The 57,671-nt window shown below is 60.7% G+C and carries 50 protein-coding genes, 2 tRNA genes and 1 pseudogene (1 of these 53 running past the window's edge); 33 read left to right on the top strand and 20 right to left on the bottom strand.

Annotation, left to right across the window (positions count from 1 at the left end; translation table 11 throughout):
- From D3D01_RS17020 to D3D01_RS17000, 5 genes are all read right to left on the bottom strand, one after another.
- On the bottom strand, positions 1 to 1,984 hold the 5' portion of the coding sequence (locus D3D01_RS17020) for a BGTF surface domain-containing protein (protein ID WP_121513073.1). It extends 779 nt beyond the left edge of the window; only the first 1,984 of its 2,763 coding nucleotides appear in the window; it begins with the start codon at positions 1,982 to 1,984; the stop codon falls past the left edge of the window.
- Between the two features lie 515 nt (positions 1,985 to 2,499).
- The gene (locus D3D01_RS17015) at positions 2,500 to 5,259 is read right to left on the bottom strand and encodes a BGTF surface domain-containing protein (RefSeq protein WP_121513072.1); all 2,760 of its coding nucleotides are present in this window, start codon (positions 5,257 to 5,259) and stop codon (positions 2,500 to 2,502) included.
- 429 nt (positions 5,260 to 5,688) lie between these two features.
- Positions 5,689 to 6,441 (bottom strand): VOC family protein, encoded by a 753-nt coding sequence (locus D3D01_RS17010; protein ID WP_121513071.1) that lies wholly within the window; start codon positions 6,439 to 6,441, stop codon positions 5,689 to 5,691.
- A 72-nt stretch (positions 6,442 to 6,513) separates the two neighbouring features.
- Positions 6,514 to 6,954 (bottom strand): TIGR04206 family protein, encoded by a 441-nt coding sequence (locus D3D01_RS17005; RefSeq protein WP_121513070.1) that lies wholly within the window; start codon positions 6,952 to 6,954, stop codon positions 6,514 to 6,516.
- A gap of 93 nt (positions 6,955 to 7,047) precedes the next feature.
- A complete protein-coding gene (locus tag D3D01_RS17000) occupies positions 7,048 to 8,157 on the bottom strand; it encodes a GTP-binding protein (protein ID WP_101350459.1) in 1,110 nt (369 codons plus the stop codon).
- Positions 8,158 to 8,313: 156 nt separating this feature from the next.
- On the opposite strand from D3D01_RS17000, the gene D3D01_RS16995 reads away from it, so the two are divergent.
- The 5 genes from D3D01_RS16995 (at position 8,314) to rpl12p (ending at position 11,429) form a co-directional block, all read left to right on the top strand.
- Positions 8,314 to 8,514, top strand: a complete 201-nt coding sequence (locus D3D01_RS16995; protein ID WP_101350460.1) for a hypothetical protein — start codon at positions 8,314 to 8,316, stop codon at positions 8,512 to 8,514.
- Between the two features lie 133 nt (positions 8,515 to 8,647).
- Positions 8,648 to 9,136, top strand: a complete 489-nt coding sequence (locus tag D3D01_RS16990) for a 50S ribosomal protein L11 (protein WP_101350461.1) — start codon at positions 8,648 to 8,650, stop codon at positions 9,134 to 9,136.
- A 238-nt stretch (positions 9,137 to 9,374) separates the two neighbouring features.
- A complete protein-coding gene (locus D3D01_RS16985; RefSeq protein ID WP_053969032.1) occupies positions 9,375 to 10,013 on the top strand; it encodes a 50S ribosomal protein L1 in 639 nt (212 codons plus the stop codon).
- 1 nt (position 10,014) lies between these two features.
- Positions 10,015 to 11,064, top strand: a complete 1,050-nt coding sequence (locus tag D3D01_RS16980; protein WP_121513069.1) for a 50S ribosomal protein L10 — start codon at positions 10,015 to 10,017, stop codon at positions 11,062 to 11,064.
- Between the two features lie 17 nt (positions 11,065 to 11,081).
- Complete coding sequence (gene rpl12p, locus D3D01_RS16975; RefSeq protein ID WP_004591725.1) at positions 11,082 to 11,429, top strand: 50S ribosomal protein P1; 348 nt, start codon at positions 11,082 to 11,084, stop codon at positions 11,427 to 11,429.
- 183 nt (positions 11,430 to 11,612) lie between these two features.
- On the opposite strand, the gene D3D01_RS16970 is transcribed toward rpl12p, so the two are convergent.
- Positions 11,613 to 15,416 (bottom strand): CARDB domain-containing protein, encoded by a 3,804-nt coding sequence (locus D3D01_RS16970; protein WP_121513068.1) that lies wholly within the window; start codon positions 15,414 to 15,416, stop codon positions 11,613 to 11,615.
- Between the two features lie 518 nt (positions 15,417 to 15,934).
- Positions 15,935 to 16,006: transfer RNA gene (locus D3D01_RS16965), tRNA-Ala, on the bottom strand.
- A gap of 206 nt (positions 16,007 to 16,212) precedes the next feature.
- Here D3D01_RS16965 and D3D01_RS24935 point away from each other — a divergent pair.
- The 3 genes and pseudogenes from D3D01_RS24935 to D3D01_RS16950 all read left to right on the top strand — a co-directional run.
- Positions 16,213 to 16,805 (top strand): annotated as a pseudogene (locus D3D01_RS24935) (hypothetical protein); the annotation flags it as partial.
- 82 nt (positions 16,806 to 16,887) lie between these two features.
- Positions 16,888 to 17,331 carry a hypothetical protein gene (locus D3D01_RS16955; protein ID WP_121513067.1) on the top strand — a complete coding sequence of 148 codons (444 nt, stop codon included), beginning with the start codon at positions 16,888 to 16,890 and terminating at the stop codon, positions 17,329 to 17,331.
- Positions 17,324 to 18,064, top strand: coding sequence for a hypothetical protein (locus D3D01_RS16950; protein WP_121513066.1), 741 nt, complete (start codon positions 17,324 to 17,326; stop codon positions 18,062 to 18,064). The genes D3D01_RS16955 and D3D01_RS16950 overlap by 8 nt, the downstream gene beginning before the upstream one ends.
- A gap of 8 nt (positions 18,065 to 18,072) precedes the next feature.
- On the opposite strand, the gene D3D01_RS16945 is transcribed toward D3D01_RS16950, so the two are convergent.
- On the bottom strand, positions 18,073 to 19,800 hold the full coding sequence (locus D3D01_RS16945; protein WP_121513065.1) for a hypothetical protein: 1,728 nt from the start codon (positions 19,798 to 19,800) through the stop codon (positions 18,073 to 18,075).
- A 292-nt stretch (positions 19,801 to 20,092) separates the two neighbouring features.
- Between D3D01_RS16945 and D3D01_RS16940 the strand changes: the two genes are divergently transcribed.
- The 4 genes from D3D01_RS16940 to D3D01_RS16925 are packed head-to-tail and all read left to right on the top strand — an operon-like array spanning position 20,093 to position 22,546.
- Entirely contained in the window at positions 20,093 to 20,563 is a 471-nt protein-coding gene (locus D3D01_RS16940; RefSeq protein ID WP_004957060.1) for a 30S ribosomal protein S15, read from the top strand.
- Positions 20,564 to 21,685 (top strand): hypothetical protein, encoded by a 1,122-nt coding sequence (locus D3D01_RS16935; RefSeq protein ID WP_101350472.1) that lies wholly within the window; start codon positions 20,564 to 20,566, stop codon positions 21,683 to 21,685.
- Positions 21,682 to 21,912, top strand: a complete 231-nt coding sequence (locus tag D3D01_RS16930) for a KEOPS complex subunit Pcc1 (protein ID WP_004518217.1) — start codon at positions 21,682 to 21,684, stop codon at positions 21,910 to 21,912. Before D3D01_RS16935 ends, D3D01_RS16930 begins: the two co-directional genes overlap by 4 nt.
- On the top strand, positions 21,905 to 22,546 hold the full coding sequence (locus D3D01_RS16925; RefSeq protein ID WP_053969003.1) for a 30S ribosomal protein S3ae: 642 nt from the start codon (positions 21,905 to 21,907) through the stop codon (positions 22,544 to 22,546). Before D3D01_RS16930 ends, D3D01_RS16925 begins: the two co-directional genes overlap by 8 nt.
- Positions 22,547 to 22,732: 186 nt before the next feature.
- Here the strand turns inward: D3D01_RS16925 and D3D01_RS25055 are convergent, their stop codons facing one another.
- The 3 genes from D3D01_RS25055 to D3D01_RS16910 form a co-directional block, all read right to left on the bottom strand.
- Positions 22,733 to 23,020 (bottom strand): plastocyanin/azurin family copper-binding protein, encoded by a 288-nt coding sequence (locus D3D01_RS25055; protein ID WP_394343405.1) that lies wholly within the window; start codon positions 23,018 to 23,020, stop codon positions 22,733 to 22,735.
- 221 nt (positions 23,021 to 23,241) lie between these two features.
- Complete coding sequence (locus D3D01_RS16915; RefSeq protein ID WP_121513063.1) at positions 23,242 to 24,387, bottom strand: 5-(carboxyamino)imidazole ribonucleotide synthase; 1,146 nt, start codon at positions 24,385 to 24,387, stop codon at positions 23,242 to 23,244.
- A 25-nt stretch (positions 24,388 to 24,412) separates the two neighbouring features.
- A complete protein-coding gene (locus D3D01_RS16910) occupies positions 24,413 to 26,386 on the bottom strand; it encodes a flippase activity-associated protein Agl23 (protein WP_121513062.1) in 1,974 nt (657 codons plus the stop codon).
- A 151-nt stretch (positions 26,387 to 26,537) separates the two neighbouring features.
- Between D3D01_RS16910 and ribH the strand changes: the two genes are divergently transcribed.
- Positions 26,538 to 26,951 carry a 6,7-dimethyl-8-ribityllumazine synthase gene (gene ribH / locus D3D01_RS16905; protein ID WP_121513061.1) on the top strand — a complete coding sequence of 138 codons (414 nt, stop codon included), beginning with the start codon at positions 26,538 to 26,540 and terminating at the stop codon, positions 26,949 to 26,951.
- Positions 26,948 to 28,108 carry a pyridoxal phosphate-dependent aminotransferase gene (locus D3D01_RS16900; RefSeq protein WP_121513060.1) on the top strand — a complete coding sequence of 387 codons (1,161 nt, stop codon included), beginning with the start codon at positions 26,948 to 26,950 and terminating at the stop codon, positions 28,106 to 28,108. The genes ribH and D3D01_RS16900 overlap by 4 nt, the downstream gene beginning before the upstream one ends.
- A 77-nt stretch (positions 28,109 to 28,185) precedes the next feature.
- Here D3D01_RS16900 and D3D01_RS16895 read toward each other — a convergent pair whose 3' ends face one another.
- Complete coding sequence (locus D3D01_RS16895) at positions 28,186 to 28,452, bottom strand: ATP synthase subunit C (RefSeq protein WP_101350478.1); 267 nt, start codon at positions 28,450 to 28,452, stop codon at positions 28,186 to 28,188.
- Positions 28,453 to 28,671: 219 nt separating this feature from the next.
- Between D3D01_RS16895 and D3D01_RS16890 the strand changes: the two genes are divergently transcribed.
- A complete protein-coding gene (locus tag D3D01_RS16890) occupies positions 28,672 to 29,097 on the top strand; it encodes a hypothetical protein (protein ID WP_121513059.1) in 426 nt (141 codons plus the stop codon).
- Here D3D01_RS16890 and D3D01_RS16885 read toward each other — a convergent pair whose 3' ends face one another.
- Together D3D01_RS16885 and D3D01_RS16880 are read right to left on the bottom strand one after the other, a co-directional pair.
- Positions 29,098 to 29,529, bottom strand: a complete 432-nt coding sequence (locus D3D01_RS16885; RefSeq protein ID WP_101350480.1) for an adenylyltransferase/cytidyltransferase family protein — start codon at positions 29,527 to 29,529, stop codon at positions 29,098 to 29,100.
- Positions 29,526 to 30,023, bottom strand: coding sequence for a Mov34/MPN/PAD-1 family protein (locus D3D01_RS16880; protein ID WP_101350481.1), 498 nt, complete (start codon positions 30,021 to 30,023; stop codon positions 29,526 to 29,528). The genes D3D01_RS16885 and D3D01_RS16880 overlap by 4 nt, the downstream gene beginning before the upstream one ends.
- 94 nt (positions 30,024 to 30,117) lie before the next feature.
- Here D3D01_RS16880 and D3D01_RS16875 point away from each other — a divergent pair, with 94 nt between their 5' ends.
- Positions 30,118 to 32,031: a DHH family phosphoesterase gene (locus D3D01_RS16875; protein WP_121513058.1), complete on the top strand. Its 1,914-nt coding sequence runs from the start codon at positions 30,118 to 30,120 to the stop codon at positions 32,029 to 32,031.
- A 15-nt stretch (positions 32,032 to 32,046) separates the two neighbouring features.
- On the opposite strand, the gene D3D01_RS16870 is transcribed toward D3D01_RS16875, so the two are convergent.
- Entirely contained in the window at positions 32,047 to 33,669 is a 1,623-nt protein-coding gene (locus D3D01_RS16870) for a phospholipase D-like domain-containing protein (RefSeq protein WP_121513057.1), read from the bottom strand.
- Positions 33,670 to 33,711: 42 nt separating this feature from the next.
- Positions 33,712 to 34,983 (bottom strand): HEAT repeat domain-containing protein, encoded by a 1,272-nt coding sequence (locus tag D3D01_RS16865; protein ID WP_121513056.1) that lies wholly within the window; start codon positions 34,981 to 34,983, stop codon positions 33,712 to 33,714.
- A 124-nt stretch (positions 34,984 to 35,107) separates the two neighbouring features.
- Between D3D01_RS16865 and D3D01_RS16860 the strand changes: the two genes are divergently transcribed.
- The 14 genes from D3D01_RS16860 to D3D01_RS16795 all read left to right on the top strand — a co-directional run bounded on the left by D3D01_RS16860 (position 35,108) and on the right by D3D01_RS16795 (position 48,731).
- Positions 35,108 to 36,730: a uracil-xanthine permease family protein gene (locus D3D01_RS16860; RefSeq protein WP_121513055.1), complete on the top strand. Its 1,623-nt coding sequence runs from the start codon at positions 35,108 to 35,110 to the stop codon at positions 36,728 to 36,730.
- Positions 36,731 to 36,732: 2 nt separating this feature from the next.
- Positions 36,733 to 37,155 (top strand): hypothetical protein, encoded by a 423-nt coding sequence (locus tag D3D01_RS16855; protein WP_101350486.1) that lies wholly within the window; start codon positions 36,733 to 36,735, stop codon positions 37,153 to 37,155.
- 46 nt (positions 37,156 to 37,201) lie between these two features.
- A complete protein-coding gene (locus tag D3D01_RS16850; RefSeq protein ID WP_101350487.1) occupies positions 37,202 to 37,852 on the top strand; it encodes an AIR carboxylase family protein in 651 nt (216 codons plus the stop codon).
- 153 nt (positions 37,853 to 38,005) lie between these two features.
- The gene (locus tag D3D01_RS16845; protein ID WP_101350488.1) at positions 38,006 to 38,419 is read left to right on the top strand and encodes an NADH-quinone oxidoreductase subunit A; all 414 of its coding nucleotides are present in this window, start codon (positions 38,006 to 38,008) and stop codon (positions 38,417 to 38,419) included.
- Positions 38,412 to 39,104: an NADH-quinone oxidoreductase subunit B gene (locus tag D3D01_RS16840; protein ID WP_004957101.1), complete on the top strand. Its 693-nt coding sequence runs from the start codon at positions 38,412 to 38,414 to the stop codon at positions 39,102 to 39,104. The genes D3D01_RS16845 and D3D01_RS16840 overlap by 8 nt, the downstream gene beginning before the upstream one ends.
- Before the next feature lie 6 nt (positions 39,105 to 39,110).
- Positions 39,111 to 40,793, top strand: a complete 1,683-nt coding sequence (locus D3D01_RS16835) for an NADH-quinone oxidoreductase subunit D (protein ID WP_121513054.1) — start codon at positions 39,111 to 39,113, stop codon at positions 40,791 to 40,793.
- Entirely contained in the window at positions 40,793 to 41,833 is a 1,041-nt protein-coding gene (locus tag D3D01_RS16830) for a complex I subunit 1 family protein (RefSeq protein ID WP_121513053.1), read from the top strand. The genes D3D01_RS16835 and D3D01_RS16830 overlap by 1 nt, the downstream gene beginning before the upstream one ends.
- Positions 41,834 to 41,879: 46 nt before the next feature.
- Positions 41,880 to 42,341, top strand: coding sequence for an NADH-quinone oxidoreductase subunit I (locus D3D01_RS16825; RefSeq protein ID WP_004518194.1), 462 nt, complete (start codon positions 41,880 to 41,882; stop codon positions 42,339 to 42,341).
- Positions 42,342 to 42,622: 281 nt separating this feature from the next.
- Entirely contained in the window at positions 42,623 to 42,892 is a 270-nt protein-coding gene (locus D3D01_RS16820; RefSeq protein ID WP_121513052.1) for an NADH-quinone oxidoreductase subunit J, read from the top strand.
- A complete protein-coding gene (locus D3D01_RS16815) occupies positions 42,889 to 43,245 on the top strand; it encodes a proton-conducting membrane transporter (protein ID WP_121513051.1) in 357 nt (118 codons plus the stop codon). Before D3D01_RS16820 ends, D3D01_RS16815 begins: the two co-directional genes overlap by 4 nt.
- Positions 43,242 to 43,544, top strand: coding sequence for an NADH-quinone oxidoreductase subunit NuoK (gene nuoK, locus D3D01_RS16810; protein ID WP_004518191.1), 303 nt, complete (start codon positions 43,242 to 43,244; stop codon positions 43,542 to 43,544). Before D3D01_RS16815 ends, nuoK begins: the two co-directional genes overlap by 4 nt.
- Positions 43,545 to 43,547: 3 nt before the next feature.
- Positions 43,548 to 45,644, top strand: coding sequence for an NADH-quinone oxidoreductase subunit L (nuoL, locus tag D3D01_RS16805; RefSeq protein ID WP_121513050.1), 2,097 nt, complete (start codon positions 43,548 to 43,550; stop codon positions 45,642 to 45,644).
- Complete coding sequence (locus tag D3D01_RS16800) at positions 45,645 to 47,180, top strand: NuoM family protein (RefSeq protein WP_121513049.1); 1,536 nt, start codon at positions 45,645 to 45,647, stop codon at positions 47,178 to 47,180.
- Entirely contained in the window at positions 47,181 to 48,731 is a 1,551-nt protein-coding gene (locus tag D3D01_RS16795; RefSeq protein WP_121513048.1) for an NADH-quinone oxidoreductase subunit N, read from the top strand.
- Positions 48,732 to 48,751: 20 nt separating this feature from the next.
- Here D3D01_RS16795 and D3D01_RS16790 read toward each other — a convergent pair whose 3' ends face one another.
- Entirely contained in the window at positions 48,752 to 49,699 is a 948-nt protein-coding gene (locus D3D01_RS16790; RefSeq protein WP_121513047.1) for an MBL fold metallo-hydrolase, read from the bottom strand.
- 148 nt (positions 49,700 to 49,847) lie between these two features.
- On the opposite strand from D3D01_RS16790, the gene D3D01_RS16785 reads away from it, so the two are divergent.
- Complete coding sequence (locus tag D3D01_RS16785) at positions 49,848 to 50,117, top strand: hypothetical protein (RefSeq protein WP_121513046.1); 270 nt, start codon at positions 49,848 to 49,850, stop codon at positions 50,115 to 50,117.
- A gap of 48 nt (positions 50,118 to 50,165) precedes the next feature.
- Positions 50,166 to 50,240: transfer RNA gene (locus tag D3D01_RS16780), tRNA-Val, on the top strand.
- A 496-nt stretch (positions 50,241 to 50,736) separates the two neighbouring features.
- Here the strand turns inward: D3D01_RS16780 and D3D01_RS16775 are convergent.
- Positions 50,737 to 51,591 carry a hypothetical protein gene (locus D3D01_RS16775; RefSeq protein WP_121513045.1) on the bottom strand — a complete coding sequence of 285 codons (855 nt, stop codon included), beginning with the start codon at positions 51,589 to 51,591 and terminating at the stop codon, positions 50,737 to 50,739.
- Entirely contained in the window at positions 51,588 to 52,100 is a 513-nt protein-coding gene (locus tag D3D01_RS16770) for a hypothetical protein (protein WP_121513044.1), read from the bottom strand. Before D3D01_RS16770 ends, D3D01_RS16775 begins: the two co-directional genes overlap by 4 nt.
- Before the next feature lie 180 nt (positions 52,101 to 52,280).
- Between D3D01_RS16770 and D3D01_RS16765 the strand changes: the two genes are divergently transcribed.
- Positions 52,281 to 52,511 (top strand): helix-turn-helix domain-containing protein, encoded by a 231-nt coding sequence (locus tag D3D01_RS16765; RefSeq protein WP_121513043.1) that lies wholly within the window; start codon positions 52,281 to 52,283, stop codon positions 52,509 to 52,511.
- A 1,863-nt stretch (positions 52,512 to 54,374) separates the two neighbouring features.
- Here the strand turns inward: D3D01_RS16765 and D3D01_RS16755 are convergent.
- Positions 54,375 to 57,005, bottom strand: a complete 2,631-nt coding sequence (locus D3D01_RS16755) for an Eco57I restriction-modification methylase domain-containing protein (RefSeq protein WP_233563451.1) — start codon at positions 57,003 to 57,005, stop codon at positions 54,375 to 54,377.
- Positions 57,006 to 57,671 lie beyond the last annotated feature (666 nt).

Here is a 57,671-nt window from a genome sequence, read left to right as displayed (position 1 = left end):
CGTTCGTCGTACCAGTCACTTCCTGCCCGGCCGCGGCCGAGACCGTGACAACACCGCTGTCGTCAAGGTTCAGCGTCGCGTCGCGCTCAGACGTGGTGTAGATCGCACTGTCACTGTTGCGGTCGTCGGTCAGCGGACCCTCTCGGACGGAGAAGGTCGCGTTGAGGCGCGTGTCCTCTTCGCCAACGATCGTCTTGCCGTTTTCGAACGTAACGTCGCTGGTATCAACAGCGACGAAGTAGGTGTTGTTGTCCGGGTCGTCGACAACAGTTACGGCGCCACTGCTGTTCGAGAAGTCAATCGGCTGTTCCTCAGCGTTCGCACCGACATCGGTTCGGTTGACGTAGAGTCGGAGGCCGGAGTCCGTCGTATCAGCGCTGTTGATGCGGTCCGGCGTGGTGTCGGTCGCGTCAATGAACGCTTCGGTTGCGTCAGACGCGCTTCCGTCTTCCTGCTCGTATTCGAGTGCACCCTCGATACCGGAGGCCTGAATCTCGTGGACGACAACGTCCTCGGCTGCGAGGTCGTCGGACTCGGTGAGGTTCACGCCGATGCGGTCGTAGATATCGACATCGTCATCGTCGATCTCTGCGTCGCTCGGGGCGGCCCACGTATTGATGCTTTCAACGGAGTTCTCGTTGAGGCGAAGCGTCCCGACTGCGTCGGGGCTGGTGACGTCAGGGGAAGTCCCTGCAGTCACGTTGATCGAGTAGGAGCCGGCTTCAAGTGCGTCGTCCGAGAGCGTTCCTCGGTTGAAGCTGCCACCCTCTTCGACATCATCGAGGTCGTCGTCACCGGGGACACTGAGAACCGTGTTGGTTCCATGGGTCCCAGCGGTGTAGCTGTTGAACTGAACAGTGACTTCGCCGTCACCATCTTCGTCGGTCAGCTGACCTTGGATGTAGTAGTTGTCGTCTTCCTGGCTACCAACGTTAATCACGGCGTCCTCGGTGTTGGACATCTGGACCGTGATGTTGGCGACATCGCCGAGCTCGTCCTGAACGGTTCCGGTTTCGAAGCTTGCCTCACCGTCGTCGGACTCGGAGACGTTGATCTGGTCGGATTCCGCGGAGACGCCGGTCTGGTTGTCCGTCACCTTGACGTAGTACGGACTGTCGTCGGCGCTCTGGTTGCCGAAGTCGAACACGACATTTTCGTTACCTTGGAGGTTTTTGACAATTGTGGCAACCTTGTCGTCGTCTTCGTTGAACAGCGTTGCGTTGGCCGGCTCGCCACCACGGTTCGTGGAGACGTTGACAGCCAGCGTGTCTGTGTCGTCGATGTTGGCACCGTCGCCGACATCATCGTCGATGTTCACTTCCAGACTGAGGTCGCTGACTGTGACGACCGCTTCCTCAGTATTGTCGACACTGATCGTGTAATCCTCGCCAGTGTCGAAGTCACTGGTGTCAACGGTGTAGACTTGACTGTTGTCAGTGTACGAGTCGGACAGAACGACGCTGTCTGCATCAACCTCGATGGATGGGCCGTTGTTAGTGGCGTCTGCGCCGGTGTCTTTAACGGCAATCACTTCGCCGCGGAAGGCGTTGATGTCCGTATTGTTTGTCCCAGTCGTCGTGATTGTCTCGGACGTCACATCAATGTCCTCAGCGACGATTGTGTTGTCGCCACCGGTGAGGTTGCTGACCTTGACAGTCAGGTTCCGGTTCGGCTGAACGTCCTGAGCAAGACTGAACGCGAGACGTCCGTTCTGCCCGTCAGCACCGACGCTGGTGATGCCGTAGTTGCTCGGGTTCTTGTTCCCGTCGAGGTAGACATCGATGTCAGTGGCAGAGACTGCGCTGCCGGTCGATCCATTAAGTGCCAGTTCAACTGTGCCGCTATCGTATTCTGCTGCCTGCTCGACGCTGACGTTCGCGGCGGCGGCTGCGCCACCGGAGAACGCGATGGTCCCGGCAAATACCGAGAAGACCATCAGCGCCGTCAGGAACAGACTGCGGATTTTTTCGCTTGTATCTGTCATGTTTGTGTTTGCTATCGGGCGACCCCAGCAGTTTTCCACCTGGTCGGAACGCGGCCACCGAGGCCCCGCATAGACCGAACCGGCGTACTCACTTCTGGCGTCATGGGTAGGGGTATCGGTACATTGCCCGAAGTGTGGTAAATGCTTTGTGGAATAAAGTTGGTAAGTATACTACAAGTAGTCATCAGCGAATAATGTTTTTGAACATATATTTACACCTGATATGGTATTTCTATTGACTTGTTAGATAATTAGAGAGGGTCCACGCCGGCTGAGGCAGTTGTCTGAAGAGCGCCACAGACCGGTGTGTCTCACTCGGAGTTCATTTCGAAGAGAGCGCCAGCGTCCGACTATACCCAGTCACGACTGACAGTCGGCAATTAGCTGCATGGAAGCGAAGGCATAATCCCGAATCGGGAACCGGGCCGCGAATCGGTGACGCTGTATGAGACTGTTGGCACTGCTCACATGCGCGCGGAAGAAAGAACGGTGTTCAGGGACCGGGGGTGTTCCGGTTAGTTGTCGCGTCGGACAGCGAGGAGCGCAGCAGCGACCAGCGCGATGAGCGCGATAGCTGCGGTGAAGCCAGGACCTTCCGCTGCAGTGGTCTCGGTTTCAGTGTCCATCGGCGTGTCCTCAGGCGTGTCCTCAGGCGTGTCCTCAGGCGTGTCCTCAGGCGTGTCCTCAGGCGTGTCCTCAGGCGTGTCCTCCGGTTCCTCGGCTGAGACGGTCACGTTCGCACTGTCCGTCACGGCAGAGCCGTTCGAGGTGTACGGACCGTCAGCACCCGGGAAGTCATACGCTTCGTTGCCGTTGGTGTCGAGGTGCGGCATCGCGATGGCCGTGAAGTTCTCGTCCATTGGCTCGTCGAGCGTGACCGTGATGTCATTGTAGGTACCGGCTTCGAGATATTCGGAGTTCCCGATAACGCTACCTTCGACATCGCCGTCAAGCAGTGAGCCGTCGTGGATGACAATGAACCCACCGCTAGACAGCTGCGCGCTGTCGACGACGACTTCGCTTCCGTCGGATTCCTGGTCACTGATGCTCACGGTGGCCGTGTCGGCTTCGACGATGCGGCCGTCTTCCTCGTCGCTGAAGTCAGAGTCACCATCGACGTCGAGCGTCTGGACGGTGAAGTTCGTGCCGGCGGAGTATTCGCTGAAGTCAGCCGTGGCAGTGTACGTGCCGTTTGGACCGACAGTTGCTTCCGGACGGAGGACGAATGGATTTGCCTCACTTTCAGACTCCATTTCGACCTCAAGCTCGGAGCCAGGAGCGACATTCGTATCGCCGCTCACGGTCTGTCCGGCCGCGGCTCCAACAGTAACGAAGCCGTCCTCGTCGAGGTTCAACTCCGCGTTGCGTTCGGACGTTGTGTAGAGTGCGCTTTCGGATGTGCTATCGTCGCTCAACGGCCCTTCCTGAACGGAGAAGGTCGCGTTGAGTGCCGTGTCCTCTTCGCCGGTAATCGTGTTACCAGACTCGAACTCAACATCACTGGTGTCGAGAGCAACGAAGTAGGTGTTGTTGTCCGGGTCGTCGACAACAGTCACGGCATCACTGCTGTTCGTGAAGTTGACGGGATCTTCATCCGCGTTCGCACCGACATCGGTCCGGTTGACGTAGAGTCGGAGGCCGGACGCACTCGAGTCATCATTGATACGATCCGGCGTAGTGTCGGCAGCGGCGATGAACGCCTCAGTCACGTCGGAAGATCCGTTATCTTCCTGCTCGTATTCGAGGGCACCTTCGATACCGGATGCTTCGATTTCGTGGACGACGAGATCCTCAGCTGCGACATCGTCGGACCGCGTGAGGTTCTCACCGATGCGATCGTAGATGTCGATATCCTCGTCGTCGATATCCGCGTCACTCGGTGCAACCCAAGTCCGCATATTCTCGACTGAGTTCTCGTTAAGTCGGAGCGTTCCAACATTATCAGGGCTGGTGACATCTGGGGACGTCCCTGCAGTCACATTCATCGAGTAGGAACCGGCTTCAAGCACGTCCTCATCGAGGGCTGCTCTGCTTCCGGTAAAGCTACCACCCTCTTCGACATCATCGAGGTCGTCGTCACCGGGGACACTGAGAACCGTGTTGTTGTTGTTAGTCCCAGCGGTGTAGCTGTTGAACTGAACAGTGACTTCGCCGTCACCATCTTCGTCGGTCAGCTGACCTTGGATGTAGTAGTTGTCGTCTTCCTGGCTACCAACGTTAATCACGGCGTCCTCGGTGTTGGACATCTGGACCGTGATGTTGCTGACATCACCAATCTCATCCTGTACAGTTGAGGTTTCGAAGCTTGCGTCACCGTCGTCGGACTCGGAGACGTTGATCTGGTCGGATTCCGCGGAGACGCCGGTCTGGTTGTCCGTCACCTTGACGTAGTACGGACTGTCGTCGGCGCTCTGGTTGCCGAAGTCGAACACGACATTTTCGTTACCTTGGAGGTTTTTGACAATTGTGGCAACCTTGTCGTCGTCTTCGTTGAACAGCGTTGCGTTGGCTGGCTCGCCACCACGGTTCGTGGAGACGTTGACAGCCAGCGTGTCTGTGTCGTCGATGTTGGCACCGTCGCCGACATCATCGTCGATGTTCACTTCCAGACTGAGGTCGCTGACTGTGACGACCGCTTCCTCATTATTGTTGACACTGATCGTGTAATCCTCGCCAGTGTCGAGGTCACTGGTGTCAACGGTGTAGACTTCACTGTTGTCAGTGTACGAGTCGGACAGAACGACGCTGTCTGCATCAACCTCGATGGATGGGCCGTTGTTAACGTTGTCTGCAGAGGTGTTTTCAACGGCAATCACTTCACCGCGGAAGGCGTTGAGGTCCGTATCGTTTGTCCCAGTCGTCGTGATTGTCTCGGATGTCACGTCGATATCCTGAGCGACGACGGTTCCGTCACCGCCACTGAGACCGGTGACCTTGACAGTCAGATTCCGGTTCGGCTGAACGTCCTGATCGAGACTGAACTCAAGACGTCCAGTCGTCCCGTCGTCAGTCCCATCGACAGAGGAAACATTGTAATTACCGGGGTTCTCGTTCCCGTCAATGTAGACATCGATGTTCCCTCTTGGGACTGCGCTGCCGGTCGATCCATTAAGTGCCAGTTCAACTGTGCCGCTATCGTATTCTGCTGCCTGCTCGACGCTGACGTTCGCGGCGGCGGCTGCGCCACCGGAGAACGCGACGGTCCCGGCGAATACCGAGAAGACCATCAGCGCTGTCAGGAACAGGCTGCGAATCTTATCTGAATTTCCTGTCATAGTTTGTGTTTGCTATCGGGCGACCCCAGCAGTTTTCCACCTGGTCGGAACGCAATCACCGCGATCGCGTGTAGACCGAACCGGCGTACTCACTTCTGGCGCCATGGGTAGGGGTACAGTCTAAACGATAGGTGTATGCTGTAAATGTTTTGTGGTTAGGATATCTGACTGTCATGACTGGTCAAGGATTGAAACGCCGTCCGTGGCGATCAGATGTAGGAGAAGCAGCGTGGATTCCAAGCTATAATCCCGTCATTCGTACGTCTGACGGGTTGAATGTACATCGAGGAGCTGGTTTCATTGGCCAGAGATACCAGACCCTCACGAGTGCTAACTGCTCACTCAGGAACGAGTCCGCAGAAGAACCACACCTGACAGCTACGGCATGAGAATAGAGGAGGATTGAACGGTCAGTTCCGGCTAGTACCGTCAGTTCGTTACAATTTCGATTTCACGGCTATCGGGGTCTTTGGTGAATGCGTAACGGTCGCCACAGCTACCGGGATCACGGTAGTCCTCGGCGTGGCGCCCCATCAGCGTCTCCCACGCGTCGTGGAGGTCATCAGTCTGAACCGCGAGGTGCCCCCACGCGTCGCCAAGTTCGTAGGACCGGCCGTCGTAGTTGTATGTGAGTTCGACTGACATCGCCTCGTCGGGAGCATCTTCGGGCTTGAGGAAGTACAGGGCGAAGTCGTCGAACTCTTCGCGGCGGAACAGCTCGTAGTCGAGCTTTCGGGTGTACCAGCCGATAGCCTGGTCGGCGTCTTCGACGCGGATCATCGTGTGGTCGAGCGACCACTTCGCGCCGTGGTCCCGCTCGACGATCTCGATCTCATGGCCGTCGGGGTCTGTGACGAAGGCATAGGAACCGCCACAGGAGTCTGGGTCGCGGTAATCCTCGACGCCGGCGTCCATCAGGTCGTCGTAGGCGTCGTACACGTCATCACAGCGGACGGCGATGTGTCCCCACGCGTCGCCCATCGTGTACGAGCGCCCGTCATGATTGTACGTGAGTTCGAGCAGTGCACCCTTGTCGTGGACGTCCTCCGGACCAAGGAAGACATTCGTGAACGTGTCGGCTTCCCAGCGGCCCTTTTCCTCGTAATCGAAATACGTCTGGTACCAGTCTAGCGAGGCGTCCAGATCCTCGACGCGCATCATCGTATGATCGAGTGACCACATACACGGCATGTGGTCCGAGCGAGCGAAAAGGCTACCGCCACAGGCGGTTCCGTCCGGATTCGATACTGCGGGTCACCGCGTCGCCGAATTGGTCCGAATTGCCGGCAGATAGTACCACCAGACCACGGCCAGTAAGACGAGAGAGCCTACCGGGACAGCCACGTAGTTGAGCCGCCTGTTGAATCCCAGAAACACGGGAAACTGGGTCAGACCCGCACCTGCAAGAGCAAGAGCGGTGACCCGAACATCCTCACGCCAGACGACACCGGCGGCAGCGCTGGCCAGGGCAAGGGCATACAGCAGGACGCCTGAGCCCCACGACTCGATAAACTGCGGGAGTGCGTTGGTAAACCGAACGAAGTAGCTATAGGCCGAGAGTAGCTCCGGCGGATTCGTATTAAAGAGCCCAAAGGAGAAGATGAGCGTCAGTTCTGCTCCGATTAGCACTACTGTCCACGGGACGAGGCCGGCAACGACAACGGCCACAAGACGGCGTCGGGGACCGCGATCCATATCTGGTCGCAGGGCTCCACACCCATGAACGCATCTACTTCTTTGTCGGAACTTAGATGTCGTGTGCACGCGCGGGCCGACGCGCGACAACCACTACCGGTTGGCGACGATTCGCAGGATATCTTCGTCCGCGAGTTCGTGGTCACGCCCGACCTGCTGTTCGTCGTGCTTGGCGCTCGGGCCGGTCACACGAGCAAAGCGGAACCGCTCGTCGAAACTTCCGCCGAGTTTCTCGCAGGCGTCGTCGACGGTGTCTCCCTCACGGAGGATCAGCGGTTCCTCACGGTCAACGCCGCGGCCCGGCTTGTCCATGTAGATCCGTATCAGGCCGAGCTCCTCCCAGATGCGTTCGGTGAGGCTGTCCAGCCCTTTCTCCTCCTCGGCGCTAATAAAGATCGCTTCGTCGGGGTCGATGTCCCGCTCTCGGAGTTCGTCTTCGACTTTCGGGAGGTAGTCTGGCTCAATGAGGTCGGCTTTGTTGACCGCGACGAGCGAGGGCAGGTAGACGCGGTTGTCCATCACACCGTCAACGAGCTGGTCGATATCGATGTCCTCGCCGATAGTCACGTCGGCGTTGACGTAGCCGTGCTCACGCAGGACGGCCTTGACTGTCTCGTCGTCGAGTTCGACGCCGGAGGCCGTGTTGACCGAAATCCCGTCTTTACCCTTCTTTCGAACGTTAACCCACGGCGGGTCCTGATCGAGGCGAATCTTGTTCTTGTACAGCTCTTCGCTGAGGCGGTCGTACTGGTCGATCTCGAAGACGGAGATGAGGAAGACGATGAGGTCCGCGGTCCGGACAACGGACAGCACTTCTTTCCCACCACCGCGGCCGCCAGCAGCGCCCTCGATGAGACCCGGAACGTCGAGAATCTGTATGTTCGCCCCCTTGTGCTTGAGCATCCCCGGATACACGTCGAGCGTGGTGAACTCGTATGCGCCGGTCTCGGACTCGGCGTTGGTCAGTGCGTTCAGCAGCGTCGACTTCCCGACGCTTGGGAACCCGACGAGCGCAACAGTCGCGTCACCGTGTTTCTCGACGCCGTAGCCACCGCCGCCGCCCGACGAGGCCTGCTGTTCGAGCTTCTCTTTTTTTTCGGCGAGCTTGGACTTCAGCCGACCGATATGGGCCTCTGTAGACTTATTGTAGGGAGTGCTGGCGATTTCGTCCTCGAGTTCCTGAATCTCCTCTTCGAGCCCCATTAAGTGTATGTCGGCCCCTCACACCGAATAAGGCTTTCCTCCCTCGTCGACGCCACCCCCGCGGCACGCGTCATGGCTGTCTTCCCGTTCAGAATGGTCAAACGACCCTCATGTAATTCGACACACCTATAGGCCACCCTCCGTCATATGTCGATAATGGGAGCGGCGAGTCGGTTCCGCGACAGTACGCAGATACTGCTGCCAGTCGGTGCGCTCGACGGGATTCGCGATGAGTTGGAACAGCAGTTCACTGTGAGTGTTCATCAAGACGGTGAGCAGATTCGGATCATCGGCTCTCCGGTCGAAATCAAAGACGCAAGTGATTTTCTCGCACGGCACGGCGTGACGTTCGCCTGAGCCGACAGGGATCCTATTTTTTGTCGTGCTGGACGCTCCGTCGATAGAATAGTGAGCGTTCGAGCGTGTGGAGGCCTCACGCAGCGATCCGTGAAACGCAATCCTTTAAACCGCCGCGAGGATTCCACTATGTATGGCTGGAACTATCGAAGTCCTCGTTCCCGGTGGGGAGGCCAACCCTGGCCCGCCACTCGGCCCGGAACTCGGCCCGACACCGGTGGACGTGCAGGCAGTCGTACAGGAGATCAACGACCAGACGGCAGCGTTCGACGGCACCGAAGTCCCCGTCACCGTCGAGTACGACGACGACGGCTCCTTCGAGATCGAAGTCGGTGTCCCGCCGACGGCCGAACTCATCAAGGACGAGGCCGGCTTCGAGACTGGCAGCGGCGAGCCTCAGGAAGACTTCGTCGCTGATCTCTCCGTCGACCAGGTCAAGCAGATCGCAGAGCAGAAGCAGACGGACCTGCTCTCCTACGACCTCAAGAACGCCGCAAAGGAAGTCGTCGGGACGTGTACCTCCCTCGGCGTCACTATCGAAGGCGAAAACCCACGCGAGTTCAAGGAACGCATCGACGCGGGCGAGTACGACGACGTGTTCGCGGCCGAAGCACAGGCGTAAGTCGGACCGCTGTGCGACTGGCGTGTGTTTTCCCTTGCTTTCGACGCTGCTGAGCCACTGCACTGTCTGCTGGACCCCCGTCAACAACTGGTCCCTGCGAACCGGAAACACGCCCGTCAGCGGCCCTTGGGCTGGTTCGACGGGTTTAAGTGTCGCATTGGCGTCTACTCGCACGAGACAGGCATCCGCCTGTTTCACTGACCCGTAGAAGCCGATTGGCGTACTACGGAGGTGAACAATGGCAGATCAGGAAATAGAGAACGCAGTCTCGCGCGCACTCGAGGACGCACCTGAGCGGAATTTCCGCGAAACGGTCGACCTCGCTGTGAACCTGCGCGACTTAGATCTTAACGACCCGTCGAACCGCGTCGACGAGTCCGTCGTGCTTCCTGCTGGCACCGGTCAGGAGACCACTATTGTGGTCTTCGCCGAGGGCGAAACCGCCCTTCGTGCTGAGGAAGTCGCAGACGACGTACTCGACGAGGACGAACTCGAGGAACTGGGTGGCGACGACGACGCCGCCAAGGACCTCGCCGATGACACTGACTTCTTCATTGCGGAGAAGGATCTGATGCAGGACATCGGTCGCTACCTCGGGACCGTCCTCGGTCCGCGTGGGAAGATGCCGGAACCGCTCGACCCCGACGACGACGTCGTCGAGGTCATCGAACGCATGAAAAACACCGTGCAGCTCCGCAGCGGGGAACGGCGAACGTTCCACACGCGGGTCGGCGCGGAGGACATGTCCGCCGAGGATATCGCGGACAACATCGACGTTATCCTCCGCCGTCTGCACGCGGACCTCGAGAAGGGCCCGCTCAACATCGACACGGTCTACGTGAAGACGACGATGGGGCCTGCGATGGAGGTTGCCTGATATGAGCGCCGAATCCGAACGCAAGACCGAGACCATTCCCGAGTGGAAGCAGGAAGAGGTCGACGCCATCGTAGAGATGATCGAGTCCTACGAGAGCGTCGGCGTCGTCAACATCGCCGGGATCCCGTCCCGACAGCTACAGGACATGCGACGTGACCTGCATGGGACCGCCGAGCTTCGCGTCTCCCGGAACACGCTGCTTGAGCGTGCACTCGACGAAGTCGACGACGGACTCGAAGACCTCAACAGCTACATCACCGGGCAGGTCGGGCTCATCGGAACCGACGACAACCCGTTCTCGCTGTTTCAGGAACTCGAGGCCTCCAAAACGCCCGCACCCATCGGTGCCGGCGAGGTGGCCCCGAACGACATCGTGATTCCGGAAGGCGACACGGGCGTCGACCCCGGTCCGTTCGTCGGCGAACTCCAGAGCGTGGGTGCCGACGCACGCATTCAGGAGGGCTCCATTCAGGTCCTCTCCGACTCGACGGTGCTTGACACCGGCGAGGAAGTCTCCCAAGAACTCGCGAATGTGCTGAACGAACTCGGCATCGAACCGAAAGAGGTCGGTCTCGACCTCCGCGCCGTCTTCGCCGACGGTGTGCTGTTCGAGCCCGAGGAACTGGAACTCGACATCGACGAGTACCGGAGCGACATCCAGGCGGCTGCCGGCCGAGCGTTCAATCTCTCGGTCAACGCCGACTACCCGACCGCGACGACGGCCCCGACGATGCTCCAGTCCGCGCGTGGCAACGCCAAGAGCCTCGCGCTCCAGGCGGCCATCGAGGACCCCGAGGTCGTGCCTGACCTCGTGAGCAAGGCCGACGCACAGGTCCGTGCGCTCGCCTCGCAGATCGACGACGAGGAGGCACTCCCGGAGGAGCTCCAGGGCGTCGAGGCCGACGTGGCGACAGAGGAACCGACTGACGACCAAGACGACGACACCGCATCCGAGGACGACGCCGACGCCGACGACGCGGCCGAGGAGGCCGACGACGGCGACGATGACGACGACGAGGACGCCGGCGACGCGCTCGGAGCGATGTTCTAACAACTCACACTACAACAATGGAATACGTATACGCTGCACTCATCCTGAACGAATCGGGCGAAGAAATCAACGAAGACAACCTCACCGACGTGCTCGACGCCGCTGGCGTCGATGTCGAGGAGTCCCGCGTCAAGGCCCTCGTCGCCGCCCTCGAGGACGTCGACATCGAGGAGGCCGTCGACCAGGCCGCAGCGGCACCAGTGCCGGCAAGCGGTGGCGCGGCCGCACCCGCCGAGGGTGACGCTGACGAGGCCGACGAGGCCGACGAGGAAGCCGAAGAAGAGGCTGCCGACGACGGCGGCGACGACGATGACGACGAGGACGACGAGGCAAGCGGTGAGGGCCTCGGCGAACTCTTCGGCTAACTCGGTTCAACACAGCTCAGTTTTTTCTTTGCGTGCGCTCGACCGGTGAGAGGAGTCAATACTGACCCCGCCGATAACCGTATCTCTATTGGACAAGTATGCTGAGCCACGACCGGGCTGTAATCCAGCGTGTACTGCCTGACGCACGAGTCTGATTACACCGAAAACGGGTCTGCTGCGGCTTTAGCTACCGATCGTAATCGTATCGGAGTCAATCGAGATGGGTGAGTCGTTCGTGGTTGCGCCACTCTCGTCGACTTCCTTCAGGTAGATTTCACCCGTCGCAGTATCGTCAACCGACCCACTGGCCGTGTCGTTGTACACTGTGACTTCGTACGTGTAGTATCCGGCATCGAGGTCGGTATCGTAGCCAGCCCACGCCGGATACGCATCGGTCCCGGTAAGGTCACCGCTACCCACGGTGACGTTCTCAGTGCCTGTGTAAACCGTAGTGTCGTCACTCTTGTTTTTGACGGTGAGGGCCACCTCACGTTTGTCGCCGACAGTTCCCTCATTGTTGACTTCGACGGTCATTCGCTGTGCACTACCGCGGCGTTCGATGAGCGTCGAAGTGTTGTAAGTCTCTGCACCGATATTGATGCCCTGCGTGTCGTTTACCACGACATTCGACCGACCAACGAAGAACGACTGCTTTGCTGAGGTGCTGTTCCGTGTCTGGACGTAGTACGTGTAGTTACCGCGGTCAGACGGGAGGCTGAGGTTCACCTGCTTCGTCTCTTTGCTTGTGAGAACGTTGGTTGTCGCGGCGTCAGACACTGCGAACGTCGGGCTCGCGTCGTCGGTGTTCTTTGCATAGAGTTTCACATCGGCGGTTCCGCCTTCTCCTCCGACGTTCGTGACGTTGACCGTAGCGTTTGCAGACTCGTCATTGTCGATTGCGCTCGTGGCGCGCACAGAGTCGACTTGCATGAACTGTTCGTCAATGTCGCCGACGTAGATATTTCCGCCCCACTGCTTCCCAGTAGCGGACTCGGAGCGGTTGGGGTTCGTGAGATTGAACCTGTACTGGTACGATTGCCCCGGAGCCTTACTTGCAGTCGCCAGCTCAATGTTGAACTGTGCCGTTTCGTTTACTCCGATCTTTTTATTCCGCGTCTTGATTGTGCTTCCATCGAAGGTAGGCGTGAGCTCTGCAGTACCGGCGGTGGTACCAACGTTTTTTACCGTCACCGTTACCTCTGCGTTCTCTGTTTTCAGAGTCCGCGCTGGGGCATCGACATCAACGTAGTTGAATTTCGGCTCCAAAACCTCGTTTTCAATAGAGTTGGTCTTGAATATAACCACCGCGTCGTTGTAGTCAGGATCGCCGTAACCGTATGCGTTGCTGGGGCTTGCGTTATCTTGTGAGAGTTCATACAGGTACACAAATTCACCGTCAGCGAGGTTTAGCCTCGCTGATCCGTTCGCAAGTGCGGTGAGCCGTTCCTCACCAAGCATATCCCGGAGTTTCCGCTGTGCCTTGCCGGCCTGCCCGTAGCCGGGAATCACCTCTCCATCGGCCAATATGTCTGCGTTTGAGCTGCTTTCGTCGGTAGAAATTCGGACCCCACCTGGATTGCTGCATCTCTTGGTGTAGTAGTTCGTGCCGTCTATCTTGAACCGAATGTCCGTATACGTCGTTTCATAGCAATAGTAGGATGTGGCGGTGACGGAGAAGCTCGAATTCGCTTCGAAAGTCTTGGTGAACTCGTATGGGTCCGGATAGTCGTCGTTAATCAGCCGTCGTTCAGCATGCGGGCCGTTCACATCGCCGTCTTCGAAGCTGTATCCCACGTCGCGCCACAGTGGAATCTCGTGGTCGCCGGACTGATTGTTGACGACCAGAGCCATGTCTACTTTCGTGTGCGTAATCTGATAGCCATTACTACCCTCAAGCTCAGCTCCCTTGAGTTCGATTGTTGCGTTGACCCGCTCGTTGGTTGTCATCCCTCCTTTGTCACGCTCGACCGCAGTATTCGACCGCACGTTCAGGAGTCGCCAGGCAGTCTGGTTTTCAGTGGTGAAGTTCACTCGATAGAGTCCATCTTCGGACGGCGCTGTAACGGTCTGTGTGACCGTCGTACTCTCTCCCGGACCAAGCTGTTCGTCCGTTGACTTGTCAGCTCCCCAGTCTCTGCCGATGCGAAGCGTCTGGGAGCCTGCCGTTCCGCCAGTGTTCGTGACATTGAAGCTGACTTCGGTCTTGTTCTCTGGCTCGACCGGGTTGTCGACGCCGAGGCCAGTGATATCGAACACTGGTGGGGCCGACCCGCCGACAGTGAAGGTCCCATAACTGCGGTCGTCCGGCGTCTCGACGACGTAGGTGTAATTACTGTATGACGGTGCAGTGAGCGGACCGCCAGTGAGAGTTACCGTCTCTTTTTCTGAACCGCTGTTGGTTCCATTGAGCGTGAGCGGTTTCTCCTTCGATTCAACCTTTGTGTTCGACTCGTTTTTGATGAGTATTTTGACGGCGTCGGACTTACGGATATTGCCGGTATTTTTGACTGTCGCCGCGATCGTGACTGTGTCACCGCTCTTTACCCCACCCGGTGGCGAAACCGATGTCACCTCGAAGACACCGACGTCACCGACAACGAAGTAGTGGCCGTCGTCGCTGTACTGCGAATACGTGTCGTCGTCCGTCGTGACCTCGATATCGTAGGTCCCGTTCTCGTCGGTCGGCATCGCCGATCCAAAATCAACTGTCCGGCTGTTGCCCGGATGGACTGTCACGTGCCGCGTAGCGGTCACCGAGCCATTAACCAGCAGCGTGACGCTCTGTTCGGCCGTCATACTGCCGTTGTTTTCGACTGTAACATTCGCTTCTGGGACCTGATTGAGCCGTGCTGTTGCGGGGATCGAGGCACTAGTTATATTCAGTGACGGTGATCCGGGCACAGCCGTGTAGTTGACCAGCTCGTAGGCTTCGTCTTGCTCAGATGCCACAGTGAAGTTGTGTACACCGCTGTCGGCATCTATCGACTTGCTCACGCTAGCTGAATCGCCACCAGTAAGCGTGACCGTGGCTGTCGCATTATCTGCCGCCCCGGACCGATTCAGTCTGATCACTTGGGTGTCTTGCAAACCACCAGAGTTCCGTATCGTGGCATTCACCAGTGCTTTCTGACCGTCTGATGGGTCTTCTTGCACCGACATGTTCTGCACTTCGAACACCGGGTCGCTCACGTTGCCAAGTGCAAAGTTAATATAGATGGTCTCACCCGGCTCCGCTGAATTCGGAGTCACCGTGACGTACTTGTCGTCGTATGCGCCCTGTGCCCAGTCCGCCCACGCGCGAGCGTAACTGCTGTTCTCGATTGTCAACGTAGCGTTGGTGACCTGTGACGGGGCGCAGGTGGTGCTCGGCGAAGAAGAGTCCCACGAGCCGTTCCGTACGCCTTCGTATGTCGCCTCGGTGAATAGCGCCGTTTGAAGTGCTGCTTCGTGTGATCGGTTCGCCGTCGTGTTCGATTGAATCGTGACCGAACTCCCCCCCATCTGGTGCCCAGAGATATTCGCGAACGAGACTGACAGCGCCCCTTTATCGTAGTTCACGGCCGGGGGCGACGACATCGTCGCGCCCGACTCGGTCATCCGCCATACACCTCCGCCTTGATAGCCAACTTGTTGGCCGTTTTCCTGATACTGAAGCGTCTGCAACGTCCGATTCCCCGTCGAACAGGTCGAGTTACGGTTCAGCGTCAGGTTGTATGTCGCGTCGTCCGTCACAGCGACATCAGACCGAACCCGGTCCGGAAGCTTAACTGACTCACTGGTATCTGACCGCTGGAAGCTCTGATCGACCGACAGCAGCACCTCCTCAGCGAGCTCGACATTCGCGTCGTCGTTGATATCTCCGATTGTCTGCTGGCCCGCCTGAACGATCAGTATGGCACCAATGATGACTGCACTCGCCAACAACACCACACCCAGAACGTGCGATACACCCCGGTCTCCAGCCCCCCGGCTGCCCCACTCGAACATACTCAAATACATACCAACTATTGCACATAAATGTACTGTTTCAATATAAATTAATAAAGATTTATCACGGACATCCAAGCTTGACTATCACACATACAGTCTCAACCCATCACAAATCCCACGCTACACGACTGGCGCTCCTGCTTTGCATTACAATATGTACAGCAACTATTCGGTAATCAGCCAAGACAATATGCTATTGTCTGTGCCATTTTCACTCATGATAGCGTAAGTGGTGGACAATAATAATTTCACAAACAGCACAGACTTTGGTTTGCTCAGTACCTGCATCCGAGGGGACTAGACGCTACCTGCGAAGCCAGGACTGCAAACGCAACTTCTAATTGGAGAAAGACGTGTAATTACTGGTCTGCCCTTGTGGATGACCGTACGTGTTCTTTACTGTTACGAACAGCGTTGTAAATTCGCTTATCTGGGCCGGTATCAAATCTGCCTGGCTGCACAGTTGACCCGTTGAGAGTCATGGTAACTCCTCAACCACAGTAGCACAATGAGGATGGACTCGCCGGGATTTGAACCCGGGGCCTCTCCCATGCCAAGGGAGTGATCTACCCCTGATCTACGAGCCCTTGCGTGCGTTATCTGTTTCCCGATGGTATTGCTTAAACCCATCGAAGCACCGGGACATAGGGAACTGGCCTCATGGTCGCAAACAGAACAGTATTGCATCGACAGGGGTGCGTGGAGATCTGGTAATCGGAGTTACAGTACGGCCACAATGGTTATAACGCCTGATACCATACCTACGGTAATCTCAGTTCAGTGAATCAGGCTTATGAACCGTAGGAAAAATGAGACGCAGTCTACCAACCGTCGTGTCGCCCGGGCACTCTGGATCGGAAGGCACCAGCGCGGGCAGACGACACTGGACTTCGCAATCGGTATGAGCTTGTTTTTGAGCGTCCTGATATTCATTTTCCTGTTCATTCCGGGACTTTTGTCGCCGTTTTCCGCAGGGGTTCAGGAGGAGACGGTCACGACTGACAGAGTTGCTGACGGCCTCACAATGGGGATGCTTGGTTCGCCACAGCAGCCGTACGTTCTGGACGAACACTGTACGCGAGAGTTCTTCGCTGGAAACGCACCACCGTCAGGATGTGGCTACGACTCCGGTGGGAGTACAGAAGAACGGGTCGGGCTTGATACGGCTTTGGAGAACGTGAACGTCACAATTCGGGGGAATGCGACGGCAACGGCAGCCCCGACGAAACGCTCTGTTGGGATGGAACAGACGAGGAGCTCGTTGCGGCCAGTGGTGGCTGCGGAACGATACTCACGACTGGCGGGAATCCGCCGACAAACAACGACGCGTCGGTCACTGCGCTGCGAGTGGTATCGCTGAACGGGCAGGACGTCACAGTACGAGTGGCGAATACGACCGTCCGCTACCGCTACGACACCTCGAACTTACGGTACGAGGCAAAGATACGGGTGGCCCCGGGTGAGCCGGATGCGTCGTAACCGCGCCGTCTCGACGACGCTGAGCTACACGCTGAGCCTGGCCATCGCCTCGATTCTGGTGTCTGGCCTCCTCATTGCCGGCGGGAACTTCGTCGAGGACCGGCAGGAGCAGGTTATCAGAGACGAGCTCGAAGTCATCGGACAGCAGGTCGCCGCCGACATCGGGCGTATTGATCGGCTGGTGGTCGCTGCCGACACCGACCCGACTGCGCGGCTGAATCACACGTTCCCGGCGCGGGTGAGTGGGTCCAGCTACCGGGTCTCGATTGCCCCCGCCGCCGATGAACTAACGCTCGAATCGACATCGCCGGAGGTGTCGGTGACTGTGTCACTCACAACCCGGACAGACCTGAGAGACTCCACCGCTGACGGCGGTGTAATAACCGTGTTCTACGACGAATCGAGCGGGCAACTGGAGGTCCGAAATGGCTGACCGCGCCGTCAGCGAGGTGTTGAGCTTCGCTCTGGTGTTCAGTCTCATTGTAACTTCGATAATTCTTGTCTCGGTGAGCGGTCTGGGGGCGTTACAGAACGCCCGGGATGCGGAGCAGATAGAGAACGCTGAGCGGGCGTTTGACGTGCTCTCGGACAACATCGCAGACCTCCACAAACAGGGCGCACCGAGCCGTGCCACGGAGGTCAGTCTCGGTGAGGCATCGCTCAGGACGGGTGAAAACACGACAATATCGGTCCAAGTCCACGACGGGACCACTCCCAAAGACGTCGGAACATGGAAGGTCCGCCCAATCATATACGCCGGCAATCAGGAACGAGCGCTCGTATACGAAGCCGGGGCAGTGTATCGGACGAACCGGGACGGTGGGGTACAGAAACGAACGCCGCCGATACTCGTCTCGGACGACCGCGCACTCATCACTGTGGTCGGTACGACCGCCAGTGAACAGCAGAGCCTGGGCGGCTCGACGGTGCTCGTCCGGACAACCCACCGCGACAGCAACGTGTCGTTCGCCGATACCGGTGGCAACATCGAACACGTCAACGTCAGTGTCGACTCAACCCCACAGCGTGAGGCACTCTGGCAGTCGTACTTCGAGAGTGAAGGGTTCAGCTGCGGGGCCAACGGCTGGTGTAACTTCACGTCGTCCGGCGGCATCCAGCGGACGTACGTCGTCTACCACGATATTGCGGTTGACATCGACCAGTAATGGGTCGCCTATCCGCTGGTCACGTTAATCCGGTTCTCCGAAACGTGGAGGTACGTCAGCCGGATGATGTTCGTGTTCTCCGGGACGGCTCGCTCGTTTCTGAGCGCCCGGTCGTAATGGACCAGTCCGCCGTTATCCACCGTGACTGACCCAGCGACGAGGCCGCCGTACAGCTCTGCCTTTTTGAGCGAAACACTGCTGGCACCGACACCGCCGGCGGGTGCGTAAATCACGCCCTCGAACTGCGGGGTATCGGTATCCCCTTCGATGACGGCGTCGAAGTCCGACTGGCCGTACACCCAGAACTGCGTCGAGTTCTGCGCGGTATCGACATCGACCTCGCCGGTACGATAGATGTGGAAGTGGTGGCCGCTGGCGGACGTAGCTTCGCCTTTGACGTAGAGACGCACTTTCCCGGCACCGTTCACCTTGATCCGTCCGCCGTTCTCGATGTAGACGTAGTCTCGGACGGCGATGGTCACGTCGTCACCGCCTGTGTTAATCGTCAGCGTCTCACTGTCCAGCGTCAGGTCTTCCAAGTAGTACGTGCCCGCGTCCAGCGTCTGGTCACCGGCGGCAAGCTGGTCGCCCGAAATGCTGCCGGTCGCGCCGTTGTCATTGGTGGCACTTGCGTTGGCGACTCGCCGGGTCACCAGGCCGTCGATAGCGCCGGCTCCCTCAACGCCTGAAATCTGTCTGACATCGCCGTTGACAGTGCCCTTGATGTGCTTCGTGGTCGAGTATTCCACGTCACGGGTAACGACGCCGCTACCCTTGACCTCGACCCGGTCACCGGACTGAACAATGCCGTCTACCTCGCTGTCCCCTTTCATATACACGTCACCGGCTGTGGTGATCGTTCCGAACGACCCTCGTGATGTCGAGTAGTCGCCGACAGACGAGTTGTAGCTGTCCGTTCGAGCGGGGTCGGTGCCACTACCGGAGAGCGTAATCTGCCCGCCAGCGGACGTAGCCGCGACGGCACTCGTCACTTCTCGCGGCCCTGTCGGCACGACTAGTGTCGTGGTCACGCTGTCGTTTTCGTGATCGTAGTACGCGTCGCCATCTGTCCGCTCTTCGAAGTAGCGCCCCCATGACCGGTAGTAGTCGCTCTCGACGGTGATATTGACCGTTCCGGTATCTAGCGGATTGACGTTTCCGGCCGCCTGGTCGGGGTACACCTGCGTCGTGCCGTTCTTTGAGATGCTGGCTTGTGAGCCAAGCGAGCGGTCACCGCGGACGGTGATAAGCGGGAGCGTCAGCGTCGCGTCGCGATAGTAGAACTCCGGCGGTGAGACCATGACACTGCCGCTGCCAGAGCGCCGCCACACGCCACCGCCCTGATACGCGAGTCGCGTCGCACCGTTGCCGCGGTAGGCCACCTCGCCCATCGACTCGTTGACTACAGTCGTCCGGTTCCCGGACGTTGTGTTCCGATAGGAGACGTTCATCCACCCGGCGCTCCCGTCGATGTAATAGGTACTCGAACCACTCGCGGGAAGGGTGACTTGCTGGACATCCGTCTGTCCCAGTGCTACGAGCGCGGTTTTGGAATTGAGTTCCGTCAGTGACTTTTCGGTTCGCTCCACATCGAGTTGCGTTTGTGTGCTCGTGATCGCGTCCGCACCCAGCGCGACGACCGCCGTCGTCGACACAATCATCACCGCAAAAACCAGTGCTAGCCCGAGCGGAGCACTCTGGCCGCGAGTCCCGAGGCTCAGCCCAGCGCTACCCATACTACGCACAATTACCGCAGCAAATGATTTAAAACAGCGGGGCAAGTTATCAATTGTAATACTGTGCGGGTCGTTGCAGTGTCGACTCGTGAGCGGCATCGCTGCTTCGAGGCGCGACCGGGAAGCGGAACGGTTTAGTCGCGCCCTCTCAGACAGGGAGATGGGAACAGCACGACCGCAAATCTGACTCGCTGTGGCCTTTCACAGCTCGGGATTGCGGCCGTGTTCGGCACTGTACAGTGCCAATACGCCTCGTAACGAGAGCGGTTCGTGCGGTTCCAACCAGATTACAATGGCACGAATGCATACACGCCGTCGCGGTTCGTCCGACTCGGACAAACCGGCGGCAGACGAACCCCCGGAGTGGAGTGACGTCGACGAGGACGCCATCGAAGCGCGCGTCGTCGAACTGGCCGAACAGGGCCACTCGCCCAGCGAGATCGGCCTGAAGCTGCGCGACGAGGGCGTTCAGGGCACGCCGATCCCTGACGTCTCGCTCGCGACCGGCAAGAAAGTCACCGAGATTCTCGAGGAGAACGAAGCCGAACCGGACCTGCCGGAGGACCTTCGGAACCTGCTCGAACGGGCCGTCCGCCTTCGCGACCACATGGACGAGAACCCCGGTGACTACCAGAACAAGCGTGCGCTCCAGAACACGCAGTCGAAGATCCGACGCCTCATCGACTACTACCGCGGCGACGAGGTCGACGAGGACTTCACCTACAGCTACGACAACGCCGTCGAAGCGCTGGGTCTCGAATAGATGTCGGCGACCGGTCGGGAACCGACGCCAGCCACGTCGCCCAGTGACCTCGCCGGGTCGCTACGTGAGGCCACGTTCGTTCGCCTCGTCAGCGATGCGACCGGCGAGGCGCTGGCTGCGACCGGCCTGCTGGCGCGGGCGCTCGATGACACGCCGTTCCAGGCGAGCGTCGTCCGCCCGTTCGAGGACCCCGACCGGACCACCGAGACCGACATCACTGTCGCCATCGGTCGCACGCAGCCGACCGCCGACGTGACGCTGACCGACCGCGCCGCCGCGACTGCCTTCGAGACCGCTCGCGAACTCGGCACGGCCGACGCCGCGCTCGCCCTGGCTGGCACGATTGCCGCCGGGGACGTTGACGGGACTGTTGCCGAAGCCGCCGAGCAGGCCGGACTGGAACGCCGACCCGGCGTCGCCGTTCCGACAGCGGACCTCGCGGACGGGCTGGCCTACTCGACGCTGTTCGTCGCGCCTTTCTCGGGCGACGCCGACACAGTGCGGGCCGAACTCACCGAACTGGGCCTCGGCTCGGATTCGGTGCAAGCCGGTGATCTCTCGACAGACGACCACCGACGCCTCGCGTCGCTGGTCGCGTTAGCTGTCACCGAAGATGCACCGCCCCGGGCCGCTGAGACGGTCCAGCGCGCGCTCCGCCCGACGACGGGCGGCCCCTTCGAGACGGTCGGCGGCTACGCCGACGTGCTCGACGCCGTCGCCCGCGAACAGCCGGGCACCGGCGTCGCGCTCGCGCTCGGCCACGAGGCTGTCCACGATGACGCGCTGGCCGCGTGGCGGACACACGCCGCGCGCGCCCATGAAGCAGTGTCCGAGGCGGCCACAGGCCGGTACGACGGCCTGTTCGTCGCCCGCGGCGACGCGATGCCGACCGGCACCGTCGCCCGTCTGTTCGCGGACTATCGCGCACCAGAACCGGTGACGCTCGTTGTTACCGACGGCCGGGCCGCAGCCCGCGCCACGGACGGGCAGGACGTGACAGAAACGATGCGCGCGGCCGCCGACGCTGTCGGCGGCGACGCCGTCGGGACGGGCGACCGGGCACGCGCCCGGTTCGACGCCTCGACGGCCGACTTCATCGAAGCGTTTCGGGAGGCAGTATGAGACGGGCCGAGATTCGGACGACACACGACTCGCCCGAACGCGTCGCACGCGCGGTGCGGCCGGACAACACCGACGAGATGACCACACGCGTCGAGGGCGACGCCGTGGTCACGACCGTCGAGCGCGATTCGACCGGCGGCCTGCAGGCGACCGTCGACGACTACGTCGTCAACATCCGGGTTGCAGCACAGCTCGCAGACCAACACACACAATCCAACCATGAGTGAACGAAGCGTTTCCAAGCGCACAGAACAGAAACGGTGGTACACCGTGCAGGCTCCCGAGCAGTTCGACCGGGAGGTTCTCGGTAAGACACCGGCAGACGAACCGGACAAGGTGCTCGGACGCACCATCGAAACAACGCTCGGCGAACTGACCAACGACGCCAGCGAGAACAACACGAAGCTAACCTTCAAGATCAACGAGGTCGCCTCAGACTCGGCGTACACGGAGTTCATCCGCCACGAACTCACGCGGGACTACCTCCGCTCGCTCGTCCGCCGCGGCTCCTCGAAGGTCGAGGCCTACATCACCGTGCTGACCACAGACGACTACCGCGTCCAGGTCCAGCCGGTCGCCGTGACGACGAAGAAGGCCGATGCCTCCCAGGAGAAGGCCATCCGCCGGACGATGATCGACCTCGTTCGCGAGACGGCCGAAGACCGAACCTTCGAGGAGCTCGTCGACAGCGTCGTCGAAGGGCGTCTCTCCTCGGCCATCTACGGCGAGGCCAAGGACATCTACCCGCTCCGACGCGTCGAAATCAAGAAGACAACGCTCGAAGCGCGCCCCGAAGAAGTCGCCGCGGAAGAGGAGACGGCCGTCGACGTGGACGAAGAAGACGTCGACGTCGAAGCCTAGACGTTCCAGCACCAACGGTTGATTTTTCTGCCGCAGTAAGAGACCGATTCACAGCGACGCAGCGGACCTGCCCCTCTTCTGTGACGCTGTTGCCGACGGTCGGAGTTAGCGACCGCTACCGCAAAACAGCGCACAGACGACACACCCAGCACAGACGAGAGAAGCTCCGAAAAAGCGACAGCGATGCTACTCGCCGGTCGTCGCCGTTTCTGGATTTTCGGTTACAACGACGGTTCCGACCATCCCGGCCCGCTCGTGCGGGATGCAGAAGTAGGCGTACTCGCCGAGTACCTCGAAGGTGTGGGTGAAATCCTGGCCCTCGTACATCGTCCCGCCAGAGGAACTCCCCCAGTTGTCGCGGGCGGCCTGTTCAGTGTCGAAGCCGCCGGAGGCGAAGTAGTCCGCCTCGTCTGGGATCCCGTCTTCGTAGGCCGTGACCGAGTGGCCCTGTTTGCTCGTGTTGAGCCACCGCACAGTCGTTCCTGGTTCGACAGCGATGCGAACCGGGCGAAACGCCTTCGCGGACATCCCCACGTCGTAGTCGGTGTCAGCGCTCCCACCGCCGAGGCAACCGGCGAGCCCTGCGACTGCCGCCGGGCCGGCCGCACGGAGAAAATCCCGTCGCTCCATACCGCGACTCAGGACCGCATAGTCAAAGACCGCTCGGTTTTGGACCACGAATCAGCCGGCGGCGGTCACTCGAAGGTCAATCCGTCACGGAGTTCGCGGGCATCGTCAAGCAGGCCGTCGCGGTCGTCGGCGGTCAGCGTCACGTGGCCCATCTTCCGGAGGGCGTACACCTCGCGCTTGCCGTACCAGTGCAGATGTGCTCGGGGCGTCGCCAGCACGCCGTCTTCCCCCTCCAACTCTGCCGGCTGCCGTTCCGCAACGTCGCCGAGGATGTTCGTCGAGACGGTCGGGAACCGCTGGTCGGTCGACCCCAGCGGCTGGCCGGTGACGGCCCGCAGGTGTTGCTCGAACTGCGAGGTGTGACACCCCTCGATGGTCCAGTGCCCGGAGTTGTGGGGCCGGGGCGCGATTTCGTTGAGCAAAATCTCGCCGTCGGTCGTCTCGAACAGTTCGATGCCGAACACGCCGCGGCCGTCCATCGCGTCGAGCACGTCGTGAGCAACCCCACGCGCGCGCTCACGGACGGCGTCCGACGCCCGTGCCGGCGCGACCGACTCCCGGAGTATTTCCTCGCGGTGGATGGTCTCGGTGACCGGGAACGTGTCCCGCTCGTCCGCGCCGCGACAGCCCATGACCGCCAGTTCCCGCTCGAAGTCGACCATCTCCTCGACCATCGCGGGACCGGCGATGTCGTCGATAGCGTCCTCGACAGTCTCTGGCCCTTCGACGCGGATGTTTCCGCGACCGTCGTAGCCGCCGGTCCGGGCCTTGAGCATCGCAGGGTAGCCCAGTTCCGCACAGGCCTCCCGGAGGTCGTCAGCGGTGTCGACGGCGCGGAACTCGGGGACCGGAACGCCGGCCTCCGAGAGCCGGCGCTTCTGGACGAGTTTGTCCTGAATCGTCCGGAGCGTCTCGGGAGCGGGATGTACCGGCGTCCCTGTCTCCTCAGCGACCCGTTCGAGCACGTCCGGGTCGGCGAGTTCGATCTCGAAGGTGAGGTAATCGGCGCGCTCAGCGAGTTCCCGCAGGGTCGCCGCCTCGTCGAAATCCCCGACGAGCTGGTCGCGGACGACCGGCGCGGCCGGGCAGTCCGGTGTCGGGTCGGTCACGAGCAGTTCGAGGCCAAGCGGCGCGGCCGCCTCGCCCAGCATCCGGCCGAGCTGGCCACCGCCGACCACGCCGACGGTCGGCCCTGGTGACGTGAGCGTCATACCGCGCGCTTCCACAGCAGCAGGGTTAACGGTTCGGTTCTCGGCCGTAGGACTCGTGGACCCACACTGTCATGTCGTTCGAGCTGTATTTCGTTCGCATCCGGTGGGTCTTGGGCGCGTACCCGGCGGCTTCGAGCTGTTCGTCAGGGACCGTGCTGTCAATCCGCTGGGTGATGATTATCGGCGGCTGGTCACTCTCCGCCTGCTCGACGAGCATGTCGGGCCGGTTCTCACACGAGACGTTCACGTCGTCGGCCGCGTAGTACCACGGCAGCGGCAGCGAGTTGTGCCACTGCAGGCAGGTCGGTCTGGTGTTCCACCACGAGTCGTTCCACTCACCGCGGTCTTCCTTGACGTACGCGTCGTCGCCGTCGTATGCGTCGCCGCGCTCCCCGTGGTACATTATCACATCAGTGCCGTTCCCGTTGGCCGTCGCGATCCGGTCCATCTCGGCCAGATCCGCACGGAGCGACTCCTGTGGCTGAGCGTACTGGACCAGCGAGTTCCCCTCCAGATGCTCGTTTGTATACACCCGCGTTGCGGTCGTGTTGACGACGAGTACAGTGACGAGCAGAACGATGACGGCGGCGATGGCAGCGCCGGTCACGTCGTCAGCCGACAGCGACTCGTTCCCCCATCGGACGACGGCGGCGAGTCCGACGGCGGCTGGAATCGACAGCGGGACGACGACGTGGACGGCGAGCCACGGCGCGCCGATGTCAGTCCCGATGGGGTAGCCCAGAATCGAGACGTAGCCGCCGTAGGCCGCGAACGGGATGAGGTGACGCGGCTCGACGATTCCCAGTCGGTCGACCGCGTACCCGAAGACCGAGAACAAGAGCAGCGGTGCCGCAGTGTAGCCCAGCGCTTTCAGCAGTACCTCGTAGTGACCGTCGACACTCTCGTAGAACGTCTCGATAGACGCGACGAGGCCCGTTTCAGTGGTCGTGGCTTTCTCCGAGGCCGGCGAGAACCACTCGCTGTACTGGTCAGCGACGCGCTCCCAGGTGGTCTGGACGAGCTCCGGGAACAGCGATGGGTTCGTCACGCCGGACCAGAAGTTTATGTCGCCGCTGGCAGCCGGTGCTGGCGGATGTTCGATACCGGCGACACCAGCGCCGCGGGGCGCATAGAAGAACAGCGAGATGAGGCCGAACACCAGCGCGGCGAGGACGATATGACTCGCGTACGCCGCGAGGACGGAGGCGGCGCTGTCGTGGCGGTCGCGGAACGAGCGGACGGTGGTGGCGACAAGCCCTACGTCCGCCCGAACGCGACCAGCGACGCGGCCCCAGATGGCACCGATACTCGGGACGGTTCGGAGGAAGGCGGCGGCGTCGCGGTAGCCGTTCGGGAGCACGAGTACCTTCGCCAGCAGGAGGCCGGTCGCGCCGAGCCACGTCAGTACGTAGACGATAGCGTTCTCCTTCGAGGCGAACCCGAATGCCATGAACGCCCCGGCGCCGTAGAGATAACGCGCCTTCCGGGTGTCGACAAACCGGACGAGCAGGCCGAAGGCGGTGAACATGAACGCCGCGACCAGCACGTCGCTACGCATAAACCGCGAGAAGTACAGGAGAACTGGATTGAGTGCGAGAAAGGCGGCCATGAAGACTGTCTCGTCGGACCGGAGGTGTCGGCGAAAGAGCAGCGCCGTCAGCGGAAGCATGCCACCGACAATCGCGACTGGGAGCCGCATCGTGAAATCGGTCGGCGCGGCGAGGGTGAACACCCAGCTATCGACGTGCTGGATGAACGGACCGTGGATGATGTATCGGTAGGCGAACGACCCGGAATCCCGGAGATGGAGCGCCCAGTAGGCCACGCGGCCCTCGTCGAAATGGGCGACGCGGCTCCCGAGTGCCGCGACCCTGAGGACGAGACCGAGAAGCGTCACGGCGACGATTAGCTTCACGGTGGCGCGGGGGTCGTCCGCGAACCAGGACCGGCTCCGGTCCCGGAAATCGTGGAGGGCAGACAGCAGGGACGACTCAGCCATATCTGGCTCAAGCACATGGGGCATTAGAATGCTTCTGGTTTCTATAATAGGTTTTTAAGCTACCCGCCCGTCGCCGAGGTCGGCGTAGCGACCCGTGGCCGTGCAAGCACGGAACGGTAGTTCTTTAGTCGCCCCTGCCCGGGTGTGAGGTATGGTGCAGCTCGGGCTGGTTGTCGCCCAGTACGACAAACACGGGGCCGTTATCGAGGAGATGGAGCACGGGGCTTACGAGGCCGCTGCCGACAACGACGCCGAGATTATCGCGTCGATTGATGTCCCGGGGTCCTACGACACGCCGCTGGCCGCTGACCGGCTCGCGCGCCGATCAGATGTCGACGCTGTCGCCGTCCTCGGCGCGATCATCAGCGGCGACACCGACCACGACCAGGTCATCGGCAACGCCGCCGCGCAGGGGCTGACCGACGTGTCCATCGACCGCGATACCCCAGTCACGCTGGGCATCATCGGCCCGGGCATGAGCCAGGACGAGGCTGAGGCCCGAACCGACAAGGGGGCCTCGGCCGTCCGGAGCGCAATCGAACTCGCCACCGAACTCGAACAATGACTATGGACTTCGCTTCCCGCGTCGAACGTGTAGAACCGAGCGCGACCCTCGCGATCAGCAACAAGGCCGCAGAACTGGAGGCCGAAGGCAAGGATGTCGTCGACCTGAGCGTCGGCGAACCCGACTTCGACACGCCGGAAAACATCAAAGACGCCGCCAAGGACGCACTCGACGCCGGCCACACCGGCTACACGTCCTCCAACGGCATCCCCGAGCTGAAGGAAGCTATCGCCGACAAGCTTCACGAGGACGGCCTCACCCAGTACGGCCCGGATAACCTCATCGTCACGCCCGGCGGCAAGCAGGCCTTGTACGAAATCTTCCAGACCATCATCGACGACGGCGACGAAGTCGCCCTGCTCGACCCGGCCTGGGTGTCTTACGAGGCGATGGCGAAACTCGCCGGCGGCACCCTGACCCGCGTCGACACCGCCGCTCACGACTTCCAACTGGAGGGCGCACTCGACGACCTCGCCGACGCCGTCTCCGACGAGACGGAACTTATCGTCGTGAACTCGCCGGGTAACCCTCACGGTGCCGTGTACTCCCGTGAAGCGCTGGAGGGCGTTCGCGACCTCGCCGTCGAGCACGACATCACGGTCATCTCCGACGAGATTTACAAGGAGATTACCTACGACGGCGTCGAAGCCGCCTCGCTGGGCACGCTTGAGGGCATGGAAGACCGGACTATCACCCTCAACGGCTTCTCGAAGGCCTACTCGATGACCGGCTGGCGGCTGGGCTACTTCGCGGCCCCGGAAGAACTGGTCTCACAGGCTGGCAAGGTCCACTCCCACTCGGTCTCGTGTGCCGTGAACTTCGTCCAGCACGCCGGCGTCGAAGCCATCACGAACACCGACGACGCCGTCGAGGAGATGCGCCAGGCCTTCGCCGAGCGCCGCGAGTTCCTCATGGGTCTGTTCGAGGACCACGGTGTCCACGTCCCCGAACCCCAGGGCGCGTTCTACATGATGCCCGAAATCGCTCCGGACGGCGACGACACCGAGTGGTGTGACCAGGCCATCTCCGAGGCGCAGGTCGCCACCGTCCCCGGGACCGCGTTCGGGACGCCCGGCTACGCCCGCATCTCCTACGCCAACAGCAAGGAACGACTGGAGGAAGCTGTCGACCGGCTGGCCGAGGCCGACCTCATCTAACCGTCGGCTCACACAGCCCTCTCTAGTCGCTCGAACCACGGCGAAAACCGGGAGAGGCCCGGAAACGGGCTGTTTTGTTACGTGACGACGAACACCGTCACCAGCGTGAGGATGACGAGCGTCTCGGGCAGGACCGTGAGGATGAGTCCCCGGCCGAACATATCAGGGTCCTCGGCGATGGCCCCAACGGCCGCCGCACCGATACCGCGCTCGGCGAATCCGGAGCCAAGCGCCGCTAACCCGACGGCGAGGGCCGCAAGTCCCCCGGCGAGATAGCTGGCTGCCTCGGCGGATATCGCAGGACTACCCGTCTGTAACATAGCCGCAGTTACGGTGCCTGACATGGCGGCTTAGTATCCGAGGGGAGGGACAATCATCTGGCTGATACATTCCAAACTCTGGTGCTCATGGTCGCCTTTTAGGGTTATCGGTGGTGAAGGAACACGAATGTACACTTTTACCGGCTGAGGAGCGCTTGATTGTCGCCACTCTGGACAACTCACCTCTCGAACTCGGCACAGGTCCGTGCGAACCGTTTTGACTCGACCGTTGGAACAGCCGGTATGCGAACTCGGAGAACAATGCTTGCCCTCTCTGCCGGGACACTCTGTCTCACCGGCTGTGGGGCTCCCGGCGGCTCGAACGGCGGTCTCACTATCGAAGTGGCAGATGCGACCGCCGCGCCCGGCGGGACAGCGAGAATCGCGGTACAGGCCTCGTCGGGCGGCGTCCTGACCTGGCAGTTGGCCGAGATTCCCGAGCGCTGGCAGGTGGCACACGAGAACTTCGAGCCGCACCCGACCGCCGTGCGGGAGTCCTATCCGCCCGAGCTAGTCTGGGATCCCGTCGCCGAGTCGGTGACAGGCAGCTTGGCAGTCGCCGTCCCGAACGGAGCGACACCCGGCGAGTACGTGCTTGTGGTCGAGGCCGGGACGGCCACCGCAGACGAGCGCGCCGTCTCGGAGGCGACAGTCACTGTCGAAGCGTAATCACTCGCTCCGCTCGTCGAGAATCCGGTCGATGATGTCCCCCGTCGAGAGCAGTCGGTCGGACGCGTGGGCCTCCAGCGGGCTGGCCCGGCGGACCTCACAGTCGATACCCCGGGCGGACAGCGCTGCTTCGAGTTGGTCGTCGTCGTGGTGCTGGTCGTACCCAAGCGCGATGATGTCCGGTTCGATGCGTTCGATCGGGACAAAGATATCTTCCGAGTGGCCGAGATGTGCTTTGTCGACGGGTTTGAGTGCGCTGACCATCTCTCGCCGTTGCTCGTCCGGGACGACCGGCGGCTCCTTGTGCGTGACGTTGACCGACCGGGCCACGATGACGTGCAGTTCGTCGCCCATGTCGGCGGCGTCTGCGAGGTAGTGGGCGTGGCCTGGGTGCAGGATATCGAACGTGCCCTGTGCGACGACGCGGGTCACTTGTCGAACTCCTCCTCGCGCAGTTCGGCGTCGATGTCGGCCTGGTCGAAATCGAAGAAGGACTCCTCGGGCGGCTCGACGTCCAGCACCGGGAGGTCGACCTCGCTCCCGTCGCTGTCGAAGGCCTGCCAGTCGTCGCGGCCGTACGGGTAGCCGACAATGATGTGGACGTCGCCGCGGCCGAACGTGGCCAGGTCGGCGTCGCTGGGCTGGAGGACGCCGTTCGGGTGGGAGTGAATCGATCCCGCCGCTCGCATGTCGTTTGGCACCATGCTCGTCTTGACGGTCGCGCTGACCGGGTTCGACTCCGTTCCCGGAATGACTAGTACGTCGGTCAGCACCGTGCCGTCGTCGTCGAGCCCGAGCTTGCTGGCGTCATCGCCCCGGAGAAAGCCCATATATTCGTTGGGATGGGCCTCTTCGGAGGCTGCGAGCGCGAACTCGAGTGCGGACTCTGCGATCCCGAGTATCCCGCCCGTTCGGAACAACCCCATATCACGCAGTCGGGTCGGACGCTTTTTACGCGTTGTGTTCGGCCCTCCGTGGATTCCGAAGAGTACAAACGGGGGAGCACCGAAGGATTGACAAATGTCTTCGCCAACTGGCACCGGTGACGGTGCGACGGTCCCCGACGGCGGGACCATCGTCTACGATCTCGCGGACCAATGTACGTCCGATGATCTCGAAGAAGGCGCACTGTACCACGCAACTGTCAACGGCACCGTCGAATACGGCGTGTTTGTCGATCTCTCCGATGCTGTCTCTGGGCTCGTCCACGACTCTAATCTCTTGGGCCAGTACGACGTGGGCGACGACCTCGTCGTCGAACTCGGCGAGATCCGCCCCGACGGCGACCTGAGCTTCGAGGAAGTACGGGTCGCCGACTACGAGGACGAGCGCGTCGTCCACGGCGACGCGACCACCGTCGCCGACCTCGCCGACGCGACCGGCGAGACGGTCATCATCGAGGGCCAGGTCGTCCAAATAAAACAGACCGGCGGTCCCACAGTGTTCCAGGTCCGTGACGAAACCGGCATCGTCCCGTGTGCTGCCTTCGAGGAGGCCGGTGTCCGAGCGCACCCCGACGTTGAAATCGACGACATCGTCCGCGTCTCCGGGCGCGCAGAGGAGCGCGACGACGGTCTACAGGTCGAGGCCGAATCGCTGACCGTCCTCGACGGCGAGGCAGCCGACGATATCCAGAGCGACCTCGACGCTGCACTGGCTGAGGCCGCCGAACCGGCCGATGTCGAGCCACTGGTCGAGTGGCCCGCTTTCGAGAAGCTGTGGAACGACCTTCGTGAAGTCGCGACGGAACTCCGAAAGACGGTGCTCTCGGGCCGTCCGATCCGGATGCGCCACCACGCCGACGGCGACGGACTCTGTGCAAGCGTCCCGCTACAGGTCGCGCTGGAATCGTTCATCGCCTCCCAGTACGAGGACGCCAGCGCGCCCCAGCACCTCCTCAAGCGCCTGCCGAGCAAGGCCCCCTACTACGAGATGGAGGACGTGACCCGAGACCTCAACTTCGCGCTAGAGGACCGCACCCGCCACGGCCAGAAGCTCCCGATGCTGCTGATGCTCGACAACGGCTCGACCGAAGAGGACACGCCGGCCTACCGCAACCTCCGGCACTACGACATCCCGGTTGTCGTTGTCGACCACCATCACCCGGACCCGGAGGCCGTCGAACCGCTCATCGAACAGCACGTCAATCCCTACCTCCACGACGAGGACTACCGCATCACGACGGGCATGCTCTGTGTCGAACTCGCCCGGATGATAGACCCCGACCTCACTGAGGACCTCGCGCACGTTCCCGCCGTCGCCGGCCTCTCGGACCGCTCGGAGGCAGAGGCGATGCGCGACTACATCGACCTGGCGAGCGAGCAGGGCTACGACGAGACCGACCTGCGGGACATCGGCGAGGCACTCGACTACGCGACCCACTGGCTGCGCTACAACTCCGGCGAACAGCTCATCACCGACGTGCTAAACGTCGACTGTGACGACCGGGACCGCCACGGAGAAGTCGTCGACTTCCTGGCCGAGCGGGCCGAACGCGACGTCGAGGACCAGCTTGACGCCGCCATGAGCCACGTCGAACACGAGCGCCTCGACAACGGCGCACACCTCTACACCATCGACGTGGAGAACCACGCCCATCGATTCACGTACCCCGCCCCCGGCAAGACCACCGGCGAAATCCACGACCGGAAGGTCGCGGAGACCGGTGACCCCGTCATCACCATCGGCTACGGCCCGGACTTCGCTGTCCTGCGCTCGGACGGTGTTCGTCTGGACATCCCGCGGATGGTCACCGAACTAACCGAGGAAGTCGACGGTGGCGGCGTCTCTGGGGGCGGCCACCTCGTTGTCGGCTCCATCAAGTTCGTCAAGGGCCGCCGCGAGTCGGTCATCGACGCTCTCGTCGAGAAGATGGCCGAAGCCGAGATCGACGAGGACCTCGGAAGCTCGACGGCGCTGCCCGAAGAAGTATAGGGTCAGCGCTCGTTTTTACGCCTCGAAGGACACGCGGCGAGCGGCGAGTCCGGCGACCACGAGGAGACTGACCACCGCGGCGAGGACCCCGACCGGCGTGTCGAACCCGCCGGCTGCCCAGTCCGCGTCGAAGACCGCGCCGAAGTAGGCCGCCGCGTCGCTCCCGTGGAGTACCACCACGACCTCCCGGTTCTCCGTCGCCGCCTGCTCGTTCCAGTTGAGGCTGCCGACGACGACGCGCTCGTCGTCGACGACTGCGCCTTTCGCGTGTATCTTTTCGTAGCGGCCGTCGGGGTCGGCCACCTTGGCCGCCAGCGCCGCGTCGTTGCGCTTGGCCCACTCCCGGAACCGCTTTGCCGTCCGTGCGTTCTCCTCGCGGACGTACCACGCGTCACTGAGGAGCAGGCGGACCTCGACGCCGCGGGATGCCGCTCGACGGAGCGCCCGGAGTAGCGGGCTGTCCCAGTCCCCGACTGTCGGCTGGACGACGTCGACGGAGTCGTCCGCGCTGTCTATCGTCGCGACGAGCTCTCCCTGCGCGTTGTCCGGGGTGACCAGGAGGTCCGTCCGCCGGACCGTCACCGACTCTGCGGAAAAGCGGGTCTGATACTCCCCAGTTGCCGGCTCTCCGCGCTCGAACTGCCGGCCCCGACGGTACTGTCCCCACGACTTGCTGTCCTGCCAGCCGGCGTCGGAACGGAACGTCCGGTTCAGCCCCGCGACGACCCGCGGCTGTGCCGTCACCACGCCCCAGCCCCGACTGCTGTTGCCGCCGGTGCCAGCGGGCTTCCAGTTTTCCGTCAGCACGACGGCCTGCTCGTCGGCGACGGCGTACTTGGCGTGGTGGTAGCGGTATCTGGCGCGCGAGCCTGTCAATACCCGAACCGGGACGCCGGCCTCGGTCAGCCGGTCGAGGGTGCGGGCTTCCGCGGCGGTGCGGCTACCGACCGGTTCACCTTCGAGAAGGACGCGGACTGTCGCGCCGCGGCGCTGGGCGGCGATGAGGGCGTCGGCGACCCTGGCCGAGGAGAGTGTGTACCCGGCCAGGTACACCCGCTCGTCGGCGTTTCGGATCGGCCGAATCGGAGCAGCGGGTGTATCCGGCAGCGTGAACGCACGGACCTCGCCACCGGCGGCCCTGACGACGGGGCGGTCGGTCGCGCCAAGCGGCCGCCAGCGGACGACCGAGCCGTGCACGACGCCGAGTTCGCCCTCTGCCGGGTCGGCGTACCGGACGGCGTCGACGGTCCGGTTGCCGCGCTGGAGTCGGATACGCTCGCCGCTGTTTGCCAGCCCGAGGTGTCCACCGAGGCCCACGACCGGCCAGTCGGTGAGCGTCCGGGTCCGGTTCGGTGCCGTCGAGAGGACGACGCGCCCGCTGGCGGTCGTGTTCGGAACGGGGGCGGTGCTGTCGCCGTCGGTGACGGCGTACTCCCCGATGTTGGTCTCGTCAGGAATGCTGAGGACGACGAACTCCCCCTCGTCGCCGCCGGCGACGGGGTCCGGGTACACCGCGCGAATCGACGGCTCGTCGGGACCGCCGGCCGTCGTCGCGGTCGAAGCGGCCTGTCCGGTGGCGGTCTGTGGGGCCGTGGCTACGAGGACGAGCACGCAACAGACGAGTGTGAGCGACCGCATCGGGGCGTCTGGCCGCCCTTTCGCATAAAAAGGTTCCCGGGCTCAGGCGCTCGCCGCTTTCTCCGCCTCGGCCTGGACCAGATACGCGCGGTCGTCCGTATAGCGGGCGGCCTCGTCGAGGGCCGCTTCGGTCCCTATCTGTCGGAGCGCCCACGCGGCGGAGGCGCGAACTGAGTCGCTGTCGTCGGATTTGAGGACGTCGCTCAGCGGCTCGATAGCGCGAGTATCCCCAAGTAGGCCGAGGGCCCGAGCCGCGACCGAGCGGACCTCCTCACTGTCAGCGTCGAGCCGATTGGCGACCGGCTGGACCGACTCCGCACTGCCGATAGCGCCCAGCGCGCGGAGCGTGACCTTCTGGAGCGCGGGATCGCCGTCGCCGTCGATATAGTCGTGCAGCGTCTCGGTGGCGCGCTCGTCGCCGATTTTCCCCAGTACCTCGATGGGCCCCTTGTCGCGTTTCTGTGCGCGCTGGTGCATCGCGTCAAAGGCCGGCTCGGCGTCGCTCCCGAGGTTGTACAGGAGGTCGACGATGTAGCCGTCGAAGAACTCCGACCCGAGTTTGTCGTAGGCGAACAGCACCTGCTCGAAGTCCCCTTCTTCGGCGTGGAGCTTTGCGGCGTTCCACTCCGGCGGGAAGTCTTTTCGGTTCTCGTTCGTCAGGATGTCGTAGAACCCACGCGCGTCGAGTTGCTCCTGCACTGTGAGGTCGTCCCAGACTTCGGCATCTTCGAGCCCCGTTTCTAGCGTCTCGGCCGCTTCGAGAAGGCCCTCGATAGTCTCAGCGTCCTCGTCGGGGTCGAGGTTTGCCGAGTCGATGGCGTCGGCGACTGTACTCAGTGCGTCCCCGGCAGCGACGAAATCGCCGCCCGTGTCGGCGTCGTGGTCGACGAACTCCGCGCTTTCGTCGAGGAACGTCTCGACGGCGTCCTGAGCCTCGGCCTCTCCGTCGTCGGTCCACTCGCTGTCGGTGACAGTGTCGGCGGCGTCGGAAACGATGGCGACGACATCCTCGGCGTAGGGGCCGCGCTGTGCACCGAGATCGTCGCGGAGGTCGGAGAGCTGTGACTCCAGTTCCTCCCGGGGGTCATCGGCGTCATCGTCGTCCTCGCCGGGTTCGGGCAGGTCAGCGGCTTCGAGGTCGCTCTCGATGTCGTCGAGGGACGACTCAACGTCGTCGAGGTCGGCTTCCGTCTCTGCGGCCTCTAACGCGTCGCCGGCCTCTGTGAGACGCGATTCCAGTTCTTCGGCGGTCACGTCGCTCCCATCTGCCTCGGCGTCGTCCGACGCGTCGGCCTCGTCGTCCCCGTTGCTCATGTCCAAGACTGTGTCGGAGCGGGCCAAGAGCGTTTTCCTTTCGAGGCGGGCGGTGCGTCCCGTCGCGGCCGGGCCAACGAGCAAAGAATATGTATCGGGAGTTGCAGTGCCATGGGTAGCGAGCATGACTGACGCGACACCACCGGACGACGGACAAAACCCGACCACACCGGAGGAACCGGAAGCCGCTGGATTCGTCGAGTACGGTATCGACGACAAGCCGCCGCGAAAGCAGGCGATACTGCTCGGCGTCCAGCACTACCTGACGATGATCGGCGCGTCCGTGGCGATTCCGCTCGGACTCGCGGGCGCGATGGGCATGTTCGAGGCCGCGCCGGAGCAGGTCGGCCGTCTCATCGGGACGTTCTTCGTCGTCTCCGGCATCGCGACGCTCGCCCAGACGACGCTCGGAAACAGGTACCCGATCGTTCAGGGCGGAACGTTCTCAATGCTTGCACCCGGGCTGGCCATTATCGGCGTGCTGGCCCAGCAGGGCGCAGACTGGCAGACCATGCTTGTAGAGCTACAGGGGGCCGTCATCGTCGCTGGTATCGTCGAGATGGTAATCGGCTACAGCGGTCTCATGGGAAAGCTGAAGCGGTACGTCGGTCCGGTCGTCATCGCGCCGGTCATCGCGCTCATCGGCCTCTCGCTGTTTAACGTCCCACAGATAGCGAACCCGAACTTCGGCGACCCGGGGACCGGTCAGAACTGGTGGCTGCTCGGGCTGACAATGCTCTCGATTATCGCGTGTTCACAGTACCTCGACCGACGCCACCGGGCGTTCAAGCTCTTTCCCGTACTCTTGGGTATTCTGTTTGCGTGGACTGTCGCAGCCCTCCTCTCGGTCACCGGCGTCTTTACATCGGGTTCGGTCAGCTACGTCTCGCTCGGTTCGGTCGCGAGCGCACCGCTTGTCCAGCCCATCTACCCGTTCCAGTGGGGGCTCCCGCAGTTCACGCCGGGTTTCATCGTCGGGATGTTCGCTGGAATGCTCGCCTCCGTCGTCGAGAGCTTCGGCGACTACCACTCCGTCGCCCGCATCGCCGGCCGCGGCGCGCCGAACAGCCATCGGATCAACGACGGTATCGGCATGGAGGGTGTCGGAAACGTGTTCGCTGGCATCATGGGCACCGGCAACGGCTGCACCTCCTACACTGAGAACGTCGGCGCAATCGCCATCACCGGCGTCGCGTCCCGCTACGTCGTACAGATTGGCGCTGCGGTGATGATTCTGGTCGGCTACTTCGGACCAGCGGGCCAGTTGTTCGCGACCATTCCGTCGCCAATCATCGGCGGCCTCTATATCGTCATGTTCGGACAGATCGCCGCCGTGGGCCTCTCACAGCTCAAGTACGTCGACCTCGATGCCAACCGAAACGTCTTCATCGTCGGCTTCGCGCTCTTTGCCGGTCTCGCAGTCCCTGAGTACATGAGCCAGGTCGGCCAGGGGATGGACGTCGGCGGTGCAACGGCCCTCCAGCAGGGCCTCGCGGCCGTGCCGGTGCTGGGGAGCGTCCTCGGAACCGATGTGGTTGCGACAACGCTGTTCGTCATGGGCGGGACCGGGATGGTCGTCGGTGGCAGTGTCGCCTTCATCCTCGACAACACCGTGCCCGGGTCCCGCGAGGAACGCGGCCTCGCGGCCTGGGCCGCGCTCACAGAAGACGACAGTGAATACGTCTCAGCAGCAGACCGGATCCGCGGCCGCGGCGGCGATCGTCCGTCCGCGGTGAGCGACGACTGACCGTGGGCGAGGACGGCGACGGCACGACCGCAGGCACCGAGCTACCCGTCGACACCGAGCAGTACACGGGCACACTCCGAACCGGCGGGACTATCGTCCTCGGTGCTGACCGCCTTGTGGTCGACCGCGATGACGAGCCGGTGGTCGTCGACCTCGACGACGTGGTCGAGGTGAGTCTGCAGGACATCGACTGGTTTCTCGCGGTGATGAGCGCCGCGCTGGTCGGGTTCGGCCTGCTGTCGCTCGGCCGGTCCGTCCTCCTCGGCGGGGCCTTCGCTGTCGCTGGTGCCGTCAGCCTCGCACTCACCTACCGCAAACGGTACGCACTCAGGATACGGGTCGCCGGCCGCGCCGACCCGCTCAGGTGCTTCCCCGCGGACCCACAGACGTTGCGTGCCGAATTAGAGCAGGTGCTGACCGACTGACCGGAAACCGCCCACACTTACGCCGGTCCCCGTCACAGTGGGTCGTATGTCCGCAGACAGCGTCCAGTCGCTCATCGACCAGTTACACGACGAAGCCGAGATGGACCGGCCGAACGACCTGACGCCCGACGTCGGCATCATCATGGGATCTGACTCGGACCTGCCGACGATGGCCGGCGGGCAGGGCAAGCGGCCGGGAGCTTACGCCGCGCTCGCGGACGAACTCGGCTTCGAGGAACAGACGGACTACACCGACGCGCCCGAGAGCCGCTTCACCTTCGAGACGTTCGTCTGCTCGGCCCACCGGACGCCAGACCTGATGTACGCGTACGCGGAGACGGCCGCCGACCGCGGTGTCGACGTTATTATCGCCGGTGCTGGCGGCAAATCCGCGGACCTGCCGAACATGACCGCCAGCATCGCCTATCCGCTGCCTGTCATCGGTGTCCCAGTGCAGGAGAAGTCCGTCGACTCGGTCATCGGGATGCCACAGGGCGCGCCCATCACCGCGGTCGACGCCGGCAAGTCCTTCAACGCCGCGCTCTCCGCGGTACAGATTCTCGCACGACAGTACGACGAACTCCGTGACCGCCTCGTCTCATATCACGAGGGTCTGCAGACTGACGTCGGCGAGGCGTCGCGTGATCTCCACGAACTCGGGACGCCCGGATTCAAACGCGAGTACTGGGACGAGTGAACAGCAGGGGGACACACCTGGGTGGTGTGGCGGATGCAGGGCACTTTCGGTCTGAGAGCGCGTCGGCTCTTAAAGACCCACAGGGCCGAAAAACCGAACAATGAACCCTTATATGCGAGTACTTCTAACCGGCAGACGATAGGAGATACCGGAATGAGTAATCCATGGATCGCCATCGGCGCGCTCGCGGTCGTGGCACTGGCCATCCCACTGACGATGATGGCAGTTTCGAGCCTCTTGCGGCCCAGCGTGCCGGAACAAGGCAAACGCACCACCTACGAGTCCGGTGAAGTGCCGACTGGCAGCAGTCGACAGATCAAGTTTAATATCCAGTACTACATGGTCGCGCTGCTGTTCGTCGTCTTCGACATCGAGACCGTCTTCATTTTCCCGTGGACGGTCATCTACAGCGACGCCGTCGCTGCGGTCGGGATGACCCAGGCACTGCTACCGATGGTCGTATTCATCGGAATTCTCGCCGTTGGACTCGGTTGGGCCTGGCGTAACGGTGCAGTTCAGTGGGTGCGCAGTCCGCGCGCCACGAAGGGGGCAGACACATATGAGTAGTGACCAGACACCACCGGCCGTCGAAGACGTATCGACACAGGAAGCCCGCATGGGTGACGGGGCCGACGACCGCTTCAACTCGACGCTACGCGAGGCGTTCGGGTCGACGCCGTTCATCCTGACCAAGTTCGACAAGTTCATGAACTGGGTCCGGGGCTCCTCGATGTTCATGCTGCAGTTCGGGATCGCCTGCTGTAGCATCGAGATGATCCACACCTACGCGATCAAGCACGACCTCGACCGCTTCGGTTCGGGGGTGCCACGCGCGTCCCCGCGCCAAGCGGACGTTATCATCGTCCCGGGGACCATCGTCTCGAAGTTCGCCCCGCGGATGAAGCGTGTCTACGATCAGATGCCCGAGCCGAAGTTCGTCGTCTCGATGGGATCCTGTACCATTTCCGGCGGCCCGTTCCAGGAAGGGTACAACGTCATCAAGGGCGCGGAGGAGGTCATTCCGGTCGACATCCACGTGCCGGGCTGTCCGCCACGCCCCGAGGCACTCATCTACGGCGTCGCCAAGCTGCAAGAGCGCATCGCCGAGGGTGAGTCCTCGCCAGTGACGGTCAAGCCCTACGAACTGGAGCAGTTCGGTGATCTCGAACAGGACGAGCTCGTGGACAAACTCGCCAGCGAAATCGACGAGGAAGACCTCGTCATGCGGTACAACTGGAACGACTCTCCATAACTTGCCATGAGTTTAGAAAAACCATCACGCGATACGGCGCTCGATGTCGGCGTTACGGAGGACGGCCTCGATTACGACGCGCTCGCGGACTTGCTCGGGGGCCATGTCCTCGACCGCGAGGAGCACGTCAACGCCGAGGGGTTCGTCATCCGTCCCGACGAGGTCCAGGAAGTCCTCTCGACGCTGAAAGAGGAAGCTGGATTCGACCACTGCGCCTGTGTCACAGCACAGGAGTACGACGACCGGTACGAATCCATCTACCACCTGCGGAAGTACAACGACCCGACACAGGAACTGTCGATTGTCGTCCCGTCGCCGAAGGACGACCCGCACAACGAATCGGCCGCGCGCGTCTACGACACCGCGGACTGGCACGAGCGGGAGGCCTACGACCTGGTCGGCATCGACTACGACGACCATCCAGACCTCCGGCGCATCCTGCTGCCTGAGACCTGGCAGGGCCACCCCCTGAGTCAGGACTACAATCAGGATCAACCACAGATCGTCTCACTGCGCGAGCACGCGAACCCGTTGAAAGACGACAAGCGCAGCGAGGACGACCCGGACACGATGTTCGTCAACATCGGCCCCCACCATCCGGCGACCCACGGCGTGCTCCACGTCGAGACGGTGCTTGACGGCGAGCAGATCGCTGACCTCGAACCCGACATCGGCTACCTGCACCGCTGTGAGGAGCAGATGTGCCAGCAGGGAACCTACCGTCACCAGATCATGCCGTACCCGGACCGGTGGGACTACATTTCCGCTGGGATCCTCAACGAGTGGGCGTACGCGCGCGCCGCCGAAGACCTTGCGGACATCGAAGTCCCGGAATACGCGCAGGTCATCCGGACGATGTCGGCGGAGATGTGCCGAATCGCCTCCCACGAACTCGCGCTGGCGACGTTCGCGCTGGACGTGTTCGGCGACTTCACCGCCGTCTTCCAGTACGGTATCCGCGACCGCGAAATCGTCCAGAACCTGCTCGAAGATCTGACCGGCCAGCGGCTGATGTTCAATTACCTCCGGCTGGGCGGGGTCGCCTGGGACCTGCCCGAGCCCCGCGAGGAGTACTTCGAGAAGATCCGTGACTTCCTCGATGACCTCCCGCACAAGCTCGAAGAGATCCACGACCTCGTCACCGGTAACGAGATCTTCCAGATGCGGTGTGTCGACACCGGCGTCCTCTCCCCGGAGCAGGTCAAGCAGTACGGCGCGACCGGCCCCGTGGCACGCGGCTCCGGCGTCGACTACGACATCCGGCGCGACGACCCGTACGGCTACTACGACGAACTCGACTGGAACGTCGTCACCGAGCAAGGCGGCGACAACTTCAGTCGCGTTCTCGTCCGCCTCCGCGAGGTCGAAGAGTCCGCCCGCATCATCGAGCAGTGTGTCGACCTGCTAGAGCAGTGGCCGGAAGACGACCGCGAGATTCAGGCCAACGTCCCGCGGACGCTCCGCCCGGACCCCGACAAGGAGATATACCGCTCCGTCGAGGGTGCGAAGGGCGAACTCGGCATCTACATCCGCTCGGATGGGACGGACAAGCCGGCCCGGTTCAAGATCCGCAGCCCGTGTTTCTCGAACCTGCAGACGCTGCCGGAGATGTCCCAGGGTGAGTACATCCCAGACATGATCGCCTCGCTCGGGAGCCTCGACATCGTCCTCGGGGAGGTGGACCGGTAATGCAGTCGGCGCCGTTACCGGAAACGCTCGCGAACCTGCTGGGGCTGGATCCCAACAGCACGGCCGTGATGATCGTGCTGAGCCTCGTCGGGGCCGGACTCATCGGGACGCTCATGATGACGAACACGGCGCTTGCCGGCCCGTGGGCGAAGCGAAAGATTACGGCCGCGTTCACTGACCGTATCGCCGTCGACCGGATCGGCCCGTACGGGCTGTTCATTATCGTGGCTGACGCCGTTCGCCTGCTGTCGAAGGAACTCATCGTTCCAGAAGGCGTCGACCGACCGGCGTGGGACCTCGCGCCGCTGATTATCGCCAGTACCGCGCTGCTTGGCTTCGCCGTGATTCCGATGGGGAACGGCATCCACCTCGCTGACCCCGAAGTCGGGCTGGCGTACGTGTTCGCCGTGGCTTCGACCACGTCGATCGGTCTCGTGATGGCCGGCTACGCATCGAACAACAAGTACTCGTTCCTCGGCGGGCTGCGCGCCGTCGCGCAGAACCTCGCCTACGAGATCCCGCTCATTCTGACGGGCGCGTCGGTCGTCATCTTCGCCGGCTCGCTCCAGATGAGCGAAATCGTCGCGGCCCAGCAGCAGTCGCTGGTCGGCCCGCTGCCGTCGTGGTACGCGTTCGTGAACCCGTTCGCGTTCGTCCTGTTCATGATCGCGAACCTCGCGGAAGTTGGCCGGAACCCCTTCGACATCCCGGAAGCGCCGACCGAGATTGTCGCCGGCTACCAGACCGAGTACTCCTCAGTGTACTTCGTCCTGATCTACCTCGGGGAGTTCATCCACATCTTCCTCGGTGGGGCGATCATCGCCACGATCTTCCTCGGTGGACCGGCCGGTCCGGTCCTCCCGGGCATCGTCTGGTTCCTCATCAAGATCTGGGGCGTCTTCCTGTTCACGCAGTGGGCCCGCTCGGCGGTGCCCCGCGTTCGGATCGACCAGCTTATCGAGATCGGCTGGAAGGGAATGCTGGTGCTCTCGCTGGCGAACCTGCTGCTGACTGCCGTTATTGTCGGGGTGACCGTCTGATGACGGCCACACGAACCGACCCGCGAGCGACCGGAGGTGACCTGTCATGATTGGAATCCTGAAATCAATGGCGACGACGATGAAACACGCCCTCGACGGGGAGACGTTCACGGTGGAGTACCCGGACGTCGCCCCCGAGGTGAGTCCCCGCTTCCGCGGCGTCCACAAGTGGAGCCAGGAGCGGTGTATCTGGTGTCGGCAGTGTGAGAACGTCTGCCCGAACAACACCATCCAGATCGTGATGGACGAGCAGCGCAACGGCGAGCAGTACAACCTCCACATCGGCCAGTGTATCTACTGCCGACTGTGCGAGGAAGTCTGCCCAACCGACGCGATCCTGCTGACCCAGAACTTCGAGTTCACCGCGGACACGAAAGACGAGTTCGCCTACGACAAGGAGCAACTCAAGAACGTGCCGTGGTACAAGGATATCGACCCGCTGGAGTCCCGCGAACCCGACCGGGGCGCGTGGATCGGCGAGGGCGACGGCGAAGTGGATTACCAGTAATCCCTTTTGCGACGGATTTTATCGGGCTTCTCTTAGGACAAGCCTCGCGGCTCCTTCGTCCGTACGTGCCGAGGTGACGTGCTGCTCAGCGAGGCTGGCTTTCCAGTAGTACTCCCAGAGTAGACTGTCTCAATCGCCCGAACCCATCTAGATACTGATGCGTATTCTCCAGAAGGACAGAAGTGCCCCGAAATATGGGGGCCATACCGGCAAACAGTGGCTCTACTGGCGAGACGAAAGAGGAATCTTCAAAGGGACGCCGCAAAGAGTCTCCAAGTAAGATGGCACTGGCAGAGTCAATTGCGTTCGCGCTGTTCGCTATCGTAACGGTGAGCAGCGCTGCGGGCGTCGTGTTAGTCCGGGACGTCTGGCACTCGGCGCTGTTACTGGGCGTGTCCCTTATCAGCGTCGCAGTGTTTTACGTCATGAACCAGGCGGCGTTCGTCGCAACGATGCAGATCCTGGTGTATGTCGGCGGCGTCCTCATTCTCATCACCTTCGCGGTGATGCTGACCCGCGAGGACGAGTCGGTGATAGAGGTGACACCATGACCACAAAGCCCGAACTACAGACGGAGGGGAGTTTCGTCGCTGGACTGGCCGCAATCGCCCTGTTCGTCGTCCTCGGTGCAGTGTTCATGGGCGTCTCGTTCCCGGCACCAACAGGATTCGGTGAGGGCGCATCAATAACAAAGAGCCTCGGTGCGGCGATGTTCGACATCGAGCCGGGATTGTTGGTCGGCGACGCGGCCGTTCCCGCCGAAGGCTTCCTCGTGGCGTTCATCCTCATCGCCGTCGCCCTTGACGCGGCCCTTGACGGCGCGCTGATGCTAGCGAAACGCGATGACGAAGAAGAGGGAGTCGTTGCCGATGGCGGCACCCACCACGGAGGTGACGACTCGTGATTCCTGCTGAGACGTACCTCCTCCTGTCGGCGGCCATATTCTGTATCGGTCTGTTCGGCATCCTCACCCGACGGAACGCGCTCATCTTCCTGATGTCCGTCGAGCTGATGCTAAACGCTGCGAACATCAACCTCGTCGCGTTCTCGCTACAACACGGGAACCTCACCGGACAGGTGTTCAGCCTGTTCACGATGGCACTTGCCGCCGCAGAAGTCGCCATCGGAATCGGTATCATCCTGGTCCTGTACCGCAACTTCACAGACGTGGACGTGACGAAGGCGACGACGATGAGGTGGTAACAGATGGCTGCATTCACATACGCTCCGGCGATTGTCCTGCTGCCGTTCGTATCGTTCCTCGTCGCGCTGTTCGCCGGCGACCGCATGCCGAAAGGCGGCGCGTTAGCTGGCATCACTGCGACGGGCGGGTCGCTCCTGCTGTCGATCTGGGTCGCGCTGACGGTGGCTGGCGGTGAAGTTCACAACGAGATACTGTACACGTGGACCGCAAGCGTCGAGTCGCTCCGGCTGAACTTCGGCCTGCTGCTCGACCCGCTGTCTGCGCTCATGCTGCTTATCGTCTGTCTCATATCCTTCCTCGTCCACATCTTCTCGCTCGGCTACATGAACGACGAGGGCGAGACCGGTCTCCCGCGCTATTATGCCGGGCTCGGTCTGTTCACGGCGAGCATGCTCGGGTTCGTCGTCGCCAACAACCTCCTGATGGCGTTCATGTTCTTCGAGCTGGTGGGCCTGTGTTCGTATCTGCTCATCGGCTTCTGGTTCCGTCAGGACGGCCCGCCGAGCGCCGCGAAGAAGGCGTTCCTCGTCACCCGCTTCGGTGACTACTTCTTCCTCATCGGCGTCGTCGGCATCTTCGCCACCTTTGGGACCGGCCTCTTCGCCCCCATTACGCAGGGCGGCGAAGTAGTTGCCGAGAGTTTCCCGATGCTGGCCGAACACGCTATCGTCGACGGTGAGGTCGAAGGTATCGCGATGCTGGAGACGGTCGGCATGGGACCACAGGCCTGGTTCACTGTGCTTGGCCTCCTCGTGCTGGGCGGTGTGGTCGGTAAGTCCGCGCAGTTCCCGCTGCACACGTGGCTGCCTGACGCGATGGAAGGTCCGACGCCGGTCTCGGCGCTGATTCACGCAGCGACGATGGTTGCAGCCGGTGTGTACCTCGTCGCACGGATGTACGGCTTCTACGCGCTCTCGCCGACGGCGTTGGCCGTCATCGCCCTTATCGGCGGCTTCACCGCACTGTTTGCGGCAACGATGGGCCTGGTCAAACAGGAAATCAAACAAGTACTCGCGTACTCCACCATCTCCCAGTACGGGTACATGATGCTCGCGCTGGGGTCGGGTGGCTACATCGCCGCTGTCTTCCACCTGACCACCCACGCCGTGTTCAAGGCGCTCCTGTTCCTCGGCGCGGGGTCGGTCATCATCGCCATGCACCACAACGAGAACATGTGGGACATGGGCGGTCTGAAAGACCGGATGCCAGTGACCTACTGGACGTTCCTCGCCGGCTCGCTCGCACTGGCCGGTATCGTTCCGTTCGCCGGCTTCTGGTCCAAGGACGAGGTGCTGTACGAGGCACTCATCCACGGCTTCGGTACTGAGGGCGGCCTCGGAACGGCCTACCTCATCGCGTACGCGATGGGGCTGCTGGCCGTGTTCTTCACCGGCTTCTACACCTTCCGGATGGTGTACCTGACCTTCCACGGCGACGCCCGCTCAGACACTGCACGCGACCCCGAGCCCGTCCGCTGGAACGTCAAGGGCCCGCTGACGGTCCTTGGCATCCTCGCCACAACCATCGGGTTCATTAACATGGCCCCGGTCAAGAAGCTCACCGGCGCGGAGATCGACTTCCTACACAAGTGGCTGACCGGGCCCGACGAGGGCGGCTGGCCGGCCCTTCTATCGACGGACCTACACCACTACGAGGAACTGCTCCACAATGTGCCCCACGTCGACCCAGCGTATCCGCTGGGTGGTGAGACCGGGACGCTGCTGGTTTCAGCAACCCTCTCACTCGGGCTGGCACTCACCGGCGTGCTCGTTGCTCGGAGCCTCTATGCCGGTGCCGACCCGGTCGAGCATACGGACAAGCTTGGCGGTCTGAAGACGCTACTCATGCACAACTACTATCAGGACGAATATCAGGTGTGGCTCGCGACGGGTGTCACCTACCCGCTCGCCCGTGTGATGAACAAGTTCGACCAGGGTGTCGTCGACGGTGTCGTCAACGGCATCTCCAGCGTGAGCCTGTTCGGCGGCAGCCGCATCCGACGCATCCAGTCCGGCGTCGTCAGCAACTACGCGACGCTGCTGACGCTTGGACTCGTGCTCTTGCTTGCTGCCTTCGGCATCATGGGAGGGTGGTTCTAGATGTGGGTCGCTGCGCTTCTGCTCGTGACCCTGCTGGGAACCGGTCTCGTGTTCCTCTCGCCTGACCGGTACGCCGGAAAGCTCGCCGCTGCCGTCAGTGCGGTGCCAGCGCTTGGCAGCCTCTACATGTACTGGGTGTACCTCACGCAGTACGGCGGCACGGGGAACGCCCTGCTGTCGCCCGCCGACATCGCATTCGGCCAGCAGATCCCGTGGATCACGCTGGGTGAACTGGAAGTGTCGTACTACGTCGGCCTCGACGGCATCAGCATGCCGCTGCTCGCGCTGACGACGGTCCTGACGACGCTCGCAATCGTCTCGGCGTGGACGCCCATCGACGAGCGCCAGTCCCAGTTCTACGGATTGATGTTGTTCATGGAAGTGAGCCTCATCGGCGTGTTCTCCGCGCTCGATTTCTTCCTCTGGTTCGTCTTCTGGGAGGGCGTCCTCATCCCGATGTACCTGCTCATCGGAGTCTGGGGCGGTCCGCGCCGGAAGTACGCCGCCATCAAGTTCTTCGTCTACACGAACGTGGCGTCGCTGATCATGTTCGCGGGCCTGTTCGCGCTCGTGTTCAGTACTGGTCTCACGTCGCTGTCTCTGCCCGCGATGGCTGAGGCGTTCCGCACCGCGAGCGGACTCCCGACCATCGCCGGCGTCAACCTGATGACCATCTCCTTCATCATGATGTTCTTCGGGTTCGCGGTGAAGGTGCCAGTCTTCCCGCTGCACACGTGGCTCCCCGACGCTCACGTCGAGGCCCCGACGCCGGTGTCGGTTATGCTGGCCGGGGTCCTCCTGAAGATGGGGACCTACGCACTGCTGCGGTTCAACTTCACGATGCTTGCGGACACAGCACGGGCGCTTGCGGTTCCGCTTGCAATCATCGGCGTCGTCAGCGTCATCTACGGCGCGATGCTCGCGCTTGCACAGCGCGACCTCAAGCGCATCGTCGCCTACTCCTCGATTTCGTCGATGGGGTACGTCATCCTGGGTCTGGTCGCGTTCACGCCCTACGGCATGGGCGGAGCGACCTTCCAGATGATTGCCCACGGCCTCATTTCGGGGCTGATGTTCATGGCCGTCGGGGTCATCTACAACACGACACACACGCGCATGGTCGGCGATATGTCCGGCCTCGCGGACCGTATGCCCTGGACGGTCGGCATCTTCGTCGCCGCCGCCTTCGGCTACATGGGCCTGCCGCTGATGGCCGGCTTCGCCGGGGAGTACTTCATCTTCCAGGGCTCGTTCAACGCACCGACGCTCGGTGGGGCGGCACCCGTGCTGACCTCGCTGGCGATGTTCGGCATCGTCATCGTCGCCGGCTACCTGCTGTGGGCCATGCAGCGTACGCTGTTCGGCGCCTTCAGTCTGGAAACCGACTACGAGGTCAGCCCGGCCGCGTTCCACGACGTCGCGCCACTGGCTGTGTTGCTCCTGCTGGTCATCGCACTCGGTGTCGCGCCGGACCTCTCCTTTGGCATGATACAGGACTCGATATCACCGGTTCTCGAAATCGGAGGTGGTGCATAGATGGTCGCACTCCCTGACTGGATGGCGCTTGCCCCGGCACTCTCGCTGGGCTTTGCCTCCCTAGTCTTGTTGCTGTCGGACTCGGTTAATCCGGACTCGACGAACACGGGGCTGCTGGCCGGTATCTCGGCGCTTGGCTCCCTGGTTTCCTTCGGCTTCGCCGGCTGGTTTATTACCGCCGGTACCGGGATGGCGAACGGCACCGGTGTCGCGCTGTTCAATGACCAGCTCGTCGTCGACCAGATGGCCCTGTTCTTCATGGCCATCGTCGGTAGCGTCACGACCTTAGTTGTGATTGCGAGCTACGACTACATCGCCGGTCACAACTATCAAGCTGAGTTCTTCTCGCTTGTGCTGCTGTCCGCGACCGGGATGAGTCTCTTGAGCGCGGCCAACAGCCTCGCAACGGCGTTCATCGCTCTCGAACTGGTGTCGCTGCCGTCCTACGCACTCGTCGCCTTCCTCAAACACAACAAGGGAAGCGTGGAAGCCGGACTCAAGTACTTCCTTATCGGCGCGGTATCTTCGGCGGTACTGGCCTACGGCATCTCGCTAGTGTACGCCGCGACGGGCGTGCTTCGATTCGACGGCGTCGCAACAGCCATTTCCAGTGGCACGATCCAGACCATCTCCGAGGGGTCGATACAGGCCCAGTCCGGTGAGCCAGCCGTCCCGATGGCTATCCTCGGCGTCGGTATCCTGATGATCATCGGTGGCGTCGCGTTCAAGACCGCCTCCGTGCCGTTCCACTTCTGGGCACCAGAGGCGTACGAAGGCGCACCAGCACCGATCTCGGCGTTCCTCTCCTCGGCGTCGAAGGCCGCCGGTTTCGTGCTGGCGTTCCGTGTCTTCGCTGTCGCCTTCCCCATTGGCGACCTGCTCGCCGCTGGTGGAGCGATCAACTGGGTGATGGCGTTCCAGATCCTCGCCATCGCGACGATGTTCATCGGGAACTTCGCCGCCGCGACTCAGGAGACGGTCAAGCGGATGCTGGCCTACTCCAGCGTCGGCCACGCCGGCTACGTCCTCATCGGCCTCGCCGCCGTCTCTGGCTCCGGCGAGGGACTGAGCCTCAGCCTGAGCGCCGGGATGTCTCACCTGCTCGTCTACGGCTTCATGAACACGGGCGCGTTCCTGTTCATCGCGCTGGCCGAGTACTGGGGCGTCGGCCGACGCTTCGAGGACTACAACGGCCTCGGCAAGGAAGCGCCAGTCGCCTGCGCGGCGATGACGGTGTTCCTCTTTAGCCTCGCCGGCCTGCCTATCGGCGGCGGGTTCTTCTCGAAGTTCTACCTGTTCTCGGCGACCCTCAACGTGGGCGCGTGGTCGCTGGCCGCCGCGCTTATTATCAACAGCGCACTCAGCCTGTTCTACTACTCCCGCGTCGTCAAGGCGATGTGGATCGAAGAACCGAACGGCAGCCGGACCATCGAGTCCTATCCGATGGGACTGTACACCGCCGTGGTTGGTGCCGCGGTCGTGACTGTCCTGCTTGTCCCCGGCTTCAACCGCGTTTCTGAAATCGCGTTCCAGGCCGCGCAGTTGCTGTAAGCGCGGTTCGACGCGTCTTCTTACGCCGACTCGTAGACGAACACGCCGCCGCTCTCGCGTTTCTCGACGCGGCCAGTGACTTCGAGTACGTCCAAGTGACCGACAGCCTCGCTCATCCCGGCGAAGTACTCCGTAGCTGGGAGGTCGCCGAACAGCGCTGTCATCACGTCGCTAGGCGTCGTCGCGCCGCTGGAGACGATGTCTGCGACCTCTGCGGTACGCTGGTCGTGTTCCGCGAGGATGTCATCGATGCGTTCCCGCGGTGATTCGACTGGCTCGCGATGGCCAGTGAGAAAGCGGTCGTGACCCTGCTCACGGAGCCACCGTAGCGAGTCGTTGAACGCCGGCAACACCCGCGGCCGCGTCCCGCTCTCGTCGGGCACCTGCAGGAACGGATTGGGCGTGATGTCGCCCAGCACGTTGTCGCCGACAATCGCTTCACGACGACCCTGCAAATCGTACGAGAAGATGATTTCGCCCGCGGAGTGGCCCTGCACGGTGTCGATGATTAGTTCTGTGTCGTCGACGGTGACGGTGTCACCGGCTGTGAGCGCGCGGTCGGTGTCGACACTCTGGGCATATGGCAGGAAGGCTTCCGGTAACTGTGTGACCGTTTCGGCAGTCTCGCGTGAGACACCGCACCGCTCGAAGAAATCCGCAAAGTAGGACTGTTCGGTGTGTAGTTGCGCCGCGAAATCACGCATGATCGCTGCCCCCGGTTCGCTGGCGAGGACACGCGCCCCCCGCTCAGCGAACCGGTTTGCCATACCGAAATGGTCCGGGTGCGGATGTGTGACTAGCACCTGCTCGATGTCACCCGGTGACAGTTCGCGCGCTTCGAGCGCCTCGATCAGACGCGACCACGCTTCCTCACTGTCGGGTCCCGGATCAACAATCGTTCGACGCGCGATGTATGCATTGACTGGCCCGACCTGAAACGGCGTCGGAATCGACACCCGTGTGAACATATCGCCTCGTTGCAGGTGGCGGCGCAAAACAGTTCGTACCCGCACGACACGTTTACTATCGTGGGCGCTCGCTGTCCCTCGGTTAGCCGTAGTTCTGCACTGTTTTCCGGGCACAAGAGATATATTCGTCCTTCGCGTAGGGACAGATATGAACAAGCACTTCGAAGACGCACGGTACTACCTGAAACGCGCCGGGGAGACCGCTACCAAAGGCGTCAAAGAAGAACTCGAACCGGTCGAGGAGCGGTTCCGCGAACTCACCGGGAAGGAGGAAGAGCCCGAACCCAGCCGGCTGGAGGCCGTCAAGACCGACCTGAAGGAGCTACAGGAGAAAGCCGAAGGTGAGGCCGAGGAGGCGATTGCCGACGCCCGCCAGAAAATCGGGGAGTACCGCGGCAAAAGCGAGACGGAAGCGTAGACGGAAAGCAATTCTTAAGGGATGCGCTCGAATAGAGTCGAGTGCGTCGGGTTGGTGATCTAGTCCGGTTATGATACCTCCTTCACACGGAGGAAGTCGGCGGTTCGAATCCGCCCCAACCCATCAAACTACTTACAACTCTTGAAGGACAGCGGAGCGGAGCCGTCCTGCGGTTTTGGGTCAAGAGTGGATTTGATTTCATGCAGTCAGCACTTCTTTTCGTCCGAACCCGGTGACGGGACGCGGTTCAATAAGAAGGACATGCCCAAGGTCCTAGAATCTTTCCCTTGTTCAGCGGGTGCGAAATCAAAATCGCTCCAATGGTGGTCCTAAGTTACGCCGGTGGAACTCTGCTGTCACGACGGAATCTTGTTCACCTCAAAAACCCAATCTATTCGTTGGCGATGACTCTCTCTGATTGGTCTTCAAACCCGACGACAGTCCCTATTCGCCGATACTGTTCTTGATTTGGCTTGAGTAGTTAGGTCTCCTCGAATACAGGAGGAGAAACCACTGAACTCTCCCACCGTTCCAGACCTCGATAAGGGCGCGAGAACCACCATCGCCTGACTCCAGCCTACCCTTCCGAAGAACTACACCTCAGGGAGAGTCTACAGAGTTACCGCCAATCTTTGAAGTCCATCTGGCGACTCTCGTCTTCCTTCCCTTCGAGTACGTCTGCACCATGTCGGAGGAACGCTATCAGGTCCCTGATTTCGCCGTCGTCATCTCCCCCCTTTTCCAGCCCCGCTGCGATGTCTCTGGCCTCGTCAGCGGTGTAGTGTGCTGACTCTCCCCGACACGATACCCTGATGCCATCATCCTCTATGGTGGCAGTGACGCGTTCGTCAGGGTTGTCTGCTTGGCGCTGAGTCAGCAGGGCTTCATACAACTCCCGCTGAGGGATTTTCTTCCTCAGGGGACGAGAGTCTGTTTCAACTCCGATAAGGCTCCGTCGAACCCGGTTCGCTGTCTGCGTCTGGCCGTCAGCAATGAGGTCGGCAATCAGACGGAACACGCGGGCCATTGGAACCGTACCACTCTCGCGGATGTCAGTCGAGTCCACCTGCGGGCCAGCGACCTGCTGGACATTTCCCTCTGCGTCCACCTTCACGCGGGGAAAGTCCCGGGGTTCGTGGCGGTCTTTTGGGTTGGCAGGGTGATTCTTGCGGCCCGCCGTCTGGCCGAGATGAATCATTAGACCCTGCACGCCAGCAAATGTCTCGGAGCAGTACGGGCAGAGGCGTGCGTGTTTCTCGTTGTCACGCTCTTCGGGATAGTCCATCTCTACTTCGCGCTCCCCGACCGTTTCGAGGTTATCGAGAGAAAGGTTGTCCGGAACCTCACCCTGCGGCCCGTGACCATCGCCACTCGAACGCATGATGTGAAGATTGACACCGCGCGCGAGCGGCGTAGCGTCACAGCCTTCGACCGGACAGCGCACGGTGCGCTCGTCGTTGTGGTGATTCGTCATTGGTTCACCTCAAAGCAGTCGAAGCAGGGAAACGCTTCACCGTGGGGACCGTCACAACGAGCGTCACCGTTCGGGCAAGCGTCCGAATCGTCGGCGATGGTTGCAGTCCCACCGTCTGTTTCGAGTTTGTCTGCTCCGGTCGTGACGCCGTCAGTGTCAGACAGCGATAACCCGGCTGCGGAGTTATCGATGTCTACAGCGGCCTGTAGAACAACAGGGCCGCCGACCGTGGCAAGTGCCACTCGGTGCTTGCAGGCGTGTTGTTCGTCGTAGCGGTCGGCCTTACACTCGCACTCAGACGGAATGAGAACCCCACCACGGTCTTCGACGCCGACGAGGTACGAGTGGTCGTCTTTCTCGAAACCGTAGCTGGCGTTGGTCACACGGACGAGATGTGGGGCTTCTACGGAGAACTCGAAGGCTTCCCATCCAACGCGCTTCGAAGTCTTTGCGCCGAAATTCAGTTCAGCAACGATGCTCTTATCAGCCGTCGTAGTACTATCTTGCATTGGCTTTCTGCTGCCCAGAAGGCCACTCGTCCGGTGTATCAGCACCGGGCGTTTTCCGAACCACAACGCCCCGAGGGTCGGGCGACCTTCTACCAATAATCTCGTAGTTACTGGATATAAGTCTTTCCCATTAACCTCGAAGTCAGAGGAATTATACTGCGCCCGCTCGGACATACGCGCATGGAGCGTGAGCGTGACGATAGCGGGCAATACACTGAGCAGGTAACGCTTGAGAGTGTGATGTCTGTCTTCGAGAACACAGACTTGCCTGTGCTAACTGCTACAGAGGTAGCCGAGGAATTGGACTGTTCCAGAGCCAGCGCTTATAACAAACTGGAGGAACTGGTTGACCGGGGAGCCCTACACAAAAAGAAGGTTGGGGCGCGGGCTGTCGTCTACATTTCGATGTGAAAGTCGCAATAGACGAGCGAGTCCCACCCGAGAACTGACAAGCAAAACGGGGTGCATGGATGCGCTACAGTAATATTTCGTTCGAGGTTGCAACACCGGAGCCACCCCCTCCCCCATATTGTTAGTAACCAGCCGCGTTCAAAACTGAGTAGATTTTGTCAGGTTTTCGCGGGAATTAGTCCATTATCACTGAATCGGGGTTCTGGTAAGACTCAATTGAGGAAGTTTTTAGTACCTTGAAGATTCATGTTAATACAGCAGTTCCGGACTCCCTAAAGTAACCATCGCCCAGCTCGTTCGACACCATCTTATAGGTCACTCGTCAACCCATAGAGACTTGTCTACGAGTCCACAGGTGGAACCGTTCTCGTCAAAGCTATCAGCCAACGATAGTCATGGGTTCATCTCCGATAAGCCATCGGAGTCCGTTCTGCCATCAATTCATCAATGAGTACTCAAACCCGCATCAAGGAAGCCAGCGAGTCAGTTCAGGAGAAGGGGTTCAGTATCACCTCAATTCCGGTACAAAGATTCACGGACTGGAACGGAGGGGAGGCTGTTGCTCACAAGCCTGAGAATCGCCGTGACGACGTACTACTTGACCAGCCCACAATGGAGATGGGAAACCGGACTGAACTTGCCTATGATGCACCCGGCGTGTCACTACCTTCGATGTCCCACAGTATCAATGGTAAGTCCCTCTATCACCGGTTAGACTCTCATAATCGAGATAATTGGTGGCAACACCGGGAAGATTCTACAGTCTCTAAGAGTGCTGATGACGAGTTTAAACGGTATTTCATGTTCGCCTTCGGATGTGAACTGGGACTGAACAACCTCCAGAACATACGCGCGTTCCGCCAACTCATGCGCTTGGACCTACGACGAGGAACTGGCCGAACGGAGCTAAATGGCTTCATAATTTGTTCGCTCGTTGCCAATAAGGACGCTGAAAAGTACGGTTCTGAAAAAGTGTACCATCCGCAACGGTCAGCGGAGAACAACGATGACGCGTTCCAACGGTTGGAAGACGCACTGACAGGGAGGTTCCCCAGAATTACGAAATCGAAGCTAACGAAAGTCTATAACAAGCTGAGTCAGGGGAACCCACCAACACGCAGTCGGTCGAAGTGGAAAAGGGTAGTCGAGCAAGAGTCAAAAACCACTGATAGTTCTTCAGCCAAGCCGGCATCATACGACCCTCGACCCGAAGCAGATGAGTCTAACTGACCCCCCTATAAAAAGGCCCGCACACTATGTTAGGTGTGGAAGGTTCAAATTCGCTGTTCAGACACCGATAAGGTCGCTTAAGTGAGCAGCGAGGTTCATGGAAGGGTTTACAGAATTATTTCCATCAGTTTACTTAGTGTAATCTACACGGCGACTTATCGCGGTCTGAACTCGCGGTCTTGACTACCGGAGTATGAGACGCTACCGGACGCCGCTTGGTCAGCAACAATAGCGTCTCGTAGATGGTCTGATGGTTAAGATGCATGACTTCCATCGAAGTTTCGCTCTGGAACAGTAATCGAGAGCGTCTGACCTTAGGGTTACGCCAGTCAAAGTGTGGGTCTACACCGAAACCCAACCATGGAGGCTCGGACTACTCTCGGCAGAATCTGGCTGACCTCTGGCCCGCCTTATCGCGGTCGAAAAAGGGAATGTTGGTTCTGACGGACACAACCGCAAACTCATTGGAACTCTGTGCGATTCTGTCGGTCATTCTGACCACCGTACAGAGCCATCTGCTTGAGGACAGCAGGAGGATTGCGGGGTAACAGCGTGATTCTGTGAAACGGAACAGGCTCTTAACGCAACCCAGCGGTCCACCACGGCGACCTCATCGCGGCTTTCCCCGCCGAGTTACCAGACCTCTAAGAACTCGTCAACGACTTCCACGTCATCGTCATCGAGGTCGTACACGTCACGGAGAATCACATCGTCAAGTTCGGCCTGCAACTCTTCGGCCTTTTCTTCCAGTTTCGTGATTCGGGCCTTGTCAGATTCGTATTCGCCCATGAGGGCCTGCACGTCGTCACGAGTCGGAACGTCCATGTTCAGAATCTCCATCCGACCGAGCCGCTTATCCTGTGCCGTCAGCAGTTCAAAGACGAAGTCACGGACAGACTTGCTTTTGAAGTCAATCGTGTGACTTTGTTTCATTACGACTTGATAGACTTTCTCGGAACTGACCTCCATCTTGTTATTAGTCCGAATCGGACCTTGTCGATAGTCATCATCATCAAGGTCAACAGAGTCTGAAAGGTCGAGAATAGTTGACTCATCTCCGTAGTCCGTCGTATAGTTCGTGATTTTTGAGGTCTTGTATGACAACTCCGTTACTTGCTCTAATGTGTCTCTAATTTCTTTTGCTAACTGAGCGACTTGTTTAGAGTATCGACTATTTCGTTCAACTGGAAGTGGCTCAAGGAAAGTTTGACCGTAGGAATAGTGCTTGTCATTGAAGATGAAACTAATATGTTTGTGATAAAATTCGGTAAGTTTTGAGTTCATCTGACCACCGAAGAAGAACGTGTCTTCATCAGACTGAGCAACTGTATCTTTGAGGTGAATCCCGTATCCACCAGCCGTTCCTCCCCCAACGAAATAATATCTCCCGTCTGTATCAGGAACAAACGACGGTTCCTGTCTCAGAACTCCCACCATTATTTTGTCTGGTTCGAATTTTTCGATGTTCTGTTTTCGGCTAAACGCCCACCACTGCTCTTTATCTTGCCACTTACCTCCTTCTCTGCTTTTCAGATTACTCTCATGTTCTTTGAAGAATTCCCATGCGTTCGGATATTTATTCTGCAACTTGTCTTTCGTCAAGACATCGGCGTCACCGGCTGTAACTTTGTACGGGAATACTACCCAGAGTCCACTCCAATTTGTTTTCCACCGTTCAATCTCTTTCCCCTTGAGAAGCCGGCGAAGAATATCTTTTTCTACGGGATAGGGTTCATCACTCTCAGGCGGGTCGAACAAGACTGTGTTATCATCCTGCTCACCAACAATTTCACCTACGAATAATTTGTCACGACCGGTAATGATGCCTTGGAATACATTATCCGTTACTTCTTCAAGCCTTGCGTCACATTGAGTCTCAATTTTATCGAAGACCTTCCGTTCATCATCTGGCATTGGTTTCCAGATAGGAAGTTTGTCTTCATTGTCCGTCGCTAATTTTGCTTGTGGATATTCAAACAGTTCGTAACCCTCTGCATCCGCAGGCGTCTGCCATCCGTCAAGATGGGTGATTTCGTCTAAGACGCCATCGTTCTTTTCGGCAAACCGCGCACAAGATACCTGATTCCCTTCTACTGTCTCCTTGCGGTCAATAGTCACGATACACGGGTACGGGGTCGGGACATCAAAGACATCAGCCTCTTTGAAGTCCAGAAGACTCGTTATCGGCTCCTCAACCAACTGGTCACGGATGGCCTTCGCATAGTCTGCCATCACGAGTCTATCGGGACAAATGTATGCTAACTTTCCATCGTCAGTCAGCCAATTCACACCACGCTCTATGAACGGAACATAAATATCGAAGTTCTTGATTGCGCTTGCATAGTGGGATGAATAGGTGTCTTTCATACCACTAAGATTTTGAATCCGTACGTACGGCGGATTTGCTACGACAATGTCGAACTTCTCTTTATCCTTGATTTGGTCTACAGCGTTCCTGTCTTCCAAAAATGCCTGTGCCCGACCATTATATTCCTTAAATTGCTCAAGCCCAGATTGAACTATATCAGCCTCCGAACTTCCTGATTTCTGTTCACGGAGAGTCGGTGTTAGAGTGTCTGCAACATGAATCTCAAACCCGTCCATTGTGTAGTTCGGGTTCTGTTCTGTTACTTTATCGTATAGGTCAATAGTTCGGAATAGTAGATTTAGTTGTGTGATATGAGCGGCGAACGGATTGATATCTACACCATAGACGTTCTGCTCAACCCTCTCCAGTATAGTACGGGCTTCATCAGGGTTTAGCCTGCGAACGGTCTCTCTATCAAACTTGTCTACATAGTGTTGAATAAGCCGTTCTGTGACCTCTGTAAGGAACGTCCCGCTTCCACAAGCAGGGTCAAGCACCTGTTTCTGCCCGATATCATTACTTGGATGGTAATCCACAGAGTCCAACATAAACTGGACAACTTCAATCGGGGTGTAGTACTCACCCAGTTCTTTCCGCTCTTTCTTCGGAAGGTAGTCTTCGTAGACGTGTCCAAGGATGTCACGGTTTACATATTCGAAGTCGAAGCGATTCAACCGCTTCAAAACGGTTCCAAGGGTATGGTTGAGACTATCTTCGAGGTCGGCTTGTTCCCGCTTTTCTTCCTTATCGAACCCCGTACGCTTGTCTCGGCTTACCCACCACCAGTCAAAGATACCGAGTTCATAGAGGTCCGGGTAGTGGTCATCAATATCGTCGTAGGTGTCTATCAGTGCCTCAAGATATGGGCGTTCATCTCTGTCCAAAGCGTCAGCCATCCCGCGAGACGAGAGCCGAGTCTTACCAACGATTTCTTTATCTTCTGCAATCCGTGCGAATAACGCTCGATTCAGAATAATGTAGGCAGTCTCTCGACAAAAGGCATCTTTGGCATTATCACTCTTCCCGGTGTACTCCCGCCAATCTTTCCAGTCGGGAAACGTTGAATCAAGGAATGAGCGGGGATACGAGCCTTCTGGACGTTCACGGTAATTCTGGAAGAACCGTTTTAGTACGTCCGTCAGAACGTCAAGAGAGTCCTTGACTGCGTCTAAGAACAATTCGTACCCCTCATCATCTGTACCGGGTTGGTACTGAACTGGAACCTCTTGATATGTCTCTCGGAAATACTCTGCATCTCCGAGGTCAACAAACCGGCTGTGGTGGAGGTATTCTAACTCCGCAATAGCGTCTTGCTGTCCGTCAGATAGGTTTTCGAAATCGGTCCCCGCAACGGTGTCAATATCGAAGTCGTCAATGACGCTGACGGCTCGGTTGTCGCCGTCGTAGTCATACAGTCGGAACTCGTGACCATTGGCATCCGTTCTAGTTTAGTGGAGAATTCTGTCGCTGTCTGCTGATTAGATATCGTCGCAACTACCCGGTTGAGGAACCCGGTGGGAAGTGTGTACTCTCCACCGGACTCGGTAGTTGTTGACCGAATT

Source organism: Haloarcula sp. Atlit-7R, from assembly GCF_003666065.1.
In the GTDB taxonomy this organism is placed as follows: Archaea; Halobacteriota; Halobacteria; order Halobacteriales; family Haloarculaceae; genus Haloarcula; species Haloarcula taiwanensis.
Note: the sequence above shows the minus strand (reverse complement) of the source record. Positions and strands in the feature narration are given on the sequence as shown.

Excerpts from the sequence above, each read along its gene's own strand:
- D3D01_RS17015 (WP_121513072.1), bottom strand. The coding sequence starts at position 5,259 with ATGACAGGAAATTCAGATAAGATTCGCAGCCTGTTCCTGACAGCGCTG.
- D3D01_RS17010 (WP_121513071.1), bottom strand. The coding sequence starts at position 6,441 with ATGTGGTCACTCGATCATACGATGATGCGCGTCGAGGATCTGGACGCC.
- D3D01_RS17005 (WP_121513070.1), bottom strand. The coding sequence starts at position 6,954 with ATGGATCGCGGTCCCCGACGCCGTCTTGTGGCCGTTGTCGTTGCCGGC.
- D3D01_RS17000 (WP_101350459.1), bottom strand. The coding sequence starts at position 8,157 with ATGGGGCTCGAAGAGGAGATTCAGGAACTCGAGGACGAAATCGCCAGC.
- D3D01_RS16995 (WP_101350460.1), top strand. The coding sequence starts at position 8,314 with ATGGGAGCGGCGAGTCGGTTCCGCGACAGTACGCAGATACTGCTGCCA.
- D3D01_RS16990 (WP_101350461.1), top strand. The coding sequence starts at position 8,648 with ATGGCTGGAACTATCGAAGTCCTCGTTCCCGGTGGGGAGGCCAACCCT.
- D3D01_RS16985 (WP_053969032.1), top strand. The coding sequence starts at position 9,375 with ATGGCAGATCAGGAAATAGAGAACGCAGTCTCGCGCGCACTCGAGGAC.
- D3D01_RS16980 (WP_121513069.1), top strand. The coding sequence starts at position 10,015 with ATGAGCGCCGAATCCGAACGCAAGACCGAGACCATTCCCGAGTGGAAG.
- rpl12p (WP_004591725.1), top strand. The coding sequence starts at position 11,082 with ATGGAATACGTATACGCTGCACTCATCCTGAACGAATCGGGCGAAGAA.
- D3D01_RS16970 (WP_121513068.1), bottom strand. The coding sequence starts at position 15,416 with ATGTTCGAGTGGGGCAGCCGGGGGGCTGGAGACCGGGGTGTATCGCAC.
- D3D01_RS16955 (WP_121513067.1), top strand. The coding sequence starts at position 16,888 with ATGCGTCGTAACCGCGCCGTCTCGACGACGCTGAGCTACACGCTGAGC.
- D3D01_RS16950 (WP_121513066.1), top strand. The coding sequence starts at position 17,324 with ATGGCTGACCGCGCCGTCAGCGAGGTGTTGAGCTTCGCTCTGGTGTTC.
- D3D01_RS16945 (WP_121513065.1), bottom strand. The coding sequence starts at position 19,800 with ATGGGTAGCGCTGGGCTGAGCCTCGGGACTCGCGGCCAGAGTGCTCCG.
- D3D01_RS16940 (WP_004957060.1), top strand. The coding sequence starts at position 20,093 with ATGGCACGAATGCATACACGCCGTCGCGGTTCGTCCGACTCGGACAAA.
- D3D01_RS16935 (WP_101350472.1), top strand. The coding sequence starts at position 20,564 with ATGTCGGCGACCGGTCGGGAACCGACGCCAGCCACGTCGCCCAGTGAC.
- D3D01_RS16930 (WP_004518217.1), top strand. The coding sequence starts at position 21,682 with ATGAGACGGGCCGAGATTCGGACGACACACGACTCGCCCGAACGCGTC.
- D3D01_RS16925 (WP_053969003.1), top strand. The coding sequence starts at position 21,905 with ATGAGTGAACGAAGCGTTTCCAAGCGCACAGAACAGAAACGGTGGTAC.
- D3D01_RS16915 (WP_121513063.1), bottom strand. The coding sequence starts at position 24,387 with ATGACGCTCACGTCACCAGGGCCGACCGTCGGCGTGGTCGGCGGTGGC.
- D3D01_RS16910 (WP_121513062.1), bottom strand. The coding sequence starts at position 26,386 with ATGGCTGAGTCGTCCCTGCTGTCTGCCCTCCACGATTTCCGGGACCGG.
- ribH (WP_121513061.1), top strand. The coding sequence starts at position 26,538 with ATGGTGCAGCTCGGGCTGGTTGTCGCCCAGTACGACAAACACGGGGCC.
- D3D01_RS16900 (WP_121513060.1), top strand. The coding sequence starts at position 26,948 with ATGACTATGGACTTCGCTTCCCGCGTCGAACGTGTAGAACCGAGCGCG.
- D3D01_RS16895 (WP_101350478.1), bottom strand. The coding sequence starts at position 28,452 with ATGTCAGGCACCGTAACTGCGGCTATGTTACAGACGGGTAGTCCTGCG.
- D3D01_RS16890 (WP_121513059.1), top strand. The coding sequence starts at position 28,672 with ATGCGAACTCGGAGAACAATGCTTGCCCTCTCTGCCGGGACACTCTGT.
- D3D01_RS16880 (WP_101350481.1), bottom strand. The coding sequence starts at position 30,023 with ATGGGGTTGTTCCGAACGGGCGGGATACTCGGGATCGCAGAGTCCGCA.
- D3D01_RS16875 (WP_121513058.1), top strand. The coding sequence starts at position 30,118 with ATGTCTTCGCCAACTGGCACCGGTGACGGTGCGACGGTCCCCGACGGC.
- D3D01_RS16870 (WP_121513057.1), bottom strand. The coding sequence starts at position 33,669 with ATGCGGTCGCTCACACTCGTCTGTTGCGTGCTCGTCCTCGTAGCCACG.
- D3D01_RS16865 (WP_121513056.1), bottom strand. The coding sequence starts at position 34,983 with ATGAGCAACGGGGACGACGAGGCCGACGCGTCGGACGACGCCGAGGCA.
- D3D01_RS16860 (WP_121513055.1), top strand. The coding sequence starts at position 35,108 with ATGACTGACGCGACACCACCGGACGACGGACAAAACCCGACCACACCG.
- D3D01_RS16850 (WP_101350487.1), top strand. The coding sequence starts at position 37,202 with ATGTCCGCAGACAGCGTCCAGTCGCTCATCGACCAGTTACACGACGAA.
- D3D01_RS16845 (WP_101350488.1), top strand. The coding sequence starts at position 38,006 with ATGAGTAATCCATGGATCGCCATCGGCGCGCTCGCGGTCGTGGCACTG.
- D3D01_RS16840 (WP_004957101.1), top strand. The coding sequence starts at position 38,412 with ATGAGTAGTGACCAGACACCACCGGCCGTCGAAGACGTATCGACACAG.
- D3D01_RS16835 (WP_121513054.1), top strand. The coding sequence starts at position 39,111 with ATGAGTTTAGAAAAACCATCACGCGATACGGCGCTCGATGTCGGCGTT.
- D3D01_RS16830 (WP_121513053.1), top strand. The coding sequence starts at position 40,793 with ATGCAGTCGGCGCCGTTACCGGAAACGCTCGCGAACCTGCTGGGGCTG.
- D3D01_RS16825 (WP_004518194.1), top strand. The coding sequence starts at position 41,880 with ATGATTGGAATCCTGAAATCAATGGCGACGACGATGAAACACGCCCTC.
- D3D01_RS16820 (WP_121513052.1), top strand. The coding sequence starts at position 42,623 with ATGGCACTGGCAGAGTCAATTGCGTTCGCGCTGTTCGCTATCGTAACG.
- D3D01_RS16815 (WP_121513051.1), top strand. The coding sequence starts at position 42,889 with ATGACCACAAAGCCCGAACTACAGACGGAGGGGAGTTTCGTCGCTGGA.
- nuoL (WP_121513050.1), top strand. The coding sequence starts at position 43,548 with ATGGCTGCATTCACATACGCTCCGGCGATTGTCCTGCTGCCGTTCGTA.
- D3D01_RS16800 (WP_121513049.1), top strand. The coding sequence starts at position 45,645 with ATGTGGGTCGCTGCGCTTCTGCTCGTGACCCTGCTGGGAACCGGTCTC.
- D3D01_RS16795 (WP_121513048.1), top strand. The coding sequence starts at position 47,181 with ATGGTCGCACTCCCTGACTGGATGGCGCTTGCCCCGGCACTCTCGCTG.
- D3D01_RS16790 (WP_121513047.1), bottom strand. The coding sequence starts at position 49,699 with ATGTTCACACGGGTGTCGATTCCGACGCCGTTTCAGGTCGGGCCAGTC.
- D3D01_RS16785 (WP_121513046.1), top strand. The coding sequence starts at position 49,848 with ATGAACAAGCACTTCGAAGACGCACGGTACTACCTGAAACGCGCCGGG.
- D3D01_RS16775 (WP_121513045.1), bottom strand. The coding sequence starts at position 51,591 with ATGACGAATCACCACAACGACGAGCGCACCGTGCGCTGTCCGGTCGAA.
- D3D01_RS16770 (WP_121513044.1), bottom strand. The coding sequence starts at position 52,100 with ATGCAAGATAGTACTACGACGGCTGATAAGAGCATCGTTGCTGAACTG.
- D3D01_RS16765 (WP_121513043.1), top strand. The coding sequence starts at position 52,281 with ATGGAGCGTGAGCGTGACGATAGCGGGCAATACACTGAGCAGGTAACG.
- D3D01_RS16755 (WP_233563451.1), bottom strand. The coding sequence starts at position 57,005 with ATGGCTGACGCTTTGGACAGAGATGAACGCCCATATCTTGAGGCACTG.